The sequence below is a fragment of the Kangiella sediminilitoris genome (assembly GCF_001708405.1).
Classification (GTDB): Bacteria; Pseudomonadota; Gammaproteobacteria; order Enterobacterales; family Kangiellaceae; genus Kangiella; species Kangiella sediminilitoris.
Genome location: NZ_CP012418.1, coordinates 1 through 57671, shown reverse-complemented (window position 1 = coordinate 57671; position 57671 = coordinate 1). Strand labels below are relative to the sequence as shown.

62 protein-coding genes and 1 pseudogene (1 of these 63 running past the window's edge) are annotated in these 57671 nt (G+C 41.7%); 19 read left to right on the top strand and 44 right to left on the bottom strand.

All coding sequences use genetic code 11. The features are described 5' to 3' along the window. The 4 genes from KS2013_RS00310 to KS2013_RS00295 form a co-directional block, all read right to left on the bottom strand. Positions 1-88, bottom strand: partial view of a S9 family peptidase gene (locus KS2013_RS00310; RefSeq protein ID WP_083217741.1) — the 5' portion only. 1883 nt of this gene lie to the left of the window's left edge; 88 of the gene's 1971 nt are visible here — the first part of the coding sequence; the start codon lies at positions 86-88; its stop codon lies off the left edge, out of view. A 132-nt stretch (positions 89-220) separates the two neighbouring features. After that, the gene (locus KS2013_RS00305; RefSeq protein WP_068988289.1) at positions 221-637 is read right to left on the bottom strand and encodes a hypothetical protein; all 417 of its coding nucleotides are present in this window, start codon (positions 635-637) and stop codon (positions 221-223) included. Between the two features lie 36 nt (positions 638-673). Then, complete coding sequence (locus KS2013_RS00300; RefSeq protein ID WP_156768939.1) at positions 674-1447, bottom strand: hypothetical protein; 774 nt, start codon at positions 1445-1447, stop codon at positions 674-676. A gap of 125 nt (positions 1448-1572) precedes the next feature. Continuing rightward, positions 1573-2166 (bottom strand): CIA30 family protein, encoded by a 594-nt coding sequence (locus tag KS2013_RS00295; RefSeq protein WP_083217740.1) that lies wholly within the window; start codon positions 2164-2166, stop codon positions 1573-1575. 215 nt (positions 2167-2381) lie between these two features. Here KS2013_RS00295 and KS2013_RS00290 point away from each other — a divergent pair, with 215 nt between their 5' ends. Next, positions 2382-2750: a SpoIIAA family protein gene (locus KS2013_RS00290; RefSeq protein WP_068994221.1), complete on the top strand. Its 369-nt coding sequence runs from the start codon at positions 2382-2384 to the stop codon at positions 2748-2750. A 71-nt stretch (positions 2751-2821) separates the two neighbouring features. Here the strand turns inward: KS2013_RS00290 and KS2013_RS00285 are convergent, their stop codons facing one another. Together KS2013_RS00285 and KS2013_RS00280 are read right to left on the bottom strand one after the other, a co-directional pair. Next, complete coding sequence (locus tag KS2013_RS00285) at positions 2822-3745, bottom strand: AraC family transcriptional regulator (RefSeq protein ID WP_068988285.1); 924 nt, start codon at positions 3743-3745, stop codon at positions 2822-2824. Between the two features lie 85 nt (positions 3746-3830). Continuing rightward, positions 3831-4718 (bottom strand): sulfurtransferase, encoded by an 888-nt coding sequence (locus tag KS2013_RS00280; RefSeq protein ID WP_068988283.1) that lies wholly within the window; start codon positions 4716-4718, stop codon positions 3831-3833. A gap of 324 nt (positions 4719-5042) precedes the next feature. Between KS2013_RS00280 and KS2013_RS00275 the strand changes: the two genes are divergently transcribed. Continuing rightward, positions 5043-5660: a hypothetical protein gene (locus KS2013_RS00275; RefSeq protein WP_068988281.1), complete on the top strand. Its 618-nt coding sequence runs from the start codon at positions 5043-5045 to the stop codon at positions 5658-5660. A 52-nt stretch (positions 5661-5712) separates the two neighbouring features. On the opposite strand, the gene KS2013_RS11800 is transcribed toward KS2013_RS00275, so the two are convergent. From KS2013_RS11800 to KS2013_RS00155, 23 genes are all read right to left on the bottom strand, one after another. Next, entirely contained in the window at positions 5713-5955 is a 243-nt protein-coding gene (locus tag KS2013_RS11800; RefSeq protein WP_071890088.1) for a GDCCVxC domain-containing (seleno)protein, read from the bottom strand. A 124-nt stretch (positions 5956-6079) separates the two neighbouring features. Continuing rightward, a complete protein-coding gene (locus KS2013_RS00270) occupies positions 6080-7069 on the bottom strand; it encodes a D-Ala-D-Ala carboxypeptidase family metallohydrolase (protein ID WP_068988280.1) in 990 nt (329 codons plus the stop codon). A 101-nt stretch (positions 7070-7170) separates the two neighbouring features. Then, positions 7171-8892 (bottom strand): L,D-transpeptidase family protein, encoded by a 1722-nt coding sequence (locus tag KS2013_RS00265; RefSeq protein WP_068994214.1) that lies wholly within the window; start codon positions 8890-8892, stop codon positions 7171-7173. Between the two features lie 146 nt (positions 8893-9038). Then, positions 9039-9284 (bottom strand): TIGR03643 family protein, encoded by a 246-nt coding sequence (locus KS2013_RS00260; RefSeq protein ID WP_068988278.1) that lies wholly within the window; start codon positions 9282-9284, stop codon positions 9039-9041. A gap of 67 nt (positions 9285-9351) precedes the next feature. Continuing rightward, entirely contained in the window at positions 9352-9759 is a 408-nt protein-coding gene (locus tag KS2013_RS00255) for a hypothetical protein (protein ID WP_068988276.1), read from the bottom strand. Positions 9760-9899: 140 nt separating this feature from the next. Continuing rightward, positions 9900-10961 carry a hypothetical protein gene (locus tag KS2013_RS00250; RefSeq protein WP_068988274.1) on the bottom strand — a complete coding sequence of 354 codons (1062 nt, stop codon included), beginning with the start codon at positions 10959-10961 and terminating at the stop codon, positions 9900-9902. A gap of 286 nt (positions 10962-11247) precedes the next feature. Then, complete coding sequence (locus KS2013_RS00245) at positions 11248-12096, bottom strand: DUF6920 family protein (protein ID WP_228703684.1); 849 nt, start codon at positions 12094-12096, stop codon at positions 11248-11250. A gap of 97 nt (positions 12097-12193) precedes the next feature. After that, positions 12194-12616 (bottom strand): hypothetical protein, encoded by a 423-nt coding sequence (locus KS2013_RS00240; protein ID WP_068988272.1) that lies wholly within the window; start codon positions 12614-12616, stop codon positions 12194-12196. A gap of 107 nt (positions 12617-12723) precedes the next feature. Continuing rightward, complete coding sequence (locus KS2013_RS00235) at positions 12724-13140, bottom strand: lysozyme inhibitor LprI family protein (protein WP_083217738.1); 417 nt, start codon at positions 13138-13140, stop codon at positions 12724-12726. Between the two features lie 40 nt (positions 13141-13180). After that, positions 13181-13702: a hypothetical protein gene (locus tag KS2013_RS00230; protein WP_169816848.1), complete on the bottom strand. Its 522-nt coding sequence runs from the start codon at positions 13700-13702 to the stop codon at positions 13181-13183. 514 nt (positions 13703-14216) lie between these two features. Beyond that, entirely contained in the window at positions 14217-14579 is a 363-nt protein-coding gene (locus KS2013_RS00220) for a hypothetical protein (protein ID WP_156768937.1), read from the bottom strand. A gap of 34 nt (positions 14580-14613) precedes the next feature. Beyond that, complete coding sequence (locus tag KS2013_RS00215) at positions 14614-15252, bottom strand: DUF2306 domain-containing protein (protein ID WP_068988264.1); 639 nt, start codon at positions 15250-15252, stop codon at positions 14614-14616. Between the two features lie 31 nt (positions 15253-15283). Further along, on the bottom strand, positions 15284-15607 hold the full coding sequence (locus tag KS2013_RS00210) for an antibiotic biosynthesis monooxygenase family protein (protein WP_068988263.1): 324 nt from the start codon (positions 15605-15607) through the stop codon (positions 15284-15286). 48 nt (positions 15608-15655) lie between these two features. Then, a complete protein-coding gene (locus KS2013_RS00205; protein WP_156768936.1) occupies positions 15656-16417 on the bottom strand; it encodes a DUF6090 family protein in 762 nt (253 codons plus the stop codon). 789 nt (positions 16418-17206) lie between these two features. Further along, on the bottom strand, positions 17207-17500 hold the full coding sequence (locus tag KS2013_RS00195) for a hypothetical protein (protein ID WP_156768935.1): 294 nt from the start codon (positions 17498-17500) through the stop codon (positions 17207-17209). A 156-nt stretch (positions 17501-17656) separates the two neighbouring features. Beyond that, positions 17657-18418 carry a lysozyme inhibitor LprI family protein gene (locus KS2013_RS00190; protein WP_068988255.1) on the bottom strand — a complete coding sequence of 254 codons (762 nt, stop codon included), beginning with the start codon at positions 18416-18418 and terminating at the stop codon, positions 17657-17659. Positions 18419-18475: 57 nt separating this feature from the next. Next, on the bottom strand, positions 18476-19027 hold the full coding sequence (locus KS2013_RS00185) for a hypothetical protein (protein WP_068988253.1): 552 nt from the start codon (positions 19025-19027) through the stop codon (positions 18476-18478). Positions 19028-19382: 355 nt separating this feature from the next. Continuing rightward, positions 19383-19787: a leucine-rich repeat domain-containing protein gene (locus tag KS2013_RS00180; protein WP_068988252.1), complete on the bottom strand. Its 405-nt coding sequence runs from the start codon at positions 19785-19787 to the stop codon at positions 19383-19385. A gap of 94 nt (positions 19788-19881) precedes the next feature. After that, positions 19882-20118, bottom strand: coding sequence for a DUF4926 domain-containing protein (locus tag KS2013_RS00175; protein ID WP_068988250.1), 237 nt, complete (start codon positions 20116-20118; stop codon positions 19882-19884). 92 nt (positions 20119-20210) lie between these two features. Continuing rightward, positions 20211-20666, bottom strand: coding sequence for a hypothetical protein (locus tag KS2013_RS00170; RefSeq protein ID WP_068988248.1), 456 nt, complete (start codon positions 20664-20666; stop codon positions 20211-20213). A gap of 72 nt (positions 20667-20738) precedes the next feature. Next, positions 20739-21263 (bottom strand): NMCC_0638 family (lipo)protein, encoded by a 525-nt coding sequence (locus KS2013_RS00165; protein WP_156768934.1) that lies wholly within the window; start codon positions 21261-21263, stop codon positions 20739-20741. A 127-nt stretch (positions 21264-21390) separates the two neighbouring features. Then, positions 21391-21822 carry a DUF4160 domain-containing protein gene (locus KS2013_RS00160; RefSeq protein WP_068988244.1) on the bottom strand — a complete coding sequence of 144 codons (432 nt, stop codon included), beginning with the start codon at positions 21820-21822 and terminating at the stop codon, positions 21391-21393. Between the two features lie 101 nt (positions 21823-21923). Then, positions 21924-22319: a hypothetical protein gene (locus tag KS2013_RS00155; RefSeq protein ID WP_068988243.1), complete on the bottom strand. Its 396-nt coding sequence runs from the start codon at positions 22317-22319 to the stop codon at positions 21924-21926. 407 nt (positions 22320-22726) lie between these two features. On the opposite strand from KS2013_RS00155, the pseudogene KS2013_RS12140 reads away from it, so the two are divergent. Both KS2013_RS12140 and KS2013_RS00150 read left to right on the top strand, forming a co-directional pair. Next, positions 22727-22942 (top strand): annotated as a pseudogene (locus tag KS2013_RS12140) (tyrosine-type recombinase/integrase); the annotation flags it as partial. 17 nt (positions 22943-22959) lie between these two features. Then, the gene (locus tag KS2013_RS00150) at positions 22960-24480 is read left to right on the top strand and encodes a YifB family Mg chelatase-like AAA ATPase (protein WP_068988240.1); all 1521 of its coding nucleotides are present in this window, start codon (positions 22960-22962) and stop codon (positions 24478-24480) included. A 79-nt stretch (positions 24481-24559) separates the two neighbouring features. On the opposite strand, the gene KS2013_RS00145 is transcribed toward KS2013_RS00150, so the two are convergent. Beyond that, positions 24560-26902: a hypothetical protein gene (locus KS2013_RS00145; RefSeq protein WP_068988238.1), complete on the bottom strand. Its 2343-nt coding sequence runs from the start codon at positions 26900-26902 to the stop codon at positions 24560-24562. 252 nt (positions 26903-27154) lie between these two features. Between KS2013_RS00145 and KS2013_RS00140 the strand changes: the two genes are divergently transcribed. Next, on the top strand, positions 27155-27910 hold the full coding sequence (locus KS2013_RS00140) for a hypothetical protein (protein ID WP_068988236.1): 756 nt from the start codon (positions 27155-27157) through the stop codon (positions 27908-27910). A 59-nt stretch (positions 27911-27969) separates the two neighbouring features. After that, positions 27970-28866 carry a surface lipoprotein assembly modifier gene (locus KS2013_RS00135; RefSeq protein WP_068988234.1) on the top strand — a complete coding sequence of 299 codons (897 nt, stop codon included), beginning with the start codon at positions 27970-27972 and terminating at the stop codon, positions 28864-28866. 47 nt (positions 28867-28913) lie between these two features. Here the strand turns inward: KS2013_RS00135 and KS2013_RS00130 are convergent, their stop codons facing one another. Beyond that, a complete protein-coding gene (locus tag KS2013_RS00130; RefSeq protein WP_068988233.1) occupies positions 28914-30254 on the bottom strand; it encodes a S8 family serine peptidase in 1341 nt (446 codons plus the stop codon). Between the two features lie 136 nt (positions 30255-30390). Between KS2013_RS00130 and KS2013_RS00125 the strand changes: the two genes are divergently transcribed. The 6 genes from KS2013_RS00125 (at position 30391) to KS2013_RS00100 (ending at position 34555) form a co-directional block, all read left to right on the top strand. After that, complete coding sequence (locus KS2013_RS00125) at positions 30391-30897, top strand: RNA polymerase sigma factor (protein ID WP_068988230.1); 507 nt, start codon at positions 30391-30393, stop codon at positions 30895-30897. After that, positions 30894-31625: an anti-sigma factor gene (locus KS2013_RS00120; protein ID WP_068988229.1), complete on the top strand. Its 732-nt coding sequence runs from the start codon at positions 30894-30896 to the stop codon at positions 31623-31625. The genes KS2013_RS00125 and KS2013_RS00120 overlap by 4 nt, the downstream gene beginning before the upstream one ends. 6 nt (positions 31626-31631) lie before the next feature. Beyond that, positions 31632-32102 (top strand): CC0125/CC1285 family lipoprotein, encoded by a 471-nt coding sequence (locus KS2013_RS00115; protein WP_068988227.1) that lies wholly within the window; start codon positions 31632-31634, stop codon positions 32100-32102. A 107-nt stretch (positions 32103-32209) separates the two neighbouring features. Further along, positions 32210-33673 (top strand): aminotransferase class V-fold PLP-dependent enzyme, encoded by a 1464-nt coding sequence (locus KS2013_RS00110; protein WP_068988225.1) that lies wholly within the window; start codon positions 32210-32212, stop codon positions 33671-33673. A gap of 181 nt (positions 33674-33854) precedes the next feature. Continuing rightward, positions 33855-34172 (top strand): ArsR/SmtB family transcription factor, encoded by a 318-nt coding sequence (locus tag KS2013_RS00105; RefSeq protein ID WP_068988223.1) that lies wholly within the window; start codon positions 33855-33857, stop codon positions 34170-34172. Further along, positions 34172-34555 carry a rhodanese-like domain-containing protein gene (locus KS2013_RS00100; RefSeq protein WP_068988222.1) on the top strand — a complete coding sequence of 128 codons (384 nt, stop codon included), beginning with the start codon at positions 34172-34174 and terminating at the stop codon, positions 34553-34555. The genes KS2013_RS00105 and KS2013_RS00100 overlap by 1 nt, the downstream gene beginning before the upstream one ends. Before the next feature lie 63 nt (positions 34556-34618). On the opposite strand, the gene KS2013_RS00095 is transcribed toward KS2013_RS00100, so the two are convergent. Genes KS2013_RS00095 through KS2013_RS00080 form a run of 4 tightly spaced genes read right to left on the bottom strand, consistent with a single transcriptional unit; the run spans position 34619 to position 39512 of the window. Further along, complete coding sequence (locus tag KS2013_RS00095) at positions 34619-34834, bottom strand: YgaP family membrane protein (protein ID WP_068994206.1); 216 nt, start codon at positions 34832-34834, stop codon at positions 34619-34621. 26 nt (positions 34835-34860) lie between these two features. Further along, positions 34861-36147: a hypothetical protein gene (locus tag KS2013_RS00090; RefSeq protein ID WP_068988220.1), complete on the bottom strand. Its 1287-nt coding sequence runs from the start codon at positions 36145-36147 to the stop codon at positions 34861-34863. A gap of 39 nt (positions 36148-36186) precedes the next feature. Next, positions 36187-36987: an outer membrane lipoprotein-sorting protein gene (locus KS2013_RS00085; RefSeq protein WP_068994204.1), complete on the bottom strand. Its 801-nt coding sequence runs from the start codon at positions 36985-36987 to the stop codon at positions 36187-36189. A gap of 17 nt (positions 36988-37004) precedes the next feature. Continuing rightward, positions 37005-39512: an efflux RND transporter permease subunit gene (locus KS2013_RS00080; protein ID WP_228703683.1), complete on the bottom strand. Its 2508-nt coding sequence runs from the start codon at positions 39510-39512 to the stop codon at positions 37005-37007. Between the two features lie 100 nt (positions 39513-39612). On the opposite strand from KS2013_RS00080, the gene KS2013_RS00075 reads away from it, so the two are divergent. The 3 genes from KS2013_RS00075 to KS2013_RS12090 all read left to right on the top strand — a co-directional run bounded on the left by KS2013_RS00075 (position 39613) and on the right by KS2013_RS12090 (position 42811). Then, positions 39613-40470 (top strand): MBL fold metallo-hydrolase, encoded by an 858-nt coding sequence (locus KS2013_RS00075; protein WP_068988217.1) that lies wholly within the window; start codon positions 39613-39615, stop codon positions 40468-40470. A 70-nt stretch (positions 40471-40540) separates the two neighbouring features. Next, complete coding sequence (gene rep, locus KS2013_RS00070; RefSeq protein ID WP_068988215.1) at positions 40541-42565, top strand: DNA helicase Rep; 2025 nt, start codon at positions 40541-40543, stop codon at positions 42563-42565. A 120-nt stretch (positions 42566-42685) separates the two neighbouring features. Next, positions 42686-42811 (top strand): hypothetical protein, encoded by a 126-nt coding sequence (locus tag KS2013_RS12090; RefSeq protein ID WP_267283740.1) that lies wholly within the window; start codon positions 42686-42688, stop codon positions 42809-42811. A 39-nt stretch (positions 42812-42850) separates the two neighbouring features. On the opposite strand, the gene fadA is transcribed toward KS2013_RS12090, so the two are convergent. Together fadA and fadB are read right to left on the bottom strand one after the other, a co-directional pair. Continuing rightward, a complete protein-coding gene (fadA, locus tag KS2013_RS00065; protein ID WP_068988213.1) occupies positions 42851-44017 on the bottom strand; it encodes an acetyl-CoA C-acyltransferase FadA in 1167 nt (388 codons plus the stop codon). A 22-nt stretch (positions 44018-44039) separates the two neighbouring features. Next, entirely contained in the window at positions 44040-46205 is a 2166-nt protein-coding gene (gene fadB, locus KS2013_RS00060) for a fatty acid oxidation complex subunit alpha FadB (RefSeq protein ID WP_068988210.1), read from the bottom strand. A gap of 261 nt (positions 46206-46466) precedes the next feature. Here fadB and pepQ point away from each other — a divergent pair, with 261 nt between their 5' ends. From pepQ to ubiK, 4 genes are read left to right on the top strand one after another with little or no spacing between them, the layout of a single operon-like run. Continuing rightward, entirely contained in the window at positions 46467-47789 is a 1323-nt protein-coding gene (gene pepQ, locus KS2013_RS00055; protein ID WP_068988209.1) for a Xaa-Pro dipeptidase, read from the top strand. Beyond that, entirely contained in the window at positions 47790-48485 is a 696-nt protein-coding gene (locus KS2013_RS00050; protein ID WP_228703682.1) for a YigZ family protein, read from the top strand. After that, positions 48472-48834, top strand: a complete 363-nt coding sequence (locus KS2013_RS00045) for a SirB2 family protein (RefSeq protein WP_068988206.1) — start codon at positions 48472-48474, stop codon at positions 48832-48834. The genes KS2013_RS00050 and KS2013_RS00045 overlap by 14 nt, the downstream gene beginning before the upstream one ends. Before the next feature lie 4 nt (positions 48835-48838). Further along, on the top strand, positions 48839-49078 hold the full coding sequence (gene ubiK, locus KS2013_RS00040; RefSeq protein WP_068988203.1) for a ubiquinone biosynthesis accessory factor UbiK: 240 nt from the start codon (positions 48839-48841) through the stop codon (positions 49076-49078). Between the two features lie 40 nt (positions 49079-49118). Here the strand turns inward: ubiK and KS2013_RS00035 are convergent, their stop codons facing one another. The 7 genes from KS2013_RS00035 to dnaA form a co-directional block, all read right to left on the bottom strand. Further along, positions 49119-49694, bottom strand: a complete 576-nt coding sequence (locus KS2013_RS00035) for a hypothetical protein (protein WP_068988202.1) — start codon at positions 49692-49694, stop codon at positions 49119-49121. 108 nt (positions 49695-49802) lie between these two features. After that, the gene (locus KS2013_RS00030) at positions 49803-50363 is read right to left on the bottom strand and encodes a hypothetical protein (protein WP_068988200.1); all 561 of its coding nucleotides are present in this window, start codon (positions 50361-50363) and stop codon (positions 49803-49805) included. A gap of 169 nt (positions 50364-50532) precedes the next feature. After that, positions 50533-50736 (bottom strand): dodecin family protein, encoded by a 204-nt coding sequence (locus KS2013_RS00025; protein WP_068988198.1) that lies wholly within the window; start codon positions 50734-50736, stop codon positions 50533-50535. A 278-nt stretch (positions 50737-51014) separates the two neighbouring features. Beyond that, the gene (gyrB, locus tag KS2013_RS00020) at positions 51015-53441 is read right to left on the bottom strand and encodes a DNA topoisomerase (ATP-hydrolyzing) subunit B (RefSeq protein ID WP_068988196.1); all 2427 of its coding nucleotides are present in this window, start codon (positions 53439-53441) and stop codon (positions 51015-51017) included. 38 nt (positions 53442-53479) lie between these two features. Continuing rightward, positions 53480-54586, bottom strand: coding sequence for a DNA replication/repair protein RecF (gene recF / locus KS2013_RS00015; RefSeq protein WP_068988193.1), 1107 nt, complete (start codon positions 54584-54586; stop codon positions 53480-53482). Between the two features lie 48 nt (positions 54587-54634). Next, a complete protein-coding gene (dnaN, locus tag KS2013_RS00010) occupies positions 54635-55738 on the bottom strand; it encodes a DNA polymerase III subunit beta (protein ID WP_068988192.1) in 1104 nt (367 codons plus the stop codon). Between the two features lie 36 nt (positions 55739-55774). Continuing rightward, the gene (dnaA, locus tag KS2013_RS00005) at positions 55775-57181 is read right to left on the bottom strand and encodes a chromosomal replication initiator protein DnaA (RefSeq protein ID WP_068988190.1); all 1407 of its coding nucleotides are present in this window, start codon (positions 57179-57181) and stop codon (positions 55775-55777) included. Positions 57182-57671: the final 490 nt, after the last annotated feature.

Sequence of the window (57671 nt, the reverse complement as noted above, 5' to 3'; positions counted from 1 at the left end):
TATTTAACGTTCTTTTTTCAACTGTCGCTGCGGTCAAGCTTGCACTTACCAACAGACAGCCCAATACATAACTGAACTTATTCTTCATGAGCCTACCTTCGTACTTCTTTTAATTGATCTGTGAGACATCTTAATATTGCTATTATGGATATACAACTGAGACTACCTTAGCTAACTCAACGTCAATAAAAAGTCGACGTTACGTCTTAGGAAGCTTTAGTTAAGGAAGCGGAGCTACTTGATATCCACTATCCAATTTGTCTTTCAGCGGCGGGTATTGCAATATTTTTCGTTGAGGTTTAACACCTTTGCTTAACTTCTTATTCCATAAAAAAGCTATAAATAATGCGGGGATACTCCAGGCCAAAGCAATACCGGCACCAATCGAAATGCCGGACCCCGAAAATTCAGTCGAACTGGCCAGGATGTAAAGCATCGTTGCAACGGCGCCACCAACAGCAATGGTAAAAAATATAATCAATGAGTGTTTAACGACTTTTTGATGGATAGTCTGGCAGCTTTCACAGGCAGGTACTTTTATTATTTCACGAGCATCATCTTTTTTTACATTAACCTGATATATTTGTTCAGTGACTCTTTTTTCACAAAACCAGCATGTATTATCGTTGTTAGGCATATTTACTTCCTGTGTTTTAAAATATTCTTTAGGACGTTACCAGTTCACTGTTTCGATTCTATCAAACTGCTTCCAGGTCAACCTACCTTCCTCTCCCCCTTTAATCGCTGTTCCCGAGGGAAGGGTCAGACCAGGAACTGGGTTAGCCGATGTCCGGTAAGTCACAACAGGTAATAATACAAACGTCGAGACTAGTTCAGGAAGGACCTGTTCCATGGTTTTAAAGGTGCCTTCAATAGGCTCCAATGTGCTGGGGTCCCTGTTAGATGCGAACGCTGCTGAATGGCTCACTATTCTCCTTAATGCCTTTCTGTGCAGGCCATCTTTGATTCTGCCTATCGTTTCGAGTCTGTTCTCAAGATTAGAGTGAGTTACATAAAACTGCTCCTCGTAAACTTTATTATTTCTACTGTCAAATAGCGCATAGCGATAGATCCCAAAATTTACTATTGATACCGAACCAGCAGCCAGAACATTTCTTCTTAATAAAACTTTTAGCATTAATGCGTCATTTTTACCTGGATTAGAATTTACATTTAATATTGTTAAAGATTTTTTAAGTGATGCTTCGAAGTTCTCTTTATCATCCTCATCGAAGGCTCCAAGGCCAGTGGTTGAAAGAGGTCTCCCCGGTGTATAGCGGAAAATCGCATTATCTTCCACATGAAAGGAATTGAGAGTAACATTTTTTGATAAAGGGGTATTCGTTTTATCCGGTTTAACAAGCAGTACCCTTGTCCCACCTGTAAAACCACAAGCGATTATTAAAGGGAGTAGCAGTGTCAACAATACTGTACTAAAAGCCTTCATTGCGCGCTCCATTCAATACCCTTTCATTATTAATCCTTACTTACTAACCACCTTACCATAACTACTTTTTTTGCTCAGATTTTTGCTCTGAAAATTGGTATCAGAGTATTCTTAAGTGTTTATACTTAGTTTACTGAATAGGCTTTGACGCTGTCGAGATGGAGTTCGAAGGGTCCGTCCTTTTTATCATAAATATACAGCCCCATACCTTTAATTTCTGCTGGATTAATATTAGGTCCGCTAAGTTTAAATCCACGTATCTGAGGATAGAACTGTTCGAATGGAATATCCACTTCCATCCATTCACCATCTTTTGTATCGAAGTATGCCCAATAGTTAACTATGTATCCCCTCCATCGTGCATTACTCTGTAATTGCCAGATATAACGCCTACCATCAGCCTTAACCTTGATTCTTACGCCATCATATTCCGACAGGTCAGCATCAATCGAGCGTGTTATTACAGAGCTAAACCCACCACCATTAGTATTTGTACTACCTGAAAACACCATCAGATTTTTTTTCAGCTCAAACCCACCCTTACTTCGACCACCCATAACATTGTCATTCTGAACGTACCACTCAAAACTTTCAGTTTGTGGACTGAAATCAGTAATCATTAACTCCCTTTCACTACCAGCCCCTTGCACATCTTTAGATATCATCAGAGTCAATCCTAAGGTTATAGCCATCGCCATCCAGCATTTACACTTCATCATATATACCCAGCTTTTCCATTAAATCTTATTTACTTTAGTACTTAGCAAATGAATTTTTTGTTATGACTGCGTCACCTATTTCTATCTTATTCCAATGATACCAATTAACAGAAAAATCATTTGTAATTAAACCCTAGGATTCAGTCATTACCATTTTTTCTTTTTTATATTATGCTACTTCTTAACAGCAGGTTGTAAAAAGAGAGGACATGGATATGCTTCACGTTACTACTGATACAGCTCATGCATTGGCAATTCTTGAGCCTGAAGGCGCGTTAACCGATCATGACTTTCAACATGCCGCTCAACTGATAGATCCTGTTATTGAAAAGCACGGTAAGCTCAATGGCATTATCATCAGGACGCGCTCATTTCCCGGATGGGACTCCTTCGCTGCACTGATGTCACATTTACGCTTTGTTCGAGAACATCATAAACATGTCGGGCGTATTGCCTTAGTAACCGACTCAGCGCTGGGTTCTTTTGGTGAATCCGTAGCCAGCCATTTTGTCAGTGCTGAAATTAAGCATTATGCCTATGATGATTTTCAAGCTGCTAAAAACTGGGTTTTATTCGGGGAGTAGTACGACATTTCACATTTTTTCTTTGATGGTGCAATTATTTAGCACCACCAAAGGGTTTTACCTTTTATAAATTATAAATCTTTCAGCTTTACATAAATCTCCATTTCCAAATGACCATCGATCCTCGCATCATTTAGATATTTTTCCATCATCGGAAAATTATCGGGTTCAAAGCCACTTTCAGGTAGCCACTCCGAGTATAAACTTAACTGTGTGTCTAAAGTTTCTTCTGGCTGGCCCTTAAAGGAAACTACCGCGTATTTTCCTGATGGGATCTCGTTTCTTTTAAATGGTTCATTAATTGTAATATCATTATCAACCACTATAGAGGCTGTGTAACGACATTTTTCAATGGGTGTTACTGTCGGATTATCATAAGCCAGTGCAAACTTTTGTTGCGCATCTTCTTTTATTCCAGCGTTACGCCCCCAGCTGATCAGTTTATCCCAGGTATCATAAATCGATTCCATTTGATAACCATTTTCAGAAGCTAATGTACAAAGGCTCATTGCATCTAACTCTCGTATTTCTACTTTCATCTTTATATCCTCTACACTTTGTTTGTTTATCACGTCATCTTTGACGCGGGTAGGATATAAATCTGAAGGCTCAAACGCTTTTCCATATTTGCTAAATAGTTTTCCAATCTTGCTATCTTTTATTTTCTCGGGATTTCTTATTTCGGATGGTGTATAGCCAAAATGCTGCTTAACGGCTTTGGCAAAGTTGGCACTTGATGAAAATCCACTATCTAGAGCAATCTGCGTTATGGAAATTTCTGATTTAAAGATCAGCATATTCACAGCTTTTTCTAACCGTCTTCTCGCTATGTAGTTATTAACAGTTTCGCCTTTAATTCCAGTAAATATTCTATGGAAATGATATACGGAAAAATGACTAACTTTGGCTACATCGGCCAAAGATATCCTTTCCCTTAAATTATCCTCTATGTACTCAACTACTCTTTCTATTCTTTTTTTATATTCGTTTTTCATACTGTTTACTGTTCAGTTACAACTAAACCGTCACATCTAATGACCCTTATAATACTTTAGATCAATCTAAATCGGCTGATAAATTCTATACGGCGGTATCAATTTCCAGTGGCAATTTCGGATCCGACCCCCACTCGATCAAACCGCCATCATAAACCGCCACATTTTTGTGACCTAATAAATTTAGGACAAAGGCATCACTGGATGCTGCTATACCCCCTCCACAATACGTTATTATTTTTGGCAATTTAAGCACTTCTTCAAATTTTACCCGTAGCTCTTCCCTGGAGCGGTAGCGACCAGTCTCTCTATCCAGTATTTCCCAGGCCGTAACATTTTTTGCCCCCGGTATATGTCCCCGCCTTTTATATTCATTCTTTTCTCCTCGATGTTGTCGCCGCCCCAAGGCACTGACAATGCAGGTGTTATTATCTTCTAGCGCTAATAAAACAACTTCCTTATTTACGATTAGACCTCGTCTCTCTTGAGGCGTGAATGTTGTTTCTGAATACTTTGATACCTTTTTACTAGTGGCTCTTTTTTCTTGTAACCAAGCTTTCAAGCCACCATTCAATACCGCGACTTGATCAAATCCAAATTTTCGGAACATCCACCAAAGTCGAGCCGCCCACATATTTTCTCTGCTATCATAAATGACAACCCTGTGATGGTTGCCTATTCCTGCACTTCCTATCATTTTTGCAAAATGTTCTTTTGGAGGTAAGGTAAAAGTGTAGGAAGGTTTGGCTGGATCTGCTAACTTTCTGTGGTCAATAAATATAGCACCGGGTATGTGGCAACGTTTAAAACCCCGCCAACCACTTTTGATTCGAGGGAAAGGCCACAAACTTACCTGAACTGTTGCATCGATTATCCGCAAGTCAGGATCATTTAAATGTTTCTCTAACCATTCGGTCTCAACCAGTGGTTTTATAGAGTGCTCATTGAAGGGCTTAGAACTGAAATTTTCCACAACCACTCCCTGCCGTTAATGATTAAACGGCATACTAGTTAGCGATTATCAGAAAAGGCTTAAGTATTGATGTACTGTTCAGACAGTAGCAACCCGCTACAAACCTTTCCCAGTAACCTAATACTTTATAATACTCCTCACAACTAGTGGCAGCAATCAGCTAAGCACAAGGTCATACCCAGGAAGTTTATTTATTGAACCTACTTCTTAGTGAGTGTTTACAAACAGCTGCACATACTGTTTTATTTTTGCTGTGCTATGATTGGCAGGAATAAAGGCTCATATTTTTCTATTAATTGAGCCAACTATAAAAGGAGTTACACAATGACAATATTTAACTTTTCACGCAATTTACAAAAAGGGTTAGCCTCATCTGCAGTGATAACTATTATTGCAGTTTTAGCGATTGGTGGGGGCATTGCTTATTATGCCCTGAGTGATACTCAGTCTCCTAAAGACAACCAGACTCCTCAGGTAGACACTTCAATACAAAATCAGCCCGCTAACACTACTGAAATTGTTCAGCCAAAGCCCAAAATTTCTGTTGATGCTGAAACCTTCTGTCAGCAAATCAGTGCTGTTGGGGGTGTTTTCAATAAAGAATATACTGGCGGCCGTGTTAGAGAAAATGCTTCATTTGGTCCTAAAGCAGGCTGCTCGTGGAATGGTCCTACTGTTACGGTTTATTTTGGTGATAAATCATACCATCGCATGAGTACTGGGTTTGGCTCAGAGATCAATGAAGACTATGCAGGTCTGGATTTTACCGCCTTTAAAAAGGAAACCTCAACAACCACCGCTGGCTATGAAATTCGTGTCGAATCCGACAAAGGCTGGACAATAGTGATTAATGATGGGCGAGGCCTTAAGCAGGATATAACCAAAGAGCAGTACAATAAAATTGCTCATATTGTTAATGATGCTTTAAACCAGCATTACTAGTTTTTATTTCCAATAACAAAGGGTCAATCTTTTCTGAATTTTGGCCCTTTCTTTAACTGCAGCACTTTCCTTCCTGAATTGGCGGGCACTTAACCGTACCATAAGAGCAGTAAACACAGCAGTCACCTTCTTTCGGCCTTAATACTGTTCCACATGCCTCACAGTCATAAAAAAACTGACAGTAATCGGTAGGCATTACTTCTTCCTTCTGATGACCGCACTCTGGGCAAGTAATAACGGATTCTAAAATAACCTTTTTCACAATGACTCCTCTGAAATAACAATCATTTGTCATGGTTTATGATTTATTTTTTCATCAATGCTTTCATTTATAAAGTAATTACTTTATCCCTGCAGGATATTCATTAGCTCCTAGATCAAAAAGGCCACCGTTGAGGTGGCCTAATCGATCTTTTTAGTTATATTCCCCAGCGTGCTCTGGTTCCCCTGACGTCAACGTGTACAAAAGGTCCATGCACTGCATTGGCTTTATAAACTCCAATACCACCTACTAAATCATCACGGTGGTCATGGATGGCATGATTGTTAGCAACGCTATATAAATAATGGGCATCATCTTTATTAATTTTTCCGTCGCCATTAATGTCATCCATAATCCCAGATTTCCTTGAATCGATATAAATATCCGAAGCATCACCATAAATATGACGGCTATTGGCTACATTACCAATGGCCTTGTTGTAAGCCGGTGTACGATACCCGCTCATGATCACAAAACTGTCTGCGCGAATACCTTTCCTATTAACGTCAGTCAGCAGGTTTTCTAAATTCTCCAGGAGATTCTGCTTCAGCACGACATATTTTGGATAGCCACCTGCCTGTTTACATAAGAACTGCTCCAACGTGAAATGCGGAGTAATTCGTGTACTCTTATTTTTCGGTGTTACCTCTATAAACCCTTCAGGTGCGGCATATGCATCCAGCCCCTTTAATGGTTTTGGGTAGTTACCAATTTTGTAGCCATTCAGTACGCCATTTTTCATTTCACTGGCAGGTCGAAGCACAAACACTGATAGGGTTATTTTCTGATCACTATCTTTATCCATTGTTTCAATCCGGTATAACCCTGGTGTTTTTGGTGCTTTCCACTCTAACAGTCCGTTCCGCCAATTCAGGTCTTGCCATCCCTTTCCTAGCTCAACACGACTTACAAGCTCTTTTCTATTTGAGCTCATTTGTAGCGTTTGCCCGGGCATTATTGTTTGGAAAAATAATTCATAAGGAATGTTTTTATTATTTACGTTCAGATCAAAAGATGCTTTACCACTTTGATAGTCCTTAGTTTGGGTCACTGCATGCGCTTGTTTTGGAGATAAGACCCAGATGGCAACTATCATCAGTAAAGCCAAGGTCGTTCGCCCCTTATATAAGTCATTCAGTTTAGTCATCGGTCGTAAAAGCTCCTTCACTGTATACAGTGAACAAATATTAAAAACAAAATAATGCCCTGGACCATCCTGTTGACCCTTTGATATAAATCCTTTGAAAATTAATGCAAGTGAGTACTTGCCACAGGTTGTTGCAATGCTTCATACAGCTTCTTATCACGCTGATAAATATCAGCACGAAACTGAATCGTGTTATCCTGCCCCAAGTAGGCAGTCCGATACTCCAGTCGTATGGGCACCGCGGATGCTAAATATACCGTATTTGTATATTTTTTGTTCAATTGTTTTTTTATATCGATATCATTCAATCCATCGGCTCTAAGTATCCACCACACCAGATCCATCGGATCCTGCACCCTGATACAACCCGAGCTAAATGCTCTTAAATCATTATTAAACAATGACTTAGCAGGTGTGTCATGCAAATACACCTCATACGGATTAGGGAACATAAATTTGACTTGTCCTAAAGCATTATGAGCCCCCGCCGCCTGTACTAAACGATAAGGAAATTCGTTTTTTGTGACTTTTCTCCAATCGATATCATTTGGATCATTAATTTTGAAGTCCTGTAAGTATACGCTGAACTGATTATCGAGCAGGTACCTGGGGTTTTCCTGAATCAGTGGTAATTTATCTTTTCTTGCTAGCTCCCAGGGAACGACCCATGTAGGATTTAACACCAGGTATTGGATTTTATCCTCGAAAATTGGTGTTGGTCGCTCTACTTCACCAACGATAACCGCTTTCCTCAAATGTAATTCGCCACCCTCAAGCGCCCACAATTCATAGCTTGGAATGTTTACTTTAATTAATCTTTCATATTGTTCCGCTCCATACCACCGGATTCTTTCCAGGTTCGCTGCTAACTGCTTAACTCTCTCCTGGGGGGTTATATTTAAGGCTGCGATGGTTTTCTTTCCGATTACGCCGTCCACTTCTAACCCGTGACGCAACTGAAATCGTTCAACGGCCTTGATTAACTCCCCTTCATACACCAAACCAAACGGCGCCTTTTCTAACCAGTCAGGAGACACGTCTTGCCAAAACACCAGTCGCTCGATAATAGGACTTAATCTTGAGTCAACCATCGCTGGCTTGATTGAAGGTTTTAAAGCCAGGGGTTCCCAAGCTGGAATCTGTCTTTGGGAGAGATCTTTAAGGTAGTATTTCATTGACTGATATTCGTTTGAGGATGGTTCAATGCTTTCAAAATACGATTTTAACGTTGGTGCTATTAGGGCTCTTTCGATACTTAGCAGAAAGTCTCTTTCTGACTTTATCACCTCTGTCTTTTCGAACAGTTTGTTTGGATTAATCTTGCCCGACTGCAGGTCATGCGTCAGACCGATAATTGCGTCCGTTTGCAAAATGTCACAGTCTTCTACAACTTTAGTGTCAGGAATAAGGCATCTTTCATCCAACATCTGAAGGTGATAATCCTGCGCGCTTAACCCTTGAGTATGGATATCTTTTAGATAAGCAACCAGCTCCTGTACTGGGTTTCCTTGGCGATATACAGGCGCCCAAAGCATATCGAAATCTTTTTCACTATAGAGATGATAAGTTTCATCCAGATTATTCAGTGAAGCATTCAGCTCCAATAATCTCTCCCTCTCTGAGTGATTTCTTAAGCTTTGATTGATTGGTTTATTAACTTTTTGGTAACTAAACGATCCGGCATTATTTATAGTATTTGCCTTTAAGGGTGAAGGGGGGGCCTGGGCTAAAACCTTATGGCTGGAAACGCAGACAGCACTGACGATAGCCACGACAGGTAACAGGTGGCGGATCGTAATGCCATGTATGAGCCTATATCTCATCTCCATACTCCGACTTTGAAATAGCTTCCTAGCTTTATTAAGTATAGTCCTTTATTAGCCGGTTTTCGAACCTATAGGGATGATGTCTAGAGGGCATTATTTATCAAAGAGTTAAGGCTCAATAAGTCGATTAGGAGCTGTACTACTTATCTATGTTTGTACTGAGTCGGGCAATACCCGCGCTCCACTTCGGGGTGTCTGAGTTTCTTATGCTTGGTTTTGCGTCCTGATACACGTTTCCGCCAAAGCCTGAAACTACTCGGTTTCAGCTCCCTTCGCATCAGCGCGATTACGTCTTTTTCTGGTAAGTTATATAGGGTCTCAATGGCCTCAAAGGGTGTTCTATCCTCCCAGGCCATTTCGATTATTCGATCTACGTCACTTTTCTCCATACTCTCTTGGACATTAGCTTCTGGTATTTTTATTGTACTTAGCTGACGTCAATAATAGGTGAGTACTTTAACCGAACATAATGCGCTCAAAAGTGTAGCTCTCATAAACACCCTCTTTTTTCGTTCTATCCCTATCCATTGACTCCATTTCTTCGAAACAGGCCATGGCGGTATCGTACTCTTCACACCCGTCTTCAAAACTCCGATTAAACATCAGTAATAAATAATCAAATGACTTTTCCGTTCCAAGCTCGCCTAAGGTATATGCAAGTTCCACCAGTATTTCTTTACCGCCATATCCATCAAGTACTTTTGTTAGACGCTCTAAATCTTTGTCGGTTATGTTACCTCGTAGGTCCTTTAATATTTTTATAATATTTGCTTCTGACTTCCTAAATTCTTCACTCCTGAGGTCTGCAGTCATAACGGTATTTAAATCAGACTCATACTCAGTCAACACTGTATCTTTGTTCATTATGGTTACCCTTTTTTAATTAATGTATTCTGCTTCTATTGTGCGGCATAATTCTGGAAGTAGCGCAGTGAGCCATAGATGAATAATTACTTATTACTTTCTCACTGGACTCCACTACGCTGGTTTTTTCTTCCCTTAAATTATGCTTGTTCTTTTTGCAGTTTCTCCAGAATATTAATAACTTCTTTTAAGTCCTCTTCACTACCTTGTTCATCTAGTGGCTCATAATCAATAACAAGCGGTAAAACTTTTAGAGTCTTTTGAGCCGCTTCTATTGGGCAATGCTCACCAGCAAAGTCAGGCTCTACGCCTTTTTCTATTAATTTATTGACCACATCCACCAGGCCATTACCTGCAGCTACGCTTAATGCCGTACCAGACTTTCCCGACCTCACCTTATACACAGTGTTTAAGTTAAAGTCATAATTCTCAAGCATATCAATCGCTATTTTAGTTTTAGTGTCTGCATCAATTTCAAGACTGCTGATGACATCCGTAAGCTTTGAGGTAGGTAACTTTTTCCAGCCATGCGGCTCTGGATTTACCAGCTGAGCGCCTAACTCCAGGGCTCTCTTTAGATATTTTGTTTCGTATATTTCTGGATTTAATAATGCTTCGTTAATATGTACGAAACCTTCATATTCCTGAACAAAATCAGATTCCTCTGTAGGTGACCAAACATCATCTTCTTCATTGTCTTCATCCTCTTCAATATCTTCTTCTATATCGATTGATTCTGACAAATCCTCCCTTATTTCTAAAGGAGCCATCTGTAACCAAATTTCTCCGATTTCCTCTTCTCTTTCGACGTTGTGATCACCCTCAAAATCCACATTTTCAAAATAGGACTCACCGTCCTTATTCAGTATGTAATACTCATCGAAGCCGTATTCATGGCTGATCTTTCCATAGACTTCTATGTCTTTACCTTCCTTGATTAGTGTCTTAATAGCCGGCATCCAGTCGTCACCAAAAGTAATGATTCGTAAATAACCATCTACTAATTCCATATCCTCAGCAGTAAACCTGTCCCACTCATTAAGAGACCATGATGATGAGTCACTACCTTTAGTCGCGTCGATGCCCGCATGTTTGAAAAGAGCAACCATGGAATCATAAGAAACATCATCAAAGTCATTTAAAACTGTTTTCATCAGTTGCTCAGGTGCTTTGATTACGACATAACCACTAGCTTCTGCCATTGTAATTCTCCTATTAGATTTTTTCCGATTTATTTTCAGGCATTGTTGAATAGAAATTGATCGTCAAATGAAGTGACGGGTAAATAGTGTCATTGATCAAGAATATGTGCTCTTCTTTCAACCCTATAAAGATAATGGGCCACTTTATTTATTATTCCATTTTCAGCTAATTTACTACTCTCTTTACTCATTTTCATATTTCCGAAAATGAAGGGGGGAACCCTATCATCTTGACCCTTAAAACTAAATAAATTTTCCCTTCTAATTTAAGCTAATTTTTTCATTTCTAATCATAGAACTTATAGTTGAAATCGGTAATATTTCCTTTCCAGACTAATTTAAGTTGATCCTCGCTGTACCAGCCAACCTCTCCGTAACAGGGAACTCGCATCCCATCGACTTTCTTGTAATTCTTAAAGTGTCCTTCCCAAGGCGTTTTAACATATTTGTTTTGTTCTTTTCTGTAACGTCCCGGTGTATAAATTCCAGTTGCCTCACCTGAACTATTAAAATGAAATTCTAGCGAGACAGTTGCTCCTTGATCACGCAACGTGGCTAGCGCAGCTTTATCGTCAATTGCGCTCCATTCCACACCCGACTCCGGTAGCAGCGCCGTGGGGTACCACACACTTTCCGCCAGATAACGATGTAGTGCACCAGTATTTAGTTCGGGTATATTCTCTTCATACCCTATGAGTAGAGAGGAAAGTAAACTAACCCTGCCTGAACCAACACCGTTAAAGTAACCGTCCGTAACTCTAATATGGGTCGCTAAAGGTGTTTTGAGTTTAGCATTCCATAGAAATCCCGGTGAAAACCCATTGGCAGAATGCTTTGCGCTAAATGGAAACCATTTTTCTGACTCAGTACTGGTTCGCACCACACCATCCTGAGTTAGGATAGCTGTTTTTATTATTTTCTGGCCATCGGTTAAAACACGTTTGAAATAACGTTTCACCGGAGCCGGAAGGTTATCTAGGGAAGAAAAACTAACTACTCTGTTAGTATCAACACTATTCTTCTTTAATCGTTCTAATGTGTTATCTATTCTTTTTTGCTCTCTCAGATAACCCATGAATAAGACTACGATGATTACCGCTATTATCACCGCAATTACCAGTAACCACTTTTCCATAACCTTGTCCTTACGTTATTTTCATTTGCATTTTTTATTTCTAAGCCTGGTATAGTTTTCCCTGAGTTACCCATTGCAGCGGGCTTTAGTTACGCGATTACTCTGTTAGTTCATTTAGCTCTGAGGTCTCACGCGTAAAATCATTACTTTTATAATTCTTCGGAATAACTCCACCACACCACATTGTATTCAGTTTCCCTGACTTTTGTTTAAATGCATAAATTAAATATTCTTCCCCTTCTTCAAACCAATAACCAAAACAACCGGCCCCATTATCAGCTGTATGTAGAACTTGTACTTGGCCGCTTCCTTTCCATGTCTTTGTTACATTAAAAGTTACTATTATTTTCTGATCACCAAAAACGTTTTCATCATCAAGATATTTAACAGATTCCACCACGCCCGAAAATACTTCTTCATGTTTAGAAAGTTTTTCATCAACACCTCCCATTCGACAGCTACATGCTAGCACCTCATATGAAGCTGTAAGTAGAAATATAATTACTATGATATTTTTCATCTATAACTCCTAGTAACACTTTTTTATAGCGTGATGAAAGATTAACAATGCTAGTCTAGCCTGCTCACATAAACAATTTTCGAAGTCTGACTCCCTTTGTTACTAACTCAATCTAGACTCGGCTCAGGAAGGATTGGTGACGTACTATCCATATAAGTTAAATATGTATCCCAGATTTCATGTGTACGCTTTTTTGTCAATTCAGTAGAACACGATATCGACATTACAGAACGTATAGTACCTTCACGCCAAACATCATGGACCGAACCACAGTGAGCTTTTCGGTAAGCTAACCATGCGCCCTGTGCCTCAGTAATCGATTTGAGTACGATCTCATCATTTGAATATCTTTTTTTCCCAGCTTCCAGATACTGCCCCATTATTCTTTCAGCCGAGTCCAGTTCAGCACTTGCACAATGGTTCATATCTCGGGTTGTATATACTTCGTCACAATTTATCTCTTGTGCATTTGCGGCTAGAGTTAATCCACACAATGTAATAAATATTATTTCTTTTATTTTCATTATCGTATTTTCCTTTGTAACAGTTTTTGACCTTAACTTCTTAACCTACCAGTCCCGTAACACAGTTCGGAGGTATCGCACTATAAGGTAACTTTTCGTAACGTTTTTGTAACAGCTTCATTTCCACAGAATTATAATTTAGATCACCCTCTTTCTTGGCAGGAACACTCAGTTCAACAAGTGCAAATTTTATTTTCTTATTCGTATAATCTGTAATCTCTAATTCTGTATATCGACTATCCATCCATCCGCATTCAAACCCATAGTTACGCCAGGTCTCATTTCCGCTGTACGGTAATATTTTTATATCTTTTGCGCCAACCACTCGATACGAATAGAATTCATAAGGAAGATCCGGGCCGGTTGTAGACGTTAGAAATATATATTCGCAGTCTTGATAACAGTGGTATTCATAAAGCTCCTCTGCCTTGAAGAATCGAATCCTATTTTTGCTGTCTTTGACCGTATCGACAATCATTGTTAGATACTCGCCAAGGTTTACCTTATTTTCAATCCTCTCTAGAGTAATGCTTGCTCCATATGCAGTTCCTTCTAAGCACAATAACAATACTATTAATAATTTTTTCATGTTGCCCTCTGCGAATGCTCGTGTCTCATCGGATTGACTAATTCCGAATAATACTTAAATTCAAGAAAGTTCCCTGCAGGATCTTCAACGATATATTTTCCAGATTCTTTTTCCGAATCTAGATTTTTTAATTTTTGGCGAAAATACATACTCAACACCGTTTGACTGCAGTCTTTCTGAAAGCTTTTGCCAATCATCTTTTTGCAGTATTACCCCGAAGTGATCGATTGGTATCACACTAGAAAACTTATTTTGCTTACGGATAGTTAGTTGGTAACCAAAAAAATGAATATCCACCTAGTTTTCTTCTTCTTTGCCTTTAGTGCACCCAAGCGTCACTTCATAAAATTTTCGTGTATCTTCGAAGTCCTTGGCACTAAAAGATAAATGAAAAATTCCTCTCATTCTTACCTTATTTTGGATTTATTAAGCCTATCCGCCAAATTAAAAATGGTACTAATGCTATTGTTTGGTAAAAATTTACTTCTTATGACTCGCAAGTTAAATTTATCGGAAAATTAGAGTTTGGTGCCTGAAATAGCAGTGATAACCCGATACCCTCACTGTTACACGCATCCCCCATTACTTGCACAAAACTTTGGCCCTTATGTTTTATACATATACTTACCGTGTTTTTTGGTACATGATGATTAACGGTAACTTCGACTCTTGTCTGGTCATGAATATCTATGTCGAAATCTTTAACAGCCATTGAATCGTCAATGCCCGGGTATGGCGGCAAATTAGGATGCTCTAACGCGAATATTTCTGAATATGGCACAAGCTCAATATAAAATGACTCACCCCATTCCTCAGTTTCAGGATTTCCTATTTCTACTCTTATTCTCATTATATTTACACGTTTCAAAAATATATCGTTCGTGTTAACCAGCTCGCTGTTCCTGTACTTCCGTGTTAAATGAGTGGTTATTCCTGATGTTGATTCGCCATTCCGCTAACACTAAATTGGGCACCCAGCATATCCAGGCAATCACCGCATAGGCCAAAGTAAATTCTATACCCGCGATCATAGAGAGCGGCAGATAGATCCGTAACATGACTGCAGCAAATGTCAGTGAAAAATTTCTAATCATCCACTTTCGGTGTTCGCCGATATTACCTCGTCGGATTGCAATATAAGCTTTTAAGCCGGTATAAAGCCAAATCACCGCGAGTGTCGCAAAACCGACCTTTGGAATGATGCCACCGTAGGCAAAAAACGCCATATAAAGGCCCGACAGGCCGCCGACCAGAACACCTATCGCCAAATAGGCACGTCCGACCCAACGATGGAGTTTAGTGTATCGCTGCCTGATCATGGTTGAAAACTGAAACGGCCCGAGCGTCAAGGCAACAGCAGAAGCAAAAATATGGCTATAGATACCAATCGGTTGAACTTCGAAATTTGCCCTCATCTCTGGATGCACCAGTGAACCCAGCGGCAAAAAGCCATAAACGTAAACCGCATATCCTGCGACTCCGATTGCTAATAAGTAGAGTAGGACTTTGTTAATTAATTGCATGGGGGGTTCCCTGTATTCTTCCACGTTATGTTTATTCTATTTCACATGGTTTTTCTTTTGTTAAATCTGACACAAGCGGTAGCTTATTTAATATTGCCGGTTTACCACTAACCAATGTGGCTCTCATTTTTTCTCTGATAATAGAATTTTGTTCTGACCATCCTTGTTCTGACTCGTAAACTTCTAAGCTAGGCCATTGCGCATACGCTACGAATCTACCATTATCCGCCTTGTGTAACTTGGACCCTAAACTCCCAAAATTGTTGTAGATGATGTCTGTTGTCTTCTCCCAATATTCTACAAACTTATTTTCTGCGCCTGGCTTTACTTTAAATTCCAGCAATACTGCTAGCATGATACTTTCACCTTTTATTATTATTTTCCAAAAGTCTTTACAGCTGTCTTAGGTTGTTGACGCGAGCTTGGCGCCTTTAACGCCCTCTCTATCAAGCTCTTTTAATATTTTTTTTATGCGCTCCTGATCATTGAGCGCAGAATTGCCGAAGACTTCCACCACTGTTGCAAGTGACGACATGATGTTTTTTAGTTCATCATCCTGACGCATGGTTTCGAGGATGCCTCGCGCTTCCTGTTCGGTAAAGCCTTCAAAACCTTCATTTATATGGCGAAGCACTTGATCAACCGAAAACCATCTCTCCTTCATGCGTGTAAAGCGCAGCTGAATGTCATTAAAGGTATGCGTATGGCTGTGATAGCGATCAAAATGTTCATAATACTCAGCGATATCTGCCTTAATAGTATGATTAGTGATAAGCTCAATTCGCCCGGTACTGACAAGCTCATCCCAGGTGGTTTTCCCCGGGCCCATGGATCTGATCCAACCGAAATTATCTGTCGCTTTCATGAACTTAACCGGATCTAAGGTATCGGTGTCGTCCCCGGAAATCAAACCATCAATATAGATGATATATTCTCTCTTCTGCAGGCTTTCATCATAGATTCGTGTGAAGACACGTAAATCTTCCTGTAAATCTTCGGCCAGTCGCTCAAGATAAATACGTTCGAGCTCTCTGTCCTTTCGTGAGTCGTTCCATTCGGAGACCTGCATACCGAGGAAGATACCGGAAACCACAACCAGAAAATCAAGTCCGACGGCAAGCCAGTTCTGGTCTTTTACATGCTCCATAAAACGTCTGAGTATCATAGTGTCATCTCCCTTAATGCCATATTGGTCCTTACAACAAGCAACGACGCTCAGTATGACAGATAACAAACCTATATTTATTGCTGGACTATTACTCTTTATACCTAACGTCCCGCTAAAAGGCTATGATTAGTCCATCCTGCTGAGTCAACTTTTCTATTGCTGGAACGCCTTTAGCTGGCTTGTTATGAGTTGTATTTTCTAACTCGTGGCAAATGCCAAAGTCCAGTGAACATGGCTAACAGCAACGCGGACCAGACGAACGAAAAGAACAATTCAATTGGGGCCCATGCCACGCCCATCGCACTTAGGATCCAGGAAGATAAAGCGCATGCAACCAAGATGACAAAGCCTGCTTGGGTATACCGCCCTGGCTTATTCCAGAGCCACTTTTCATATGGCCGCAAAAACCACCCTACAAACACCCCATTTACTATCACTAAAATATGCATAGCGGCCAGAAGATCTCCTCCTATTTCTGATCGAGTCCAGAGCGCCGCGTATAAAAGCGACAAAATGAGAAGGCCCCCAGTTGTAGCCAGAAGGACTATCCTGAACATTTTACGCATAACGCCTAGCGCATAAGCAGTTATATCGCGTTGCGCTTGAGCTTTCCTGCGAAAGTAATGAGCGCACATAACGCGGCTTGTTAAGGAGCAACATATAAAACCTCAACTCCCTGAAATTCGATCGTTAGTCTATCGCTATTATCCCTGTTCTCTGTCATTCTTCTAATTTAATCCTCATCAAGCCAAGCACATCATACGCCAAAACGATTGCTGCCACTTGTTATATATAATTTTGATTACGTGTAACCACTCTCTTTTGACCACTAAAGTTGTCATAAAACTTTTGGTAGTAACTGTAAGAGAAAGTATCTTCTCTTTCAGTATACTGTCCTATCCAGCCAATAAGCATCTCTAAATTCTCGTCTTGAGCTTGCTTGCTCTCATACTTGTGTGGTTCCCAAGGCCAGGCCTTCGCACTTGATATACATACCTCGACTGGCAATTTCATGAATATGATTTTAGTCGATTTATCTTCAACCAGCGCCAGTAAATCGGTATAGCAGCCTTCGATCACCCAGTGTTTGTTTGAATCTATAAACTCCTGAATATCCCTCCATGACTCTTCGACGCTAACCTGCTCGGGAGGAACAGTAGGCTTCGAGGCCTGCGTATCGGGTTTGGCTGGTAAGAACAGCCTTGTTTTTTACAAACAGGTACCAGCGCTAGAACTTTACTCATTTATTAGTCGAAAAAACTCATTACTGCCCCGATATCCAATTTTATAATGAAAGTATTGTACAGGCTCTTCGTCCGAACTTCTCTCTACGAACATTTTTACAACTATTGGCAGGGAACTTTCTATCGTGTAGCTCAGGTAGGCAGCATTCACTCCGCAGTTGCCATATACGACAGAATCTTTATCAATCACTTCTCCTGTGGACGTGTCTATTTCCATATACCAAAATCCTCGGTATGCTCCACCACCGCAATGTCCGTAGGGGTTTCCGCCATAACCCTGATATGTTGTAAAAAGATATTGACCTATCCCGAATTCATCCAGCGTATAGGATATTAGTTCCTCCACAGAAACCTCCTCATCACTTAAATCATTCGGAAATTTTTTAAGGATGCTCTCTATGAAGGATTTTGAAGAATACTTTCTGAAGTTTAAGTAAGAGCTTTTTAACTCACCTATTCTTGATCGATAAGCTCTCTTGAGGCATGTAAGATCGTCACATTTATTTCGAGTAGAAAGCCAGATTCTCTGCGATTCTTTGAGATTAGGTTTTATTAATTTGAATAAATATCCAGAATCGGATTGGTTCAGCAGTGTATACCATTCACTCAATTGTTCATCCATGGTTGAGACTTCTTTGCTACCACAAATCATTTTTTCTACTTCATTCAACCCTGCTATATCGCAGTTAAATGAAGCCGAAAACGCAGATTTACTTAGTACGAACAGGAGCAGATATTTAGCTATGATCCTCATAATGACGCCAGAAAGGGCGCACCTTCAGGTACGTCCTTTTGCTGCCCTTGAAACCACTTACACACCTTCTTTACCACATAACATTTTAAGTGAGTAATGACGGCCAATAAAAAGCAAAACAAAAACGATAATATATCCAAAGAGAATGCTGATCCAATTTGAAAACATATTTGATTTACGCTCATAGTAGCTTTTGAGGTTGTACTCTTCGGGACCAGAGTAGATGATTTTAAGCTCCTCAGCCCCCTTATAATTTTCCTCAAAAGTATCTTCTGGAATCTCCAAGTTTAGTGTTTTCCTGGCTCCATCTACCATCAGTTCTAAGTCAACAGAGTAATCTGTATATTTTCCGTCTTCAAGAATTTGATTGGTATCGATAACGCTGGCAACAACCTCGCTGTTATTAGCAATTATGCTTTTAGCATCGCTGGAATTCATATAATTGTTAAAAATGGACACAGACACAAATCCAACAAATATCAACCACATTAACGCTGTTAAAGTCTTCCACTGCCCAGGATGATTTTTCTTACAAAGTTCCTCAAAACTTGGTTTATCAAGGTCTATATCTTCAACATCTTTGAGCTCTTCACTTAGTTTTTTATTCATTCTTCCCTCTTCAGTATTTAAATTTTTATTTAATATTATATATCCCGGATATCACCGATAACCTTATGCTTTTAAGTTATTAATTTTCTTATCCGTTTTTACTACTAATACCAAACAAATCGGACACTAATGTCTTATTTGTTCTAGGCGATACTAACAAAACCATGAGGCTAGGAAAAGAAAAGCGATCTTAATTTTAGTAGCCTGTTCACCTTAATTTTTTATAGTTAATTTAAGCGTGTTTGTGCGTGAGTAGACAGGGTCTAATAATTGGGGGCAAAGTATAATTTATTTCTGCTGAAACCTACTCTCCTCACTAAGAGTGATAATTATACTTTGACTCCATTTATTTCAATTAACCTTCATATTTTAAATTAGGCACTCTTTCCATTACGTACTCAAACGCCTCATCTGATATATTCGTATCCCACAATGACACATATTTCAATTTTGGTAATTCTGCCAGTTTCTTGAATCCTTCATCTGTAATATCTGTGTCTTCTATCCAGACTTCCTCTAGAGATGTAAAAGTTGCAATTTTCTCCATTGAATTATCTGTAATTCTTGTTGAATCTAGGTCAATACATCTGAGCTTCGCTAAATGCGGGAGCTGAGAAATACCTACATCTGTTACCAGAGCATTCTCAAGACATAAGCATATTGTTTCTTCTGGAACATTGCACATATCCTGATCCGAACACTCACTTGCGTCGAAGAATCCTGGCTCTTCTCTAAGCTTGAAAATTATTACGTCACTCATTTCTCTTTATATGTATAACGCCCAAAGCAGCGGCGCGCGTTAGCGCGTCCAGCCCGAAGGGCGATGTTGCCTTTGCTTGTTAAGTGTTGTTTGTTCAAACTAATTCCATTTTAATTTCTGATGGCTGAAAAGTAGTTAGCCACTTTGTAATACCTTGCTCGTCACTACACTCAATATCGTAGCCCAAGAATGGGTCAGTATATATTTCTACGATAGTGCCTATATCTCCAATTTTTGGGGAGCTATAGCCTATGCCAGAGCCACAACCCTTTAACTTTTCAGGATTGTGGATCTCTAGAACTTTAACTACGTCGTATTGATTGAATTCCATCTCTAAAGACACTTAACGTCGCCATAAACGGCGCGAGTTTACGAGCGTCCGGCGACCGTAGGGTGCCAAGTTAATGGCTTTGTTAAAAGCTTTCATGTAACTACTTTAAGGACACTTGCGCCAATTGAGATACACAATAAAAGTAAGCCGATTCCAAATGATGATATTACCCACCAAAACAACAACCAAGCTCTCTCCCCTAACGTATTCGCAATTATTCGGAGCGGTTGCAACTCCAATTCTGACGCACCATCTTCTCGTTTTCTCGCGACCTTTGCTGTAATACGGAAATCTCGTAAACGATTTACAATACAAAAAAGGCCAAGCGCAACAGATATAATGAGCGAAAAAAGTGATATGCTAAACAAGCAGTTTTGCCAACCTGAACTCTGAAAGTTATCTTTCAGCATCAAAGAAAGCTCGAAGCCAATTGCTGCGACCGCAAGCCCCACAATTAAGTTTAATGCATAGCCAAACTGCTCAATAGTTCTGCCTTGCCATCGGTTAGACGATTCCCGATTCGGTTTTTCTTTGTCTGTCGTAGTCATGGCATCCCTTTAACGCCATGCGAACCGGCCGATTTGGAGGCGCAACCGCGCCGGAAAAGCGGTCCGCTTGCGCTACTGGTTAACCCCCGGTTCGTAGCTTGCGCTCATAGCTAGCTGAAAACTTCCCAGGCCTGGTTGTGCTTTTGAAACCACTACAGTCATTACCTCTTGGCCTGAAGATGTATATTGATAGTGAGTAGTGGTTAGCTGGCCTTTTTCTTTGGTTTGAGTTTCTACATTGTCGAAATGAACCCAACCTTTCTCTTTAAATGCGTTCTGCCACCGTGAGAAGGCTTGGCTGGCAAAATCCTGATTAACGTCTTTGACGAACACGCTACATAGTCCGCTTGGCTCTGCCACTAAGAGGTAACGCACGCCACTGTTATTGACAGAATACACTCTGCTATCCGGCCCTCTGGCAAAGCTCCCTGCCATTGAGTTTGGAACCACGTCGAAATCGTTTTTATCTATCCAGTTATTGAATTTATCTTCCTTTGGATAAAATTTTACGCACGCATTCCAAAAGAGCATGACGGCGCCTTCCGCCACATATTTATTGGGATTGAAATCCTCTGCAGACACACGCGCCACAGACATACACATTAAAATTATGATCAGTATTGATCTCAACTCTCTCTCCAAATGGGTTAACGCCAATGTTCAGCGGCGGCTGAAAGCCGTCCGGTGGAGGCCCTTTAGGGCCGTAACGAACTGGAATGACTGGTTAGGTGCCTTTGTACAGGCCCACCGTGCAGTCCGTCGGTCTCGTTGAGTTCCAAGCCTCAACCAGCAACGGCTTGGCCTTTCTATGCCAAAACTCAATTTTCTTTTTGTCCCTACTATCAACCTGCCCCTGCAAAAAAGTGCAGCTCTCGATGTCAAAGCTTGCATCAACGTTTGGGGATTTCACATGAAAATGAGGTGGCGGGTGTTCGTTGGAGTAAACCTCTATTTTCAGACCATTCACCCGCGTGACGAGCTGTTTGATCTCGATGAGAAACATTTCACCATCTTCTTCCCAAACATTACATGGGTTATGGAGAATTGCCTCTAACCAAGCGGCATGATCCTCAAACGAGCGCAATTTATCTGGATCAACATTGTGAAACCAGGGCGTCTCTTTGAGCTTTTCGATAGGCATCTCAGATAGCTTCATCCGTTCTCACCTAACGCTTGCGGTAACCGGCGCCGAAGCGCCAGCAGAGGGAACCAAAAGCGCCACGCTTTTGGCGTCCGGTTGACTGCCTTGTTAGTGGCTTAGGCAACCCCCACCTCTTTGATTCCTGGCTCCTGGTCAAAAAGCCCTTTGAAAAATAGAAAGCAACCGTCGGAATCAGTCATCTTGTTTTGACCAAACAACTTCTCTTTCAGGTTACGGTGTTTATGGACCTGAAAGACCCACTCGATTTCTGATGTCGAATCGTCACCTTTTTCAAAAAACGCACATGCTCCGATCAGGTAATTGTTGCCTTCATATTCAAGCTCACTAAACCAGCCCCAATCCTCTGCATCCGGCTCCGTAATATCTATCCTGCCTTCGAGCTTTTTCCTCAACCATTCCAGAAGTGAGAGCCCATATATCGGGTTTATGGGATTCTCCTTTTCCTTTGAGACATCAAACATCGATGTTTTGAAATGGATCGCCTGATTCATAGCTCTCCTTCGCCACTAACATAAGAATACGGCGCATCGCTCGTATCCTATTGAATTTATTGACTTTGTTTTTTGATGTTCCATTTGCTCTGAAATACCCCTATAAACCGAACCTACTTGATTGACGTATCCTCTTGCGATTTCTTTGTAGTTTTTTAGCTCCGATCTCCTACAAGCTTTATAGTACATTACTATAGGGTGAGTTCAACTTTTTGTTTACACTAGTTTTTTTCGAGCAAACGGAACTTGCCATGGGAAAATCACCTTTTATACATTCCATTAGGAATATCATGAGAGCTAATCATTATAGCTTTCAAACGGAGAAGAGTTATCTTTACCGGATAAAAGACTTTTTCGCTTTCATCAACTGGAACACCCACAGAACTTATCTGCTAAGGATGTCAGTGCATGCCTTTCGCTATTCTTTCGCTACACACATATTAGAAAATGGTTACGATATTTGAACTGTTCAAGAACTTCTTGGCCATAAAAATGTTGAGACTACTCAACGCGTCTTTCCAGACTCCTGTCTTCCCAAGACACTCGCACATCCATGTACGTCTTACACTCACGTTATGAACAAAGGGGCTAATGCAGTTAAAAGCCCTCTTGATAATTTATAAATTTAATAAGGATATTTATGTCACTCGCTATTGTTTATTCGCGCGCTGGAATGGGAATCGAAGCGCCGCTGGTTACGGTTGAGGTTCATTTATCGCACGGTCTTCCCAGCCTTAATATTGTGGGTCTGCCGGAAGCGGCAGTTAAGGAAAGTAAGGATCGGGTTCGTAGTGCCATCATTAATTCCAACTTCGAGTTTCCGGCCAGACGAATCACTATTAACCTGGCTCCCGCTGATCTTCCTAAAGATGGAGGACGGTTTGATCTGCCTATCGCGCTGGGCATTCTGGCAGCTTCAGAGCAGATACCTTCAGATAAGTTGTCTCAGTATGAATTTATCGGCGAGCTAGCTCTGACGGGCGAGCTGCGCCCCGTTAAAGGCACCTTGCCTGTGGCTTTGTCCTGCACCGAGGCTAACCGAACATTAATCGTCCCTAAAGATAATGCTTCAGAAGCTGGGTTGGTCCCTTCCAACAAAGCCCTTCTTGCTGAACACTTACTCGAAGTTTGTGCTTCTCTATCTCAAAGCCAGCCGCTCGCTGCATGTCAGCCAGATACCCATCTCAATGGTCACTCTTTTGATATTGATATGTCCGATGTTATTGCGCAGGAGTCGGCTAAGCGCGCGATGACCATTGCCGCTGCTGGAAAGCACCATTTAATGTTTATTGGACCGCCCGGTACCGGTAAGTCCATGCTGGCCTCTCGCATGCCGACCATTCTTTCTTCCATGAGTGAGTCTGAAGCCAAGGAATCTGCGTCGATTTATTCGGTTAGCCATCTGGGCTTTGATAGCTTATCGTTTTTTAACCGCAAGTATCGCGCACCCCACCATTCCTGTTCAGCCCCAGCGCTGATTGGTGGCGGCAGCCAGCCCAAACCGGGAGAAATTTCTCTGGCGCACAAGGGCGTTCTGTTTCTAGATGAACTGACGGAGTTTTCTCGTCAGGTTCTGGATAACCTACGCGAGCCTTTAGAAACCGGAAAGGTGACTATTTCTCGCGCTGCTCATCAGGCAGAGTATCCGGCGGATTTCCTATTACTCGCGGCGACCAATCCCTGCCCCTGCGGTCATTTTGGTAATCGAAAACAACACTGTCGCTGTACTCCCGATCAGATCCGCCGTTATCTAGGAAAAGTTTCCGGGCCCCTGCTCGATCGGATCGATATGCAGGTTGAAGTGCCTTTATTAAGTCAGGAGGAATTATTACAGGGGAATCCTAAGGGAACGGCTAATAGCGAAGCCATAAAACAACAAGTTGAAACCGCGCAACAGATCCAGCATCAACGTCAGGGTAAATTAAATGGTCAATTAGAAGCGTCTGAAGTCGATGATCATTGTGCATTATCCAACAATGCCAAAGCCTTACTGACCCAAGCTTTGGATCGCTTTAAACTTTCTGCCCGCTCTTACCATCGTATTTTAAAAGTATGTCGCACCATTGCCGATCTTGAACAGTCGACATCAATAGAGCAGAAGCATATTAGCGAAGCCTTGAACTATCGTAAAATGGAACGGTACTTGTCACAGTTACCTTAGCTTTATTTATTGTTCATAAAAAAAGGTAAAGCAGATTATCCACTTTACCTTTCTGTTACTACCTTACTATCTTTCTTTTTTATACCGGACAGATAGGTACTGGCTCAATTTTCTGCGTTTCTCTATTGCCCTTCTTTGGCTCGTTGGTTTTATAAAGACCACCGTCCAGACATTCTGAACTGTCCTGGTAATAAGCCAGTCTTGGATAAGAGAAACTACTACAACCCGCCTGATTACACGCGCGTACTTTAAAATAGGTGCTGCTTGAAACGTAGACGCTTTTTTCTGTTGTCGGAGCATTTACGGTCGAGTGATAATAGTATGTTCCGGTGCTCGATGTACCACTACTTCTGTAGATTTGATAGTAGTCGGCTCCTGATGAAGCATTCCAGTCCAAATGATTTGAACCGTTACTGTATGAGCTAATATAGAACCCTGAAGGCGTACTCGGCTTTACCACACCATTACCACCATCGATACAGGTATATCCGTATGAGTGGAAGAGCTCTTCGATTTTAGGGCCCTCTACTGGGTGAGCACTCACCAGGTCCTGGCCAAAGTCACAGGCAGTATAAACATCCGACTTTAATAAACTGAATATTGGATACAGCTCATTTGATTGTGACAATAGTAAGTTATCTCTGATGTAACCTGAAAAACTATTCGATATTGGTATACCCGTTGTCCCGGCTCTTAATCGGCTGTAGTTGTCGTAATCACTATCAACGATATCCCAGAAAATTCCATGCATAAACCAGCTGTCAAATTCCGTCCTTGTCTGAGTCATAGGCACCGTATACATATCGAAGTTATTCATTCTGCTCCGCGTAGTCGACGGGCTCAGCCAAGACCAGCCATTTCTGAAGCGCTGGTTTACACTAAGCATTGCTTTGGCTTCTACAAAGTTTGCCCATCCTTCCGCTAACGATATTTGTTTCGCTGCTGTATAAGATGGTTCGCTGCCGTCAACGTAGGAATCACCATGCGCAATGCTATTGCTCAACTCAGAAGCAACCAGTTTTGCCCAGTTCCATGCTCCTGCCTGTACCGAGTGTGAATAATGAGCAGATTCATGGAATACCACCTGTTCAATTTCGTCGGTACTGACTTTCCCTGATGTACGATTAAAATCTTTTAACCCAGTAAACAACATGTCCGGCTGTAATCGACCCGGTAGTAAATTGATTGCAAAAGACGCTACTTGATTAATAAGTACATCCCAAGCAGTCGATTGACCTATGCCTGCTACTGACGAAATGGTTGAAAGGTGTCTGTGTGTATAGAACATCGGGGTTGATGCACTACCACTACCATTCTGCCAAACCCATACATTGGCTCCTGAAATAGGTCGGTTGATGCCGTTAGCCGCTGCAAAATCATTATATTTTACCAGGCCATTGTGAACGGTTCCCTTATACCAGAGTCTGTCATCACCAAAATAAATGTTTTTGGTTTTACCGTTTGAACTTCGAGTTATTGTCATTAGATGATCAGAAACCCTGATACCTAACATCTCATTCCATGATTTTCGGATCGTTGCGATGTTACTTTTCCATTTAGCACGAATCCGTACCTTGCCGCGATAACGCTTTGGCGCAACAAATCGGCCATTATCATCGGTATGAGTATACCGCCACCAGATCCCGCGACCGATACTGATCTTAGCCTGTCTTAGTGGCTCCATCGCATTGGTGTCGGTATTCTGGATCATGACATATCCAGTGGGTCGGTAACGCGAACCAAACCAGCCTGCAATCTTCATCTCAGCACTATCGGCCGTTGATAATATCTGTGGGCCTTCAGGTTCTTCCGGCGCTACCATCTCTTCCTCCGAACAGACTATTTCACTGTCGGGGCATCCTGCTTCGTTTTCCCAGCCAGCGGCTTCAAGAGCTAATGTCTCGACTTCATACTCTTCCTCCGTTGGATGATATAGCTGATCTAATACGACGTAAGGCAGGCCCTTTGGCATTACGTAGTCTACCGGTATCACCGTATAAACAGGATGGTACAAGTCGGTTTCGCTGACAGGATTAACATAATAATCACCCTCATTCACAATTTCATGATCCAGTGGGTAATCATGAAGGACAATGCTGCCGTTGGCGTCACCATCTAAATCATTCATCATGATCAGGTGGCTTTCATCTGTGGGGTTAATTCTGATGTACTTATGCGTGGGCAGAAGAATCGTTCTCGCCGACAATGTTGAATCTTTATTCAGTGTATTGTACTGACTAAAAGCTTCCTGCATATTGGACAACGAATAAGGGTTATCCAGTTGTTCACTAATGTATATGCGATCCTGATCGGAAGCCTCCAGTTGCCGTGCGGCAAGTTGCTCCTGACTAACCGCGGCCATCCCTTGGCTTGATATTGTCACTGACAATGCAAGCAAGAGCTTTTTCGATAACTCTTTCATTTAAGTTCCTCTAATAGTGATGTTCCAAATAGGAGATGTGAAACTAGCACTTCAGAGGAACATTAACTTACCCGTTAGTTAATGAATGCTCGATATTTAGTTAATGTTTATATCAATCCCTCAAGAATCAGTATACTTTTTATCCAACTTAAAAATAGTTCACATTTTTTTTGATTTCTAACTTTTGCTCAGAATAAAACACTGTCCTGTTACGTCACCTTTGTGAATGTTTCAATAACAGAGAGGTTTATTATGACAATTTTTAAATATTCTACTTTATTCCTGGCAATGACTTTTTCTGCCCAATCTCTGCTTGCCGCAGAAGCTGATGCAGATGCAGATGCACAAGCAGAGGTATCAGCTTCCGCAGATTTAAGCACAGCCGTCGCAGCCACGCAGACAGTTGACGAGCAGGCGAATGAATCTGCTGAAACAGGTATTCAAGCAGCATCTAACGCTACTTCACAGGCCCAGGCCGTGCTCTCAAGCAGCCAGGAAGAAGCCGAAGAAGAAACTTCATCTATGGAAAATTCAGCCGAAGCTAACGGTCGTTCAGGACTGACAGTCGCTGCAGACGCGATGAACAATGCGTCAGGCAGTGCGGATGGAGCTGCAGAACTGGGACTTTCCACCGCTGCCGATGCTCGTGCTAATCAGCAGCCTACAGAAGATCGTTCTGATGAAGACGAAGAAGCAAACGATGGCCTTTCAGTTGCCGGCGAAGCCACTCAGCGTGTTTCTGCTAACGCGAATCAGGCTGCCAGTACAGGCGTTGAAGCGGCATCAAATGCATTAGATACAGCTGAAAATACTGTCAATGATGTCTCTGACAGTACTGATGCGTCTGCCAATGTTAATATTGGTGCAGAGGTTTCTGCCAGCGTTAAAGATTCGGTTGAGACTAATGTTGGTTCTGCTATCGGTGCAGAAATTAAAAGCTCTGTAAAAGACACAGTGGAAGAAAATATTAAAGATTCTGTTAAAGATAGACTACCTATCGACCGCTAATCATTTATATTCAGGCCAGCGCTCAGCTGGCCTTACTTTTGATTCTATTGGAGTGACCTATGAAGATTTCTTTGTTAACACTTACTTTACTGACAGTCTGCCAGCCAGCTCTGTCAAAGATAAAATCTGATTACGAAGGGACGATTGAAGTTGGCGCCCTCTATAACTCTGAACTAGTGGTGGAAGAAATTGATCAATACAGCCCAAGCGGAGATACCGCCCGCTACCTTTCCCTCGACCTCGGAGGCGAATGGACATTTGACGATCGTTTCAACGCCAAGGCTGGGTTTAACGTTTCAGACAGTGACTACCATGATAGCGATACGTTTGATTTAACTCTTCAGAGAATCTACGGTGATCTCTCTTACGAATTCACTGAGCTTACCATTGGTGTCAGTCAGCATGACATTAATGCAGAGCTAGCCGATAATGATTTTCTTGATATGAGTCGAAGCAGTTTCTATCTATCGAAACTTTTTAACAACAGTATCTTTGTCCGTACGGAAGCCATTAACATCGATAAAACTTTTGATACGTTACCTGACCGTAATGCGGACAATGACGCTATTGGGGTAGACACCTATTTTTTCTATAACCAGGCAAAAAGCTTCTTCTCTGTAGGCTACTCGTCTGAAAAAGAAAGAGCTTCTGCATCCGAGTATAGTTATGACGGTGATAATTATCGTGCGACTTTCTCCAATAAATTTGGTGGAGAACATAGTCAACGTATACAGCTTCAATGGCGCTACTATGACCGCGATTACAAGAGTGAATTCCCTGTTATAAACACAGCCCGAAGTGATAGCCGAAATACTTTGAAGTTAGTGTGGGACTTTTACTTTACCCCTCAGTTTGCTCTTTCATCAACTCTTGAAAACACGGAGTCCAGTTCTAATTTTGAGTCCGCTGACTACACAGCAAATGAAGTCAGCTTATTGTTTAGAGTCGAGTTGTAGCGTAACTCGCAAGACTGGGAAACTACCCCCCATAGCAAGGATGCTTACTACTTCAGTAGCCCGTAACCAAATACCATATCCTTACCTGGCTCACCTAAGTCCATGACTTTTTCCTTTAGTTTATTTACAACTTCTTTTTTGCTATCACCGGATTCCAAAGTACATACCACCTGTGATGCCACTACCGGTGAAGCAATTGACGTACCACTTTCATATCCATATTGTTCATCCTGCCTCGCTGTTTTAACCGCTACTCCTAGTGCCGCATAATCGATATAGTCACCTTGGTTTGCCCATCGGTAGATTCTTTTATTTTTATCTACGGCTGTGGCTGTAATAACGTCATCATAAGCGGCAGGATATCTTGGCGATGCAGCAGGCCCCTGATTGCCTGCGGCTGCGATCAAAAGAACATTATTTTTTGCCGCCTGCCTGATGCCCATAGCTAATATCGGGTTGTCTGGTCCGGTTAAACTCATATTGATCACAGAAACATTTTTTTCAACTAACCAATTTAATGCCTGTAGTAAATGCATCAGGGTTGCGCCCTGAGTATAGTCATTACGAGGATAAAATACAGATGCGGCATACAACTTTGCTTTTGGTAACAAAGGATTTAATTGCTCATTCCCCACCAGCAGACCCGCAACCGCAGTGCCATGCGCCTTAGGCACTACTACCTCTTCCGGCATAAAATTTTTCTGAGTGATATCCGCATCCTCAAGTGCGATATGGCTACCCTCAATGGCAGTATCGATCATTCCAATTGTCACATTTTTCACACAGGCAGGACTTTCAATCGAGGCTCGATTGCTGTCACTCTTATTCGCTGTGGAGCTGCTTGCATCATAGATATGATTACGGCCTAACTGTTGGCTTAAGTGTTCAGGCAACAGTTTTTTTAGACTCTGACTATCTTGCGGCATGGGTGTTCTGAAGCGTACCAGGGTCATGCTTAAGCCATTCAATTCCTTCAATTCGATAATCTCCAGTTCGAGATCTTTCAACAGCCTGATGTCATCCTTATTAGCAATCACCAGCCATTCTCTTTCCGCGGCTCTCCAGCCATCTTCGACTTCTGTTTCTACCAGCAGCGTATTTCCTAATTTATCAAGAATTCTGAGTTTAGCCAGATCGATTGCCAAGGGATCGAGAGTTCGCATAACGCCATTATCCAAGGCTCGAATGTTATCCTCGATCTGTTCTAATGCCTGACTTGGAATCTCAGGCATTCTATCCCCAACTTTATCTATTTCTTTTGGGATTGATGGGACATCTGGAATTTGACTACCAACTTTTCCCACCGCCCGATCAGCAATATCTCTAGCACTGTGTGACTGAAGACTTGCTAAAACAAGCAAAGAGCTAAGAATGATTTTTCTATACATCTCTGATCCTGGTGGCTATATCGCTTTACTTTATAATAGATTGACGTTACAGATCCTCTATAAATTCCCAAAGTCAGGGAATAAAACTGATTTATGAAACGTCTTATAAGTATGGAGTACAAGGTATTATTAAATAATGACTAGACAGCTTCAATTATCAAAAGAACTACGGGAGCTTATCCCAGTGATTCGGCGTTTTGCTTTTTCACTGACAGGCTCTGATTTTGATGCAGATGATTTAATGCAAAATACACTTGAGCGTCTGTTGGATAAAGGTGTGCCCGATGATGCTAACCTGACTAAGTGGTCATTTAGGGTTTGCCGTAATCTTTGGATAGATGAATACCGTTCGCGTAAAGTGCGTCAAAATGCCACCGAGAACCCGGAATTACAAGAGTCAGTTATTGATGGTAATAAGATCATTGCAAACCAGATCACCCTGAACCAAGTTCAGCAGGCTATGAATCATTTACCTGAAGAGCAGCGCTCCATACTGTCTCTGGTGGTAGTAGAGGGTCTTAGTTATCAAGAAGTTTCCGACACTCTAAATATTCCACTGGGGACGGTTATGAGTCGTCTATCCCGCGCTCGTTCAGCAATGGTTGAATGGTTTAACGATCACGATATGAGGATACTCGCATGATTATTTCAGATGAAAAGCTTTGTGCTTTTATAGACAATGAACTTCCTCGTGATGAGATGGATCTGGTAAGGGACTCCATTGCAATGGATGAGGAACTTACCGATCGTATAGCGGAACTTAGTATGGTTGACTTTGCCGTGCGTGGTACCGTACATGCCATTGACGACAAGCCTATACCACAGGCCACTCATGACCTGTTAAATAAAGCTGAGAATCAAGTATCTAAAAGCAACGTCATTGCCTTCCCAGGCTGGCGTGCAGTTACCGGCAAGGTTCGCCAGTATGCCGCCGTCGCAGCTGTCCTTGTTCTGGCTCTAGGTTTATCAGTTGGGACTTACTTCATTGATGGCAACAGTAGTTATTCCGAGAACAAATTAGCCTGGGTTAACGTCGAACATCAACTTAATAAAACGCCCAGCGGTCAAACTGTTTCTATAGATAATCACTGGGACATCCATACCAAAGCCAGTTTTATGAATACCGATAATAACTATTGCCGTCTTTTTGCTTTGAGTTCTGAGTCTGCTTCTCATATGAACATTGCCTGCCAACAACAGGGAGGCTGGCAATTGCACTCCCGTATGCCCATTGAGTTATCGGATCCTAGTCAATACCAGACCGCCTCTGTTGACCCAGCACTAGATCAGCTAATAGACTCAATGATTCAAGGTCAGTTTCTGAACCAGGCGCAGGAGATTCAGGCAATCAATGCTCAGTGGCAACAGTAGAATATTATGAAATATTTATTGCTTATTTTTTCCATTATTGGGCTGGTAGGTTGCGGAGCCCGCTATCAATATGTTCCCGAATCATTAAAGGGTTCGGGACCCTACCATGCACAGGTTAGTGATAATCTATTTCGTATCCATTATAAAGTCCTTTCTGATGACCGGACTGAAGCCCGCTCGAAAGCTATTCAGCTCGCAGCCAAGCTTACCCGCGAACAAGAGCTGGACTGGTTCGTGGTATTAACCGAGCAGACTATTACTGAGCAACCGCAGAGTCCTAACTCTGACACCATTATCCGTCTTACCTGTGGGGAAGCTCAGTGCCAACAGACGACATATTCCAACCCTTCATTCCATCGTCAGTTTCCAAAAGATGCTGGCAAGAACACATCAGAGGTGATTCTTCAAATCCGTATGGGTAAAGGATTTCGTCCGCATGGTATAAAAAGCTTTGATGCTTATTCGGGAACACAGTAAAACCAACCGATTCTCCCTACAACACCACCAACCAGATCCCACCAAGCTTGCTTCATTACTGAACTAGAGTTATATTAGCAACCATTAATATGACTAACTAAGTTTCTATGAGTTTAACCGAGTACTTTTCCCAGTTCCGCAGCAAGATTATTGGTCAGGACTGTGACTATTCTAGTACCAGTAACAGCAAAGATATTCTTTATGCTGACTGGACCGCCAGTGGTCGCCTGTATCGTCCGATTGAAGACTTTATTACTAATGAGCTGGGGCCATTTGTCGCTAATACTCATACTGAAACGACGCTTACCGGAACCACGATGACGGAAGCGTATCATGATGCTCAAAAGGTTATTAAACAGCATGTTAATGCTCGAGATAGCGATGTACTTATTGCTGCCGGCTCTGGAATGACGCTAGTTATCAATAAGTTTCAGCGCATGCTGGGTTTACGTGTCCCAGAAAAGTGGCGCGAACGCCTTAACATTGCAGAGCATGAAAAGCCTTTAGTTCTGGTCACTCACATGGAACACCACTCCAACCAGACAACCTGGCATGAGTGCGAAGTCACGCTGGAAATTATCCGTTCAGATGATAACGGTCGTCCGGACTTGGCTCACATGCGCCAACTATTGGAACAATATAAAGACCGGCCAGTTAAAATAGGCTCGTTTACAGCCTGTAGCAATGTTACTGGCATTACTACGCCCTACCATGATATGGCAGAAATCATGCATGAGTATGACGGCCTGTGCTTTGTTGATTTTGCTGCATCTGCGCCCTATGTCGATATCGATATGCACCCTGAGAATCCGGCACAGCAGCTGGACGCCATATTTTTATCTCCGCATAAGTTTTTAGGCGGGCCTGGCAGTAGCGGTATTTTGATCTTCGACGATAAGCTGTATGACTGTAAGGTTCCAGATCAGCCAGGTGGCGGTACCGTTTCATGGACCAACCCCTGGGGCGAACACCGCTTCTTCGATAACATCGAAGCTCGTGAAGATGGTGGTACACCGGCCTTTTTACAGACTATAAAAGCGGCCCTGTCAATAAAACTCAAAGACGCAATGCAGGTTGATAAAATTCAGCAGCGTGAACAGGAATTGGTCAAAATCCTGCTGAATGGCTTGCGACAGCATCCCGATATTAGAATTCTTGAAGATCAGCAGGACGACAGGCTGTGTATCGTCTCATTCTATGTTCTGGGTATTCATCACAACCTTCTGGTGAGACTGTTAAATGATAAATTTGGCATCCAGTCTCGCGGTGGTTGCTCATGTGCCGGTACCTATGGGCATCTTTTGCTGGGGGTTGATCAGCTTAAAAGCCATGAAATTACTAATCGCATCGACCAAGGTGATCTGACCGATAAACCCGGCTGGGTTCGTATCTCATTACATCCAACCAATACCGATGAAGAAGCACGTTTTCTGGTAGAGTCGATTCATCAGGTTATTGAGAATGCTGAAGCCTGGTCAGAAGAGTATGACTTTGACCAAAGCTCTGGAGAGTTCCGACCAAAAAAATCCATGCCCAAGCTTAAATCGTTAAGCGACTTTAAAGCGGTTTGATTTCTTTCGGAGCAAAAGATAAAAATACTCGCAGAACAGATGCTAATTTAGAGAAAACTAAATTAGCAGATTGAAAAGTCTATTCCACTCTGCCAAAATATAGTTGATACCTTTTCTAATATAGATGTGTGCTAAATTACCGCCCATGTCGCCCTGATAACGATTATTTAGAGGAAATCGTATGGAAGTTGCATCTATCACCGATGAGATGAGCAAACACTCATCGCAGGCAGCTAAATTTCTCAAAAGTATTTCCAATGAGCAGCGATTGCTAATTTTGTGCATTCTGCATGAACAAGAGCTTTCTGTTGGAGAGTTGAACAAACTCTTACCCAACCTGAGTCAATCCGCTTTATCACAACACTTGGGTGTTTTACGTAAAGATGGTTTGGTTACTACACGTCGTGACTCACAAACTATCTATTATCAGCTTTCATCCAATGAAGCTGCAAAAATTATCCACTTATTACATGAACTATTCTGTAAGGAGAGTTGTTAATGAAACCTTGTGTTGCCGACTATCTTTCAAATATTAAAAAACAAATTAATGAAGTGTCCGCCGAAGATTTAAAAGGTGATTTACCTGAAAACGCACTGATCATTGATGTAAGAGAGCCGGGTGAAACCCAGCAGGGGATGGTTTCTGGGGCGGTCAACATTCCTCGTGGCGTTCTTGAGTTTAAGTTATTTGGTCATGACTGCGTCGAGGGTTTATGTGATGAGGATTTATTCAATAAACCAATTTATCTTTATTGTGCCACTGGTGGCCGCTCTGCCTGTAGCGCTCATACCCTGCAACAGTTAGGTTTTAAAAACGTTTACTCCGTAGATGGCGGTTTTAAAAAATGGGTAGATTGCGGCGGTGAATGTGTTACACCCTAGCACTCTCTATTTTATAAAAAAAGGCAGCTAAGTTAGCTGCCTTTTTTGTTGCCAACGCCTTTGTTAAGGATTTAGCTTTGCTAATTCCCGCTCCATCTTAAAGCCAAACTTTTTGATTACCATCATCGCTGGGCAGAAACCAGTAAACGCGGACTGAAAGAGATTTGCGCCCACAAACACCGTTAACCATAACCAGTTATGATGGACATACCAGGTTAATATCACAGACAGCAGCACCATAAAACCGGCAAAAGCCATTAAGACCCGCTCGGCACTCATTTTCTTTTCGGACATAGCATAACCTCCTAAAAGTTATATCGAACTCGAACATACGCATTGGTTGCGTCTTCAAACTGACCAAAGAACGTATGCTGTTGTTGACCATTAAAGATATTAGCACCCGCAGTAAACTGCCATTCGTCACTTAAACGGTAGTTCACGCTGGGGCGTATATAGCTGTCATCATCAGTCGGGGAATAGAAGGCGAACAAGGACCACACCCACTTATCTTTTGGAGCCCTGTAAGTCAGGCGCGTTGTGATAACATTCCTTCTCTCTTCAGGCTCGAATTGCGGAGTCGGTGAGTTTGCAATTAGTTCGTCATATTTCTGAGTCCATTCTAGATAGTATTGAACTCCAAGCGTCAACCGCGCCATCAGCTCGCTTTCATATCCAGCTAACAGCCGCCACTGTGAATTTTGGATTAAAGGATTGCTGCCATTACTATCATTGACCGAATCATGGTAAGCAGTTTCCAGGTTATATAAACCGTCCAGGACGTTACCTCGCACACTGGCTCCAAATACGTTGCGACGATAAAAAGTTGGTTCTAAGTTTGGTGTTAATCCAACTGGCTGTTTATCAAAACCTCGATATCCATAAAGTGCATACTCTGTTCCTTCGATATTTTTATAAAGCCTTAGAGCGATTTCGCTATTCCCCATATTCTCATCTGGCTCTACCGGATTAATCAGATCCTGACCGCCAATATTCTGTCCTGCTAATGGCGAAAAGAATGAATAACGTTCTCCATCAATATACCGATCTTCAGTAAATATGGGCGTCCATACTATGTCCACATTCACTGCATCAAAATAACTCGTTATTCTGATGGCATCGGCCGGAGCTTTTAGATATGTATCTTCCCTGCCAGAGAAAAATGACTTCCAGTCCTTAGGAAACATATCATTGAGAAACAGTAGATCACCTGTTCCCCATGTTGAAATTTGGCGACCTATTTTAAAGTCGGTATTACCAAAAGCAGAAAAACTTACGCTCAGCTCTCTGATATCAAGCTCGGTCTCATTGATAACGTCGTCATACCAAAGATCACCGCGGAAACTGAAATCAAAATTATCACCAGTATAATCTGCTTCCAGATGACTGCGTAATTCGCTTAATGTTTTCTTATTATCAAACCACGAATCGGTTTGTAGACGCTGCCCATAGGCGGCTTCAACGAAGCCACCCCAGAGCCAATTAGACTGCTCTTCTTCAGCCCAGTCATCTCCCCAGGCATCAAACTCATCTTCTGCAGCATTGCCTACTAAAGACAGACCTAGCATTGCCATAAGTATTGCTGGTCTAGCCATGCCGAACGATCTCTTTTTCCTGTTCATGGTTATTACTCTTTATTGAGCTTCCAGCCATTCACGAGGCGGGTTGCGCAATGATCGTGAAGTAAATACGCTTTCTGGAATTCCCACGTTATATGCTGGACGACGGAACTGCATGAACGTCTCACTACCCGTTTCCAGGTTTGATATTTTCGATTTCATCACCGTTGGGATTCCTTCAACCTCCTCAACTTCAACCACTTCCATTCTGCGGTACACCTCGCCTTTGTCATTGAAATATTCAACGACCATTGGCAGGAATGTTTCTTTATTAATACTCGACTGATAGTAAGAAAACTCCACGTTTTCCTTGTTCTTTGGCATGCTCTTTAATATATAAGCATCGTCATTTTCTTCTATCAATTCATGCGTATCTAACTCAGGGTTACGACCCGAAACATCTTCATAGAAAAAATCGGAACCAACAAAACTGGTACGTTTATCTCCGGCTGAAATTCGTTTTACTAAATCCAGTCCTGGTAAATACAACCAACGATCATCATCCCTGTCTACATGCTTGTTTACTAAAAATACCGTACCACGAACATCTGAGGGTCTACTGAAAACAACAAGAAAATCCTGATCGCCCTCGTCTACCTTATCTTTGCGTAGGATTACAAACTGACGAAGCTGCTTGTTATCATCTTTATCGACAATGATCATACGCGCATCACTTCGGCCATCGTCTCCGGCGTAATATGATGCTTTATTTGCTTTGCTCACAATCTTATCAACTGACAATGGCTCATCCCCAGCCGCTTGTGCTTGCAACACCATCAACAGGGGCATTAGCAATACTAAAATATATTTAACCATGCTCATCATAAACCTCCTTAAGATTTAAAGGCCCAACGGCGAGTCGCTTTTAACGCTACTGGGAGTAATATTAACGTTACCACTGCTGATGCAGCCATGATCGTTGCCAGGAAAAATCCTACCGTGATATACGGCACTAGCGGTGCAAATAGTAATGGCGTAAATCCAACGGCAATCACGACTGCGTTTCTACTGATAGCCGAAGCGGGCTCTTCAAACATTTTCTTAATCATGGACTTAAACTCACCGGTTTGTTTATAGATATCTCGCGAACGCTCCAGAAAGTGAATCGCGAAATCTATCGATAACCCCAGAGTTAGTGATGACAATACTGCAATCGGCATGTCGTAATCTTTACCGACCCAACCAATCAAGCCATATATAAATAGAATAGTGATACTTAATGGCAACATTGCCAGTGCACCAAATAGTATGCTTCGGAACAAAATGATCATCATCACGAATACGACTACAAAGGCACTCAACAAGCTACTTAACATGCCTTCCACCATTTCATCCTGCCATACCATGTTTAGATAACTTTTGCCCGCCCACTCAGCACTAACGTTTTCAGGTAACGGATTATCTTCAAAGTAGTTCTCAACGTATTCAACAACCCGGGTCATATCCTGGTTATCACCGCTTTTTAGCTGCAACCATATAGCGGTTGAGCTGTAATCTTTGGTTACCATGTGCCATAGATCCTGTGGACGATGTGAGGACTGGTACTGCAACAGTGCCTGTGCGACGCCCCGCTGTGATTGCGGAATGACAAAGTCCTCTGGTTCACCGCTTTTCAGCTCTCGTGTCACTGTTTTTACAACATCAGTTATGGAGTTACTTTTTCCGACATACCCGCTATCGAGTAGTGCCTGTTGTAATTGTTCTATTTTCTTCAACATCTGCGGCTGTTGGAAATAGGCCAGTGATCGCCTCGTCTCCTCAGCTTTCGCCAACAAACTATCAATGGTATCCATCTCTTTGTCACTTGCTGAGAAGATTCTGTCTTCCAGCGTGATAATGACATCATTGAGCTGTGATCCAAGATCCGAGCCACCCTCCATTATCGAAGCGATATCTTTTTTCAGGCTTGAGTCATCAAGTTCGTTGACCGCTTCCATCCACTCTGCCTTGGCCGCACTCTGATCATAGTCCAGAACTAGATAAGCGTTATAGGTTCCAGCAAAGTGATCGTTCAACACACGATCTGCTACACGAATTTTATGATCTTCCTTAAACCAACGGACAGGGTTATCGTTAATTTGAATCTGATTAATGCCCCATAGACTCAGCGCCACGATTACGACAAAGCCAACTGTGACCAGCTTGCTTAGAGCCAAACTTTTTTTGCCAACTTGTGGCAGTACTTTCTGCAACCAGCTTTGCTTGTCGGAACCCGACTGCAACGAAGCTAAAGCCTTGGGTTTGAGTGCACATAAATATGCTGGAATAAACACAATGGTTAACAGGAAAGCAAGCAAGATACCAAACCCAACATAAGCACCAAAGACCTGAACCGGCGGGATCGGTGTTAATAACAACGAGAAGAAACCAATGGCTGACGTAATACTGGTATATAGCATCGGGGTAAACAGGTGACCAACAACTTCCTTAACCACCTCTTTACGATCGCGCCCTTGCTTATAACTATCTGCAAATTCCGACATGATATGAATCGAGTCCACAACAGCTATCGGCATTAAGAAAATCGGAATCATGGAGCTCATGATATGTACTGTGAAGCCCATACCTATCAGCAGTCCCATTGTAATGATCACTGTCGCCATGGCGATAATCATCGGTGCTGCAACGAATTTCAGATTACGGAAGAAAAACCACATCAGAACAAAAATCATCAGTGCCGCTAACGGCGCTGAAATTCCCATCTGTACAAACATCTGAAATCCGAACGTATCTTCTGCTACCGGTAATCCGGTTATATGATATTCGTCCTTTGAATCAAGACCGCCAATTAACGTCTCTATTTCCTGAGATATTCGGTAACTCTCGTCTTTATTCTCTATTGGGACGTAGATTGCCGCAGCCTTCTCATCCCCGGAAACTAACGTTTCCTGAAACAAAGGGAGTCGCTGCACGTCCTGACCAATTTCTTTTGCCTGCTCCATCGTTTCTGGTGGTTGTTTCATCATCCACTCAAAACGTATGGTGCCAACCCCTTCCTGGGTAATATTATCCACCGTGGATAACGACATCATATCCGGCTCTATTACACCTTCAATGTCTGCAATACCCTCGCTCAATGTATGTAACGCCTGTAATGAATTTGGACTAAAGATACTTTCTTCATTTACTGCCCCTACCACAATAGCGTCATAAAGATTAAACCGATCCTTTACTTCATTGTGAAACACACGCGCAGGCTGATCTTCAGCCAACATATTCTCAGGATCTGTATCCACCACAATACCTGGTATCATTGCACCAGTAATCGCAGTGAGTAAGAGGGTTATGATAAAAACCCACTTTGGTTTTTTTATTGATAAGGCTAGCAGTGATTGTTTCATAATACGTTCCATTAGAAAACTCTAATATATTATAGATTAGACATTGCTAATATTCAATAGATCATTTATTCTTTAGTTAAATTCATCAACTCGAGAGTCTATGTCCATACATATTGAATCTTTCTACCACAAGGACACTTCTACATGGAGCTATGTGGTACACGATGAGGATGGTTATGACTGTGCTGTCGTTGATCCCGTTCTTGATTTTGATCTCAGCTCAGGGGTTGCCCGCTACGATTCAGCGCTGAAATTGATCGAGTACATAAAGCAAAACAAACTCCATTTACAGTGGATCCTTGAAACTCATGCCCATGCTGATCACCTGACTGCAGCCCAGTTTATAAAGCAGCAACTGGGAGGCCAAATCGTCATTGGCGCCGGAATCAAAGATGTCCAAAAGCATTTTGCAGAACACCTTAATCTTGATATTACCACTGATGGTAGCCAATTTGATACTTTACTATCCGCTGGTGATCGCATCAGTCTTGGCAACCATGAATTCATTGCCCACCCTACACCGGGCCATACAGATGACAGCATGAGCTATGAAATTGATGGTAATGTCTTTATTGGTGATACATTTTTTCACCCCGATACCGGTACCGCTCGTTGCGACTTTCCAGGCGGTAGTGCTAAGAAACTGTTCAAAAGCCTAAATTTTTTAACTTCGTTTCCTGATGACTATAATTTATGGCTGTGTCACGACTACCCTAGTGAACGGGAACCTATCGCAAAAACTACTGTTTCCGAACAAAAGCATAATATTCACTTCAAACAATCCGAAGGACAGGTTGATGCTTATGCCGAACTTAGAGAAAAACGTGACAGCACATTAGCCGTACCAAAACTTATATTCCCTTCCATTCAGGTTAATATCCGAGCGGGCCAATTCCCCAGTGATGAATCCAACGGCCGTAAGTATTTGAAACTTCCTTTTTCTGTCACTGAAGGCTAAATTTGATTGGTTTTGCAGGCGACGAGTTGCTAAACTCGTCGCCTATTACAAGTTAATATAATCATCAAATTTGTCTCTTCCACAGTTAAATGAACGCCAACAACAAGCTCTAGTTAGTACTTCCGGCCCCCTATTGGTGCTGGCAGGTGCTGGCAGTGGTAAAACGAGTGTTATTACTCGTAAAATTGTTTATTTAATAAAGCAGAAACAAATTCCTGCCCGTAATATCGTCGCGGTAACCTTTACCAACAAAGCTGCCCGTGAGATGAAACAGCGTGTAGGCAAAATTGCCGGACAAAGTGCAACCAAAGGTCTTACGGTCTCTACATTCCACAATTTTGGCTTAAACTTTATTCGCCGCGAATACAGAACCCTGGGCATGAAATCTAATTTTACGATTTTTGATGATCAGGACAGCTTAGCTCTTTTGAAAGATTTAGGCTTTAAGGAAGCTGAAAGTGACAAAGCTTTATTACTGAAACTCCAAAATCAGATTTCACAATGGAAAAACGATCTGATTCTGCCAGAACAGGCAATCGCTCAGGCCACTGATCAGGAGTTACTGATTTTCGCCAAAGTGTATGAAAAGTACACCAGGAGTATGAAGGCTTATAATGCGGTTGATTTTGATGATCTGATTCTTATTCCTACGCTATTACTGCGCGACGACCCTGCTGTTCGCGATAAGTGGCAGAATAAAATTAAGTATCTACTAGTCGATGAGTATCAGGATACTAATACCAGCCAATACGAATTGATTAAACATCTGGTAGGTCAGTTTGGTAGCTTTACCGTGGTAGGTGATGACGATCAGTCTATATATTCATGGCGTGGTGCACGCCCAGAAAACCTCGATCAATTAGCGAAAGATTATCCTAAACTTCAGGTGATTAAACTTGAACAGAATTATCGATCCTACGGGCGTATTTTAAAAGCTGCCAACGTACTGATTGATAACAACCCCCACGTTTTTGAAAAAAAACTTTGGTCTGATAAACCCTATGGTGATCCATTAAGAGTCGTGACCTGTGCTAACGAGGATGAAGAGGCACAAAAAGTGGTTACTGAAATTGTTTCCAGAAAAGTCCGCACTAAAAATGGTAAATATTCAGACTATGCCATTTTGTATCGAGGTAATCACCAGGCAAAGCTGTTTGAAAAATCTCTAATAGCTAACAAAGTTCCTTATAAGATCTCAGGTAGCACTTCTTTTTTCGGTCGCGCTGAAATTAAAGACATTATGGCTTACCTTCGGCTATTAACGAACGAAGATGATGATAATGCCTTCTTAAGAATCGCTAATACACCTCGTCGTTCCATCGGGCCGACAACTCTTGAACAACTTGGAACTTATGCCCAAAAGCGACACATCAGCCTTTATGCAGCATGCTTTGAGTTAGGCCTGGAGCAATACCTGAGTGGTAAAGGGTTAGATTCCGTCAGACGCTTTGCTGATACCATTTCTCGTGCTGCCGATAATGCAAAACGGGGTGATACCCTAGGGGTTATCCATGAACTTATTGCAAAAATAGGCTATCACTCATGGTTGCATGAAACATCAAGCACTCCAAAAGCTGCTGAGTTCCGTTGGAATAATATTCAGGAACTACTGGGCTGGGTTGAAAAATCCGTAGATGAAAATCAACATGACGATAACCCTTTTGCGGCGGCTGTAGCCAATCTGATGTTACGCGACATGCTGGATCGTAACGAGGAAGAAGAAGAAGACAGTAATCAGGTTCAGCTTATGACGCTTCATGCTGCTAAGGGACTTGAGTTCAATCATGTTTATCTTGTCGGGATGGAAGAGGAATTTCTCCCCCACAAATCAAGCATCGAAAATGATGATATCGAAGAAGAGCGTCGTCTGGCTTATGTCGGTATCACTCGAGCACAGCACACGCTTGTCTTTACCCTCTGCAAAAAGCGTAATAAGTTTGGCGAGGTCATTCGTTGTGAACCCAGTCGCTTTCTTGAAGAAATACCTGATGAAGATCTCGACTGGGATGAAAAACGTCAACCATTATCCGAAACAGAACAGGAAGAATTGGCCGACGATAACCTGTCCATGTTAAAAGCACTTTTCAGCGATTAGTTTGTAAGAGATTGCCCATCCCTCTCGTAAGGTTTTTCACTTTCTTATAAAACTTTCTTGCTTCGTTTTATAAACTTGGTCAATAATGAAATAAGTAACTGATCACAGGAGGTGATAAGCATGTCATTGTTAGAATGGATTATCTTGATAATAGCCTGCTTTTTTATTGTCGGCTTTGGTTATGCTGGCGTTACCGGTAAATCTATTTTTTCATTCCGAAAAAAGAAACCAAAACATAGGCATTAAAAAAGGCTTCCGAAGAAGCCTTTCTAAACCACTGACCGATTAATTCAACCGTTGGAAGACGGTCGCAATACCCTGACCTAAACCAATACACATTGTGGCTAAGCCAAACTCCTTATCTTTATCTTCCATCAATCGAAGTAATGTTGTTGAAATTCTCGAACCCGAACACCCAAGAGGATGGCCCAACGCAATCGCTCCGCCGTTCAAGTTTACACGCTCTTCAAAGCTATCACGTATACCGAGACCGTCCAGCACTGCGATGGATTGAGCAGCGAATGCTTCATTTAACTCGATCAGATCCATATCTTCCAGTTTCATGTTGGCTCGAGCCAAAGCTTTTTTCACTGCTGGCACTGGGCCAAAACCCATAATCGATGGATCACAGCCAGCAACACCCATCGAGACAATTTTAGCAATAGGTTGCAAGCCTAAACTGTCAGCTTTTTCTTTTGACATGACTAACATTGCTGATGCGCCATCAGATATTGCTGATGAAGTGGCAGCCGTTACTGACCCATTTTTTGGATCGAAAACGGGTTTTAATTTCGACAGATCTTCCACGGTCGACTCAGGACGAATAACTTCGTCATAATCAAAGAACTTCAACTGACCTTTTTCGTCGTGACCTTCCATTGATAATATTTCTTTTGCAAATCGTCCTTCAACCGTTGCTTTATGCGCCAGCTGATGCGAACGATAACCGAATTCATCCTGTTCCCGGCGAGTTACTTTGTACATATTTGCCAGCATCTCTGCTGTTAATCCCATCATACCAGCGGCTTTTGCAGTATGTTTAGCTAACTCTGGATCAAAGTCGATACCATGATTCATCGGTACATGACCCATGTGTTCAACACCGCCAATAATAAAGACATCACCGTCACCAACCATAATCGAACGCGTTGCGGTGTGTAATGCCTGCATTGATGAGCCACATAGACGGTTGACCGTCTGCGCCGCTACATGATGCGGTAGATCAGTTTTAAGCATCGCATTACGAGCAATATTAAATCCCTGTTCCAGTGTTTGCTGGACACAGCCCCAGATGACGTCTTCGACATCAGCTGGATTCAATTTATCGTTACGATCCAACAAGCCCTGCATCAAACGAGCGGACAGCTCTTCTGCACGAGTGTTACGGAACATACCACCTTTCGAGCGCCCCATTGGGGTTCTGATGGCATCTACTACTACTACTTCTTTCATCGTTAAATCCCCTATGGTTGTCTTAGGCTGCGTCTAACTGGTAAAACTTTTTACCAGCCTTAGCCATTTCTAACATACCTTCGGTCGGCTCATAAGCCTTACCCAGGTGCTGATACTTCTTAGCTAACTCTACAATCTTTTCAATACCCTGCTCATCAACGTATTTAAAGACGCCGCCTCTGAATGGAGGGAAACCTAATCCGTATACCAAAGCCATGTCGCCTTCAGCCGGGCTGTCGATGATACCTTCTTCAAGGCAACGAATTGTTTCAATAATCATCGGCAGCATAGTACGAGCGATGATCTCATCATCGTCAAAATCCTTGCTGTCGGCTGTAATTTCTTTCAATAGTTCATAAGCTTTTGGATCGGCTTCTTTCGTTGGGCGACCTTTCTTGTCTTTACCATAAACGTAAAAACCACTGCCTGATTTTTGCCCGTAACGATCGTTTTCAAACATCACGTCGATCGCATCTTTTTCTTCCTTGCTCATGCGATCCGGGAATCCTTCAGCCATTACTTCGGCTGCATGACGTCCCGTATCCATACCGACCACATCAAGCAAATAAGCAGGACCCATTGGCCATCCAAACTTTTTACTCATTACTTTATCGACTTTTTGGAAGTCAGCCCCATCACGGACTAATTTTGAAAAGCCCCCGAAGTATGGGAATAGTACGCGGTTTACAAAGAAACCCGGGCAATCATTAACAACAACAGGTGATTTACCCATCTTGCTGGCATACGCCACCACACTTGCCACTGTTTCATCCGATGTTTTTTCACCACGAATCACTTCGACCAGCGGCATTTTGTGCACAGGGTTAAAGAAGTGCATGCCACAAAATTTCTCAGGACGTTTTAATGCCTTAGCAAGTCTATCAATTGAAATGGTTGATGTGTTGGAGCAGATTATGGCGTCATCAGGCATCAAACCTTCAACTTCCGCCAGTACTGACTCTTTAACTTTCGGATTTTCAACTACCGCTTCAACCACGATATCGGTATGTTTTATTTCTTCATAGCTTAAGGTTGGCTTGATACTGGCTATACCTTTTGCCATTTTCTCATTTGAGATTTTTCCGTACTTTACACCTTTACCAAACAGTTTAATGGCTTCATCCATTCCCTGCTCCAGGGCGTCGGGATTGATGTCCTTCATTACTGCCGGAACACCACGAGAAGCTGACTGATAGGCGATGCCACCGCCCATGATTCCTGCACCTAACACGGTCGCGTTCTTAACTTCTACATCTGAGGTTTTAGAAGCAATTTTAGCTTTCTTTTTTAACACCTGATCGTTTAAGAATAACTGAACCAGTGCTCCAGCCTGTGAGCTTTGCGCTACATCAACAAAAGCTTCGTGTTCAAATTTAATGGCTTCTTCTAATGGTAAAGCAGCCCCTTTCTCAACCACCTCAACAGCTTTAACCGGTGCAGGATAGTGTGGACCAGCCTGACCCGCAATATAAGCTTTCGAAGTCATAAAAGACATGGTTGCCTCTGTTTTATTGAGCTGCAATGGACTCGTTTTTTCCGCGCGTCTTTTCTTCCAGTCAATTTTACCTTCAACCGCTTCAAGCAATGTATTTTCCGTTGCAGTGATCAGATCATCCGGCTCAACTAACGCATCAATGGCACCTTGTTTTAATGCTTCTGCCGGTTTCTTTGGTTTCCCCGCGGCAATCCACTCAAACGCGTTATCCGCGCCAATCACTCTTGGTAGGCGAGTCGTTCCGCCAAAGCCAGGTATCAAGCCCAGTTTCGTTTCTGGCAGTCCAACCTGAGCCGCTGTTGATGCAACTCTCAGGTCACAGCTTAAGCACATTTCCATGCCACCGCCCAGAGAAATACCATTAATTGCCACTGCGGTAGGGAATGGAAGCGATTCAAATCCTGAGAATACCTTGTTCGCCTCAACTACCCACTGCAATAATTCTTCTCTTGGCAGAGCAAACAAGCTTAAAAATTCGGTAATATCCGCACCAACAATAAAGACTGGCTTGCCACTGGTTACCATCGCAGCTTTAACGTCGTTATTATCCTTCAACAAGTCTATTACTTTACCCAACTCTTCAAGGGTATTGCGGTCGAACTTATTGACCGATTCTTTCTGGTTATCAAAACAAACTTCAGCGATACCTTTATCGCGCAGCCTGCATTGAATCGACTGACCTTCAAATATCATTCTGTATCTCCATGTTGGTTATCAGATGATGGAAATTATAAAATTCTGACAGATCCGAAATGTACGGACTTAACAATTCAGTGTACTTCAATGAGTCTTATCGACTCAATGGGTTTATCTGGTCTGACCAATGATAACGAACTTTGCGCCGGATCGAAAGCCTGTTAGCAAACCCACCCCACAAACTCATTCTTTCCTTGCTCACCCACAGGCCGATCTGGAATAATGCGTGTATTATTTCATAGGCAACACGGTAGTTTTATGACCGATTCACAGTTAAAACCATTGTTCGCGGAACACATTGAGACGATTAAGAAGCGTTATCAGGACGCAATGCAGCGTCATGGCTTCGATCACTTGCTGATTCCTGCTGGCTCATTACATGGTATTTTCCTGGACGACATGTCATACCCATTCAAGTCCAATTTCCACTTTAATAGTTTTGTGCCTCATGACGATCTTCATGACAGCACATTAATTATTTCAGCCAAAGGGGACTTGACACTCTGCTATTATCAGCCTGTTGATTTCTGGCATAAAGTTGCTGGTGATCCAGATGGCTTCTGGGTTGAACACTTTGACATCAAAATGATGCGCAAGAAAGATGAAGTTCGTGCTTTCATGCCATCAAACGGCAATATAGCTTTTATAGGCGAAATGGCCTACCCATTTTTGGATGAAGATTTCGATGCTATCAACCCTGGTAATGTGATTAATGAAATCAATTGGTTTAGAGCGACAAAAACCGCGTATGAAATCGAGTGCTGCGCACTTGCTAATAAGCGCGCCGCGATGGGCCACATGGCTGCACGCGATATGTTCTATAATCAGGGTTCAGAACTGGAAATCCATTTAGCCTATCTTTTGGCCAGTGGACACCACGAAGCACAACTACCTTATAATAGTATCGTTGCACTCAATGAAAACGCTTCGATCCTACATTACATGCACTATGATACAGAGCGTCCGAGCGAGCATCGTACTTTCCTGATAGATGCTGGAGCACGCTATAATAGCTATGATGCAGATATCACACGAACCTATGCTTTTGATAAAAATACTGAGTTTGCCGAGCTGATTGGAACAATGGAAAAGCTCCACCTGGGTATAGTTGACCGTATTAAGCCAGGTCAGTCCTATGTTGAGCTTCATGTTGCTACACATCTGGAAGTCGCTAAAGTTCTGAACCAGTTTAATATTTGTGATATGAGTCCAGAAGCTATGGTTGAGAATGGTGTTACTCGTACTTTCTTCCCACATGGCCTTGGGCACCAGATTGGTCTACAGGTCCATGATGTTGGCGGACATATCTCGAACCCAGACGGTGATCCTGCTCCGCCGCCTGAAGAACACCCGTTCTTACGCAATACGCGCACTATTGAAGAAAATCAGGTGCTGACCATTGAGCCAGGCCTTTATTTCATCAAGTCACTACTGGCTGATCTAAAAGATAGCGAACATGGCTCCAGCATAAACTGGGACCGTATCGAGCAGTTCCGTCCATTTGGTGGCATCCGAATTGAAGATGATATTGCTGTTACTGCAGACGGCCATCGCAATTTGACCAGAACCTATCTGAAATAAATGGTCACAACCCCCTCCGGCTCAGGAGGAGATACCGATAATACTGGTATCTCCTCTAATATGCCTTCTTATCGGGTGCCTACTCACCCGGTAAACAAACCTTGCTCCTTTGAAGAAGTCATAAAGGGCAGTCGATTTATCACTCGCATCGCCTTTACCCCAAGTGTCGAACAAGCTAAATCCTTTATTAAACAGCTAAACGCTGGCGAACCCGACGCCACTCACCATTGCTGGTCTTATATTGTTGGAAACCCTGACAGTACGACATTAATAGCCTGCTCAGACGATGGTGAACCCAGTGGTACTGCTGGAATGCCCATGCTCAACGTTCTTCAGCATTCAGGGTTAGGCGACATTACTGCTGTTGTGACTCGATATTATGGTGGTACCAAGCTTGGGACTGGCGGTTTGGCACGTGCCTACAGCGCAGGAGTTAAAAGAGGTCTAGAGCTAGTTAATACTCACTTACGTATCTACACGACCTCTGTTTCTATTATTACTAGCTACGACCTTCAAAATCAGGTTCTCTATTTGCTCCATGAACATCAGGCAGACAATATAGCCGAAAGCTTTAGCGACAAGGTTGCTATTGAAGCAGAAGTGCCTCAAAATCAGCTAGAATCGTTTCTTAGCTCCATAGAAGCTTACGAAAATAAACAACAATTACGTATACAGGTGACCGATGACAGCGCTTAAACATATCCATATGACCCTCGCCATTATTACCATCCTTGGTTTTTTGCTACGCAGTGTTTGGCTTTTCCGTAAAAGTCCTATGCTTACTAAGAAGTGGGTTAAAATTACACCTCATGTAATCGATACTTTATTATTGCTGAGTGGCGTCCTGCTTCTCGCAACCTTCTATGGCTGGACGGTTACATCCTGGTTAGCCATCAAACTATTATTAATCGTGGTCTATATTGGTTTTGGGATCATAACGTTTAAAACCAATAAAACTAGCTTGCGTGGCATCGCCTTTACGCTTGCAATTATCAGTTTTGCCTCCATACTTTACTTAGCACGTATCAAACCTATTCTATGGTAACACTATGATTGATCCTAAAAAGTTAGATGATATTGCCCAAAAACTGTCAGACTCCATGCCTGAGCAATTAAAAACTGCCAAACATGAAATGAGTAAACAGTTTAAACAAATTCTGCAAACCCAGCTGGCTAAACTTGATTTGGTGTCACGCGAAGAGTTTGATACACAGACTCAGGTACTGTTGCGTACCCGACAAAAACTTGAAGCTTTGGAGTTAAAGTTACAGGAATTAGAAAATCGTTAAAAAGGCGAGTTAATACTCGCCTTTTTCTTATTCCTTCCAGTTACAATGGATCAGCCAATATCGTTAATTTTTTCTCAGGCATGTCGAGCCTTACATCAAATCCCTCTCCGTTGCTTTTCTCGATATAAACATCAATATAACTTACAACTGTATACTCTCCTGCTGTTAATTTTTCATCCAAAGTAGCGTACACAGTCTGATCCCAAGAAATAATGCCATTTATGCTTTCTTCAGTATAAACAACCCTCACTTTCTCAACCGCTAAACATACAACATCTCTATAGAAAGAGTGGAAAACTAACTTATTGTCCTTGTCGTAAACCTCAACCTTGTAAAAATCACACCAAGGCCACTTAACCGTATAAGTTTCCAGGCTTTCGTTAGTTAGCGTCGCATAAAAGGCTAATTCCTCCTCTTCATTAAATGTATTGCTAACACCTCCTAAGCCTTCCTCTGAATAGCCATTTGTTATTTGAGTAGAATCAAACTCGCGTATCTCTAATTCAGCCTTTAAGCCTAAGTCTTCATAGTTCTCTTTTGTATCATCATTATTATCTCTACACCCTGTCACTATAGTAATCAGCAACCCTAATATAAAAGCTATATGGTATTTCATCTTTATCTCCACCCTTTTTTTTATTAGAACTTAAACACTTGCGTGGCTAAATAACTCAATTACAGCCTGTCTTATTAAGTTCTATATTTATTGTTGTTCAAGACAACCTTATTCAATTATTATTGTTTGCTCAGGCATGTCAATGGTAACCTCAGTTGCACTCCCAAATGGACCTACGCCTATATAAACATAGCTCACAACGGTATATTCTCCGGGCGTTAAATATTCACCTGTTGGTTCAGGAACTGTTATCCAGTTTGATGTGTAGCGCTCCTGGTCCCATGTAATCAGCTCATTAAGTGATTCCCCAAAATATATTACCCGCTCATTTACATCGGCTGTACAACTCACCGGTCTTAGATTTGAAGGGAATACTATCTCATCGTTTGAATTAAAAACGTGTACCACACTGAACTCACATCCTGTCCAGCTTAATTGTTTCGTTTCAAAACCAGTATTTGTTAGCCTAATAGAAAAAGCTATTTCTTCTCCTTCCTGAAATGTATTGCTTAATTCTCCCAAACCTTCTTCTAACGAGTTATTAACCTTACTCGAATCAAACTTTCTTATCTCGATACTGGCCTTGAGGTTATGTTCCTCATTGTCATTTTTACAGCCAGAGATAGTAATTATCAGGATCCCAAATATTAACGCTATATGGTTTTTCATAACTTATCCTCATTTTTTATTAGTTAGTCTTTTATGAGACGTTCCTTATTGATTTATTGTGACAAATAACTCTTTTATATTTATTCAGTGCTTTAGGAAGTATTAAAAATACCCATAGCCTAAAATTAAAAAAAGGTGCGTTTAGCACCTTCTTTATTTTTATTTAAAATTAATCTTTTAGCAGAAAAGTTACTTTAAGCACCACACGAAAACCAACAACATCACCATTATCAATAACGGCCTGCTGTTCTTTCACCCAGGCTGCCTTGACCTGATCTAACGTTCTATTAGCCCGCTTAACCCCTTGTACAACAGCATCTTCAAAGCTTTTTTCAGATTCAACGATGATTTCCGTTACTTTTGCCACTGACATATATATAGCTCCTTCGTTGTAATTGATTTACTTGTATACCTTTTTTATCCTACCCTTTTTTAGGGCATAAACAAGTAACCAGTTTTAATATTCTTTAATCCTGCAGACTAGCTATTACCCTGGTTGGTTCCACCAGCCGGTTTATCACTATTAACATCGTAAAATTTCAATCAGCTGAAGAGTAGTCGATACTACAGCTCTTTATAAAGAAATAATTCACCAGTTGTGTGCACAAAAAAAGGGGCCTAATGGCCCCTATATAACACCTTCCCCTAAAATTAGATATCCAGGTTTGATACTGATAACGCATTGCTTTCAATAAATTCACGGCGTGGCTCAACATGATCGCCCATAAGGGTTGTAAACAACTGATCCGCGGCCACCGCATCTTCAATTGTGACCTGCAGCATTCGTCGTGTCTCAGGATCCATTGTCGTCTCCCATAGCTGCTCTGGGTTCATCTCACCTAGTCCTTTATAGCGCTGAATCGACTGCCCTTTTCTGGCCTCATCCATTAACCATGTTAGAACTTCACTGAAGGTTTCAACCTCCTGTATTTTCTCACCCCGCTTAACGAAAGCACCTTCTTCAATTAAGCTCTCAAGTTGCTCACCTAATAAGCTAATTTTCTTATAGTCTTCAGAAACGAAGAATTCTTTCGAAAGTAAGTACTCACTTTCAACGCCATGGTGATACATTATCAAGTGGGGGTAGAAAAGATTCAGTTCGTTATCTTTTCTAACAGAAAACTCATAACGATGCGCTCCGCTAGTTCTATCAACATTTAGTTTTTCTTCGAGAACCGTTGTCCACTCTTTAACCTTGGTCTCATCTTTCATGTCTTCTGCGGATAGAGTTTTATGATATATCAGCTTATCAAGCATCTCCCTTGGAAGCCGCCTTGATACTCTGATAATTGTTTTTTTAACTTCACGATACTCATTCACTAGCGTTTCTAAACGATCACCCGAAATTGGTGGAGCGTCTTTACTGGTAAAGAGTTGCGTATTATTCAAGGCAAGATTTGTTAAGTAACCTTCCAGAGCTTCATCATCTTTTAAATAGGTTTCCTGCTTACCTTTCTTAACCTTGTATAAAGGCGGCTGAGCAATATAGACATATCCCCGTTCGATTAACTCTGGTACTTGGCGATAGAAGAAGGTCAACAATAAGGTACGGATATGAGCACCATCAACATCGGCGTCAGTCATAATAATAATACTATGATAACGCGTTTTATCCGGATCAAATTCCTCTCGGCCAATACCGCAACCCAACGCTGTAATCAATGTACCTACTTCCTGCGAGGATAACATTTTGTCAAATCGTGCTTTTTCTACGTTTAGAATCTTACCTTTCAGCGGAAGAATGGCCTGGTTTTTGCGATCTCGTCCCTGTTTAGCAGAACCGCCCGCAGAGTCACCCTCCACAATGTACAGTTCAGATAATGCAGGATCTTTTTCCTGACAGTCAGCCAGCTTGCCCGGCAAACCAGCAATATCTAAAGCACCCTTTCTTCGAGTCATTTCACGCGCTTTTCTAGCAGCTTCCCTTGCACGGGCAGCGTCTATCATCTTATTTACAACAGATTTTGCCTCATTCGGGTTCTCTAGCAGAAATTCTTTCAGATATTCACCCATCGCCTGCTCTACAGCACTTTTAACTTCACTCGATACCAGTTTATCTTTAGTCTGTGAGCTAAACTTAGGGTCTGGGACTTTTACAGAAACTACTGCAGTTAAACCCTCTCGAGCATCATCGCCCGTTGTGCTTACCTTGCCTTTTTTGTTATATCCTTCATTTTCCATAAAGGTATTCAGGCCTCGGGTTAACGCAGCCCGGAAGCCCGCAAGGTGTGTACCACCATCTCTTTGAGGGATATTGTTGGTAAAGCAAAAAATGCTTTCCTGGAATCCATCATTCCATTGCATTGCCACTTCAACAGTAATTCCATCTTCCTCACGTTCTGATGTAAAGTGGAATACCTTCTCATGAATTGGCGTTTTATTATGATTAAGGAACTCTACAAAGGCTTGTATTCCGCCTTCGTATTTAAAATGGTCCGACTTACCACTACGCTCATCTGACAGTTTTATACTCACGCCAGAGTTTAAAAATGATAACTCTCTCAGCCGTTTAGCCAGGATGTCATATTTAAACTCGATATCGCTGAATATCTCTGTACTTGGTCTAAAGCGTAATTCTGTACCTGTAGACTGGCTATCACCAACAACTTCTAATGGTTTTTCGGGTACACCTAAATGATATACCTGCTCATGTCGCTTACCTGCGCGACGAATTATCAGTGTTAACTCGTCAGACAAAGCGTTAACCACTGAAACACCTACACCATGCAGGCCGCCCGACACTTTATAAGAGTTATCGTCAAATTTACCGCCAGCATGTAATACGGTCAGAATAACTTCTGCTGCAGAAACCCCTTCCTCTTCATGAATTTCCGTTGGAATTCCACGACCATCATCACGGACGGATACAGAGTTATCATCATGTATTACGACTGTGATTTCTGAACAATGACCCGCCAACGCTTCATCGATAGAGTTATCTACGACCTCAAATACCATATGGTGAAGGCCTGTACCATCATCTGTATCACCAATATACATACCAGGGCGTTTACGAACAGCATCAAGTCCTTTTAAGACTTTAATACTCGACGAATCGTAATTGTTATTTTCCGACATAAGGATTCCTTCTGTTTGTATCGTGTTGCACCAGGTTATTAAAGTTCATCAATAGCTTTAACAACCCCATGTTCCACGTGGAACACTTTAGCCTCATTATACCTTTTAATCAGGGGTGTGAGGGGTTCTAAATGTACACATGTGATGAAAATTTGTTGCTCTTGCGGTTGTTCAGACAATATTTGTAATAATAACTCTTGATGGTTAGTATCAAGTTCAGCTCCAATATCGTCAAGCAGAAACAGCGGTGTCTGCTTTCCGTATTGTTGCATAATCTGAAGTTGTGCAAGTTTAAAAACGGTAATTAAAAGTTTTTGTTGGCCTCGGGAGAGGTAGTCTCCAGCCCTTTTCTTTTCATCTATATAAAATTTCAAGTCAGCTTTATGGATACTCGACTGTGTAAAGCCCAACTGCCTATCTTTGTTAAATTGACTTTCATAAATGGCAGCAAGGCCATTATTGCCTTTGTCCGTCCATCCCGGATAAAGCTCAATATCAACATCAATATCGCTTAGAAAAGCTCGACTTAATTCTTTAAATATGGGTCTTATTTTATCACAATAAGCCTCTCTGAGTTGAGTAACTTGCAAAGATAAAGTAACTAATTGTTTGTCCCAGGCGGTTACTTCTGAATACTGGACACGCTTTTTTAAAAGCTCATTTCTATGTTTAAGTATTTTTTGGACTTTTTGCCACAAACCTAAAACTGAATGTTCCACGTGGAACACTCCCCAATCTAATTGTTTTCTTCTAGCCCCAGGACCTTTGACAAGAAGATCATATTGCTCAGGAGATAGGAGCTGAACAGGAAACAGTTTAGCTAATGTTGAAAGGCGCTTAACAGGTTCAGAATCTAGTTTGATAGAAATCTCTCCGCTACGGTTACGAGACATTCCTAGCTTATGATCAACTCCGGAGGAAACTAAGTTAGAAAAGATAATAAAATCCGAGTAGTTATCGTTGATGATTTTATTATGTTTGGCAGTACGAAAAGAGCGTCCGTTTCCAAGATAATAAAGGGCCTCTAATACACTGCTTTTGCCAGCAGCGTTTGGGCCATAAAAAATGTTCAGGGTTGGAGAAAAACCTAGAGAGACTTTCTCTAGGTTTCGGACATGCGATAGGGATAATTGATTTATATGCACTAGTTAGTGACTAACGTGTGTTTGGGATGGGCGGCTGTGGGTTTGCTATCACAGTCGCATCGGCATAACAACATACATGCTTTCGCCACCATCAACCTCTTCAATAAGAGTACTGCTGTTAGCATCTATAAAGGTTAGCTTAACCTGCTCGGTTTTTATAGTATTCATAACATCAATCATATAACTGACGTTAAAGCCGATCTCTAGGTCTTGTCCTTGGTAATCTACGCTGAATTCAACTTCAGCTTCCTCTTGTTCAGGGTTATTAGCGTGCAGTCGGACCTGCCCGTTAGATAACATGAAGCGGACGCCACGAAATTTTTCATTACAAAGGATAGAGGCGCGTAGTAATGATTCTTTAAGAACTTCACGATCAGCTATAACTACCTTGTCACCGTTTCGAGGTAAAACTTTCTCATACTCAGGGAAGCGACCGTCAACCAGTTTTGAAGTAAAGGAGTAATCCGAATCAGTGACTTTTATGTGGTTTGAACCCAAGCTAAGAGTAATAGTTTCCTCGGAATGCTCCAATAAACGACCAAGCTCAGCAACACCTTTCCTTGGGATAATTGCATTTACAGTTTCGTCTAACTCCAGTTTTACTCGCTCTTTGCATAAAGCCAGACGATGTCCATCGGTAGCCACTGACGTTAAATAGTCTTCTGTGAATTCGAATAACATACCGTTAAGATAATAACGAACATCCTGCTGGGCCATTGCAAACTGCGTTTTTTCGATAAGTTCTTTTAATGTGTGTTGCTTTACACTGAGTGAAGCAAGGCTAGCAGTTTCTTCTAAACTAGGGAATTCATTGGCCGACATTGTCGATAAATTAAAGCGACTACCAGGGGTTGTTATACGTAGACGATTTTCACCCATTTCAATCTTAACACTTTCACCATCACCGAGACTTTTTATAATGTCCAAAAGTTTTCTGGCGGGAACAGTAATTTCACCCGGCTCGAATTCACCTTCAAGGTCTACGTGAGCTTTAAGTTCAATTTCAAGATCAGTAGCGGTAAGTGAGAGCTTACTATCATCAACAACCATTAAAACGTTGGATAAAATAGGTAGTGTTTGACGTTTTTCAACAGCACCGCTAACGGATTGAAGAGGCGCTAACAACTGTTCCCGTGTGATGGTAAATCGCATATGAATACCCTTATAGAAAGCTATTATTGAATATTTTTATGTTGATAAAGTTCTTAATAGATTGGAGTAATCTTCTTCTATATCAACACTTTCACTTTTAAGTTCATCTATTTTCCGACAGGCATGTAACACAGTAGTATGGTCACGCCCCCCAAACGCGTCCCCAATTTCCGGCAGACTATGATTGGTTAGTTTCTTTGCTAACGTCATTGCCATTTGTCGTGGTCGCGTAATCGATCGACTACGTCTCTTAGATAATAGATCAGAAACCTTAATCTTGTAATAGCTGGCTACAGTTTTTTGAATATTATCAATAGAAATTAGTTTGTCCTGGGCAGCTATTAGATCTTTTAGCGCATCTTTAACAAAATCAAGAGTTATGGCGCGTCCCGTAAATTGTGCGTTTGCAAGAACCCGCTTCAGAGCTCCCTCAAGCTCTCGGACATTGGAGCGTATTCTTTTCGCGATAAAGAAGGCAACTTCGTGTGGTAGCTCTGTTTTAGCCTGATGCGCCTTACTCATCAAAATAGCAACACGAGTTTCAAGATCCGGAGGCTCGATGGCAACCGTCAGTCCCCAGCCAAATCGGGACTTTAGACGCTCTTCTAGACCTTCAATTTCTTTTGGATAGCGATCACAGGTAATAATAACTTGTTTATTCTTTTCAATAAGATTATTAAAGGTGTGAAAAAACTCTTCCTGAGTACGACCCTTGTTAGCGAAAAACTGAATATCATCGATAAGTAATGCATCAACCGATCGATAGTAATTTTTAAATGCATCCATACTATTGCTTTGTAGGGCTTTTACCATATTGGCCATAAAGCGCTCAGAATGCAGATAAACAATCTTGGAATCTGGCTTGTCCTTTAAAATTAAATTACCAACCGAATGCATGAGGTGGGTTTTACCCAGACCGACGCCTCCGTAAATTAGCAACGGGTTATAAGATATACCAGGGTTTTCTGCAACCTGCTCTGCAGCAGCACGAGCCAACTGATTAGATTTACCCTCAACAAAACTGTTGAATGTGAATTTATCATTCAAGTTATTTTGAGGGAAATTTGAGGACGGGTTGCCAGAATAAGAAGAATTATTGTTAGCTGAAGGCGTTCTCAGGGACTGGTGGTTACCGTTTATCAGTTCTGAACTAGCAGCAGAAACGGGATTAGCACTAGATTTCTCAGGAGTATCAGACTGAGCATGACCTACGTGAAGAGAAATATGGAGCTGAGTGTTATCTGGTTTGCTGTTAACAACTTCCGTAATGCGATCTAGATATTGTTGACGTATCCAGTCGACAAAAAACGGGTTAGGCGCAAAAAGAGCCATCTCGTTATCTGTTTCACGTACCTGTAATGGTTTTATCCAGGTGTTAAATTCGGTAACGGATAACTCAGACTGTAATCGTTGTAAGCAGTTTCGCCAGATGCTATTCGACATAATAGCTTCCAAGTCCTTGTTTATTATATTGTTTTTAAAATCAGTATAGCGTTATTGCAAAAAACTAATGGAAAACTGTAGCCCCTTTTTCTGCAATGTTGAGATAGTGTAGATCTATAATAATAAAATATCCACAGTTTTAGAGAAAATATTAAAAAAACCAGAAACACAAGGAATTTTGTAACCGGGGAGTAAATACACAGAAAGTATAAGAAAAGGTAAAAAAATAACAATCTGTGACTAAATAAGGTATAAAAAACGATAAAACTTGTGCAAAACAGTGACAAACATGAAAAAAACATACTTATTCAAGATTAGACCACCCTCTTAAAAACAGATTAAGAACAGCTTTATCATTTTGCTAAGCCTTTGTTTTATAGTGTAATTGAAGATTTATCAACAGCAAAGGAAGCCATTAATAATAATAATAAGATCTTTAAATATATATATATAATTATTACTTGGTAACATCTGGCAAAAAGCATGAAAC

Coding starts and splice junctions, on each gene's coding strand:
- KS2013_RS00305 (WP_068988289.1), bottom strand. CDS start 637: ATGCCTAACAACGATAATACATGCTGGTTTTGTGAAAAAAGAGTCACT.
- KS2013_RS00300 (WP_156768939.1), bottom strand. CDS start 1,447: ATGAAGGCTTTTAGTACAGTATTGTTGACACTGCTACTCCCTTTAATA.
- KS2013_RS00295 (WP_083217740.1), bottom strand. CDS start 2,166: ATGATGAAGTGTAAATGCTGGATGGCGATGGCTATAACCTTAGGATTG.
- KS2013_RS00290 (WP_068994221.1), top strand. CDS start 2,382: ATGCTTCACGTTACTACTGATACAGCTCATGCATTGGCAATTCTTGAG.
- KS2013_RS00285 (WP_068988285.1), bottom strand. CDS start 3,745: ATGAAAAACGAATATAAAAAAAGAATAGAAAGAGTAGTTGAGTACATA.
- KS2013_RS00275 (WP_068988281.1), top strand. CDS start 5,043: ATGACAATATTTAACTTTTCACGCAATTTACAAAAAGGGTTAGCCTCA.
- KS2013_RS11800 (WP_071890088.1), bottom strand. CDS start 5,955: ATGACAAATGATTGTTATTTCAGAGGAGTCATTGTGAAAAAGGTTATT.
- KS2013_RS00270 (WP_068988280.1), bottom strand. CDS start 7,069: ATGACTAAACTGAATGACTTATATAAGGGGCGAACGACCTTGGCTTTA.
- KS2013_RS00265 (WP_068994214.1), bottom strand. CDS start 8,892: ATGAGATATAGGCTCATACATGGCATTACGATCCGCCACCTGTTACCT.
- KS2013_RS00260 (WP_068988278.1), bottom strand. CDS start 9,284: ATGGAGAAAAGTGACGTAGATCGAATAATCGAAATGGCCTGGGAGGAT.
- KS2013_RS00255 (WP_068988276.1), bottom strand. CDS start 9,759: ATGAACAAAGATACAGTGTTGACTGAGTATGAGTCTGATTTAAATACC.
- KS2013_RS00250 (WP_068988274.1), bottom strand. CDS start 10,961: ATGGCAGAAGCTAGTGGTTATGTCGTAATCAAAGCACCTGAGCAACTG.
- KS2013_RS00245 (WP_228703684.1), bottom strand. CDS start 12,096: ATGGAAAAGTGGTTACTGGTAATTGCGGTGATAATAGCGGTAATCATC.
- KS2013_RS00240 (WP_068988272.1), bottom strand. CDS start 12,616: ATGAAAAATATCATAGTAATTATATTTCTACTTACAGCTTCATATGAG.
- KS2013_RS00235 (WP_083217738.1), bottom strand. CDS start 13,140: ATGAAAATAAAAGAAATAATATTTATTACATTGTGTGGATTAACTCTA.
- KS2013_RS00220 (WP_156768937.1), bottom strand. CDS start 14,579: ATGAGAATAAGAGTAGAAATAGGAAATCCTGAAACTGAGGAATGGGGT.
- KS2013_RS00215 (WP_068988264.1), bottom strand. CDS start 15,252: ATGCAATTAATTAACAAAGTCCTACTCTACTTATTAGCAATCGGAGTC.
- KS2013_RS00210 (WP_068988263.1), bottom strand. CDS start 15,607: ATGCTAGCAGTATTGCTGGAATTTAAAGTAAAGCCAGGCGCAGAAAAT.
- KS2013_RS00205 (WP_156768936.1), bottom strand. CDS start 16,417: ATGATACTCAGACGTTTTATGGAGCATGTAAAAGACCAGAACTGGCTT.
- KS2013_RS00190 (WP_068988255.1), bottom strand. CDS start 18,418: ATGAGGATCATAGCTAAATATCTGCTCCTGTTCGTACTAAGTAAATCT.
- KS2013_RS00185 (WP_068988253.1), bottom strand. CDS start 19,027: ATGAATAAAAAACTAAGTGAAGAGCTCAAAGATGTTGAAGATATAGAC.
- KS2013_RS00180 (WP_068988252.1), bottom strand. CDS start 19,787: ATGAGTGACGTAATAATTTTCAAGCTTAGAGAAGAGCCAGGATTCTTC.
- KS2013_RS00175 (WP_068988250.1), bottom strand. CDS start 20,118: ATGGAATTCAATCAATACGACGTAGTTAAAGTTCTAGAGATCCACAAT.
- KS2013_RS00170 (WP_068988248.1), bottom strand. CDS start 20,666: ATGACTACGACAGACAAAGAAAAACCGAATCGGGAATCGTCTAACCGA.
- KS2013_RS00165 (WP_156768934.1), bottom strand. CDS start 21,263: ATGTCTGTGGCGCGTGTGTCTGCAGAGGATTTCAATCCCAATAAATAT.
- KS2013_RS00160 (WP_068988244.1), bottom strand. CDS start 21,822: ATGAAGCTATCTGAGATGCCTATCGAAAAGCTCAAAGAGACGCCCTGG.
- KS2013_RS00155 (WP_068988243.1), bottom strand. CDS start 22,319: ATGAATCAGGCGATCCATTTCAAAACATCGATGTTTGATGTCTCAAAG.
- KS2013_RS00150 (WP_068988240.1), top strand. CDS start 22,960: ATGTCACTCGCTATTGTTTATTCGCGCGCTGGAATGGGAATCGAAGCG.
- KS2013_RS00145 (WP_068988238.1), bottom strand. CDS start 26,902: ATGAAAGAGTTATCGAAAAAGCTCTTGCTTGCATTGTCAGTGACAATA.
- KS2013_RS00140 (WP_068988236.1), top strand. CDS start 27,155: ATGACAATTTTTAAATATTCTACTTTATTCCTGGCAATGACTTTTTCT.
- KS2013_RS00135 (WP_068988234.1), top strand. CDS start 27,970: ATGAAGATTTCTTTGTTAACACTTACTTTACTGACAGTCTGCCAGCCA.
- KS2013_RS00130 (WP_068988233.1), bottom strand. CDS start 30,254: ATGTATAGAAAAATCATTCTTAGCTCTTTGCTTGTTTTAGCAAGTCTT.
- KS2013_RS00125 (WP_068988230.1), top strand. CDS start 30,391: ATGACTAGACAGCTTCAATTATCAAAAGAACTACGGGAGCTTATCCCA.
- KS2013_RS00120 (WP_068988229.1), top strand. CDS start 30,894: ATGATTATTTCAGATGAAAAGCTTTGTGCTTTTATAGACAATGAACTT.
- KS2013_RS00115 (WP_068988227.1), top strand. CDS start 31,632: ATGAAATATTTATTGCTTATTTTTTCCATTATTGGGCTGGTAGGTTGC.
- KS2013_RS00110 (WP_068988225.1), top strand. CDS start 32,210: ATGAGTTTAACCGAGTACTTTTCCCAGTTCCGCAGCAAGATTATTGGT.
- KS2013_RS00105 (WP_068988223.1), top strand. CDS start 33,855: ATGGAAGTTGCATCTATCACCGATGAGATGAGCAAACACTCATCGCAG.
- KS2013_RS00100 (WP_068988222.1), top strand. CDS start 34,172: ATGAAACCTTGTGTTGCCGACTATCTTTCAAATATTAAAAAACAAATT.
- KS2013_RS00095 (WP_068994206.1), bottom strand. CDS start 34,834: ATGAGTGCCGAGCGGGTCTTAATGGCTTTTGCCGGTTTTATGGTGCTG.
- KS2013_RS00090 (WP_068988220.1), bottom strand. CDS start 36,147: ATGGCTAGACCAGCAATACTTATGGCAATGCTAGGTCTGTCTTTAGTA.
- KS2013_RS00085 (WP_068994204.1), bottom strand. CDS start 36,987: ATGGTTAAATATATTTTAGTATTGCTAATGCCCCTGTTGATGGTGTTG.
- KS2013_RS00080 (WP_228703683.1), bottom strand. CDS start 39,512: ATGAAACAATCACTGCTAGCCTTATCAATAAAAAAACCAAAGTGGGTT.
- KS2013_RS00075 (WP_068988217.1), top strand. CDS start 39,613: ATGTCCATACATATTGAATCTTTCTACCACAAGGACACTTCTACATGG.
- KS2013_RS12090 (WP_267283740.1), top strand. CDS start 42,686: ATGTCATTGTTAGAATGGATTATCTTGATAATAGCCTGCTTTTTTATT.
- fadA (WP_068988213.1), bottom strand. CDS start 44,017: ATGAAAGAAGTAGTAGTAGTAGATGCCATCAGAACCCCAATGGGGCGC.
- fadB (WP_068988210.1), bottom strand. CDS start 46,205: ATGATATTTGAAGGTCAGTCGATTCAATGCAGGCTGCGCGATAAAGGT.
- pepQ (WP_068988209.1), top strand. CDS start 46,467: ATGACCGATTCACAGTTAAAACCATTGTTCGCGGAACACATTGAGACG.
- KS2013_RS00050 (WP_228703682.1), top strand. CDS start 47,790: ATGGTCACAACCCCCTCCGGCTCAGGAGGAGATACCGATAATACTGGT.
- KS2013_RS00045 (WP_068988206.1), top strand. CDS start 48,472: ATGACAGCGCTTAAACATATCCATATGACCCTCGCCATTATTACCATC.
- ubiK (WP_068988203.1), top strand. CDS start 48,839: ATGATTGATCCTAAAAAGTTAGATGATATTGCCCAAAAACTGTCAGAC.
- KS2013_RS00035 (WP_068988202.1), bottom strand. CDS start 49,694: ATGAAATACCATATAGCTTTTATATTAGGGTTGCTGATTACTATAGTG.
- KS2013_RS00030 (WP_068988200.1), bottom strand. CDS start 50,363: ATGAAAAACCATATAGCGTTAATATTTGGGATCCTGATAATTACTATC.
- KS2013_RS00025 (WP_068988198.1), bottom strand. CDS start 50,736: ATGTCAGTGGCAAAAGTAACGGAAATCATCGTTGAATCTGAAAAAAGC.
- gyrB (WP_068988196.1), bottom strand. CDS start 53,441: ATGTCGGAAAATAACAATTACGATTCGTCGAGTATTAAAGTCTTAAAA.
- dnaN (WP_068988192.1), bottom strand. CDS start 55,738: ATGCGATTTACCATCACACGGGAACAGTTGTTAGCGCCTCTTCAATCC.
- dnaA (WP_068988190.1), bottom strand. CDS start 57,181: ATGTCGAATAGCATCTGGCGAAACTGCTTACAACGATTACAGTCTGAG.